53 protein-coding genes and 1 tRNA gene (2 of these 54 only partly in view) are annotated in these 57,160 nt (G+C 56.6%); 28 read left to right on the top strand and 26 right to left on the bottom strand.

Annotated elements, in window-relative coordinates; translation table 11 throughout:
• The 3 genes in view from purD to ABSG49_RS04750 are tightly spaced (at most 36 nt apart) and all read right to left on the bottom strand, a layout consistent with a single transcriptional unit that may run on beyond the window.
• A protein-coding gene (purD, locus tag ABSG49_RS04760; protein ID WP_424024959.1) for a phosphoribosylamine--glycine ligase crosses the window boundary here: on the bottom strand, positions 1-857 show its 5' portion. It extends 430 nt beyond the left edge of the window; 857 of the gene's 1,287 nt are visible here — the first part of the coding sequence; the start codon lies at positions 855-857; the stop codon falls past the left edge of the window.
• A gap of 36 nt (positions 858-893) precedes the next feature.
• Positions 894-1,409, bottom strand: a complete 516-nt coding sequence (gene pyrE / locus ABSG49_RS04755) for an orotate phosphoribosyltransferase (protein ID WP_424024958.1) — start codon at positions 1,407-1,409, stop codon at positions 894-896.
• Positions 1,403-1,903 (bottom strand): CDP-2,3-bis-(O-geranylgeranyl)-sn-glycerol synthase, encoded by a 501-nt coding sequence (locus ABSG49_RS04750; protein ID WP_424024957.1) that lies wholly within the window; start codon positions 1,901-1,903, stop codon positions 1,403-1,405. Before ABSG49_RS04750 ends, pyrE begins: the two co-directional genes overlap by 7 nt.
• Before the next feature lie 143 nt (positions 1,904-2,046).
• Between ABSG49_RS04750 and tes the strand changes: the two genes are divergently transcribed.
• Positions 2,047-3,513: a tetraether lipid synthase Tes gene (tes, locus tag ABSG49_RS04745; RefSeq protein WP_424024956.1), complete on the top strand. Its 1,467-nt coding sequence runs from the start codon at positions 2,047-2,049 to the stop codon at positions 3,511-3,513.
• 352 nt (positions 3,514-3,865) lie between these two features.
• Here tes and ABSG49_RS04740 read toward each other — a convergent pair whose 3' ends face one another.
• Positions 3,866-4,342: a hypothetical protein gene (locus tag ABSG49_RS04740; protein WP_424024955.1), complete on the bottom strand. Its 477-nt coding sequence runs from the start codon at positions 4,340-4,342 to the stop codon at positions 3,866-3,868.
• Positions 4,343-4,669: 327 nt separating this feature from the next.
• Between ABSG49_RS04740 and ABSG49_RS04735 the strand changes: the two genes are divergently transcribed.
• A complete protein-coding gene (locus ABSG49_RS04735) occupies positions 4,670-5,248 on the top strand; it encodes a class I SAM-dependent methyltransferase (RefSeq protein ID WP_424024954.1) in 579 nt (192 codons plus the stop codon).
• Positions 5,249-5,430: 182 nt separating this feature from the next.
• Positions 5,431-6,912, top strand: a complete 1,482-nt coding sequence (locus ABSG49_RS04730) for a hypothetical protein (RefSeq protein ID WP_424024953.1) — start codon at positions 5,431-5,433, stop codon at positions 6,910-6,912.
• 520 nt (positions 6,913-7,432) lie between these two features.
• On the opposite strand, the gene ABSG49_RS04725 is transcribed toward ABSG49_RS04730, so the two are convergent.
• The 5 genes from ABSG49_RS04725 to pyrC form a co-directional block, all read right to left on the bottom strand.
• The gene (locus tag ABSG49_RS04725) at positions 7,433-8,368 is read right to left on the bottom strand and encodes an ornithine cyclodeaminase family protein (protein WP_424024952.1); all 936 of its coding nucleotides are present in this window, start codon (positions 8,366-8,368) and stop codon (positions 7,433-7,435) included.
• 86 nt (positions 8,369-8,454) lie between these two features.
• Positions 8,455-8,736 carry a UPF0058 family protein gene (locus ABSG49_RS04720; protein WP_424024951.1) on the bottom strand — a complete coding sequence of 94 codons (282 nt, stop codon included), beginning with the start codon at positions 8,734-8,736 and terminating at the stop codon, positions 8,455-8,457.
• Between the two features lie 59 nt (positions 8,737-8,795).
• Complete coding sequence (gene dnaG, locus ABSG49_RS04715; RefSeq protein WP_424024950.1) at positions 8,796-10,025, bottom strand: DNA primase DnaG; 1,230 nt, start codon at positions 10,023-10,025, stop codon at positions 8,796-8,798.
• 175 nt (positions 10,026-10,200) lie between these two features.
• On the bottom strand, positions 10,201-10,518 hold the full coding sequence (locus ABSG49_RS04710) for a DUF167 domain-containing protein (protein ID WP_424024949.1): 318 nt from the start codon (positions 10,516-10,518) through the stop codon (positions 10,201-10,203).
• A 267-nt stretch (positions 10,519-10,785) separates the two neighbouring features.
• Positions 10,786-12,048: a dihydroorotase gene (gene pyrC, locus ABSG49_RS04705; protein ID WP_424024948.1), complete on the bottom strand. Its 1,263-nt coding sequence runs from the start codon at positions 12,046-12,048 to the stop codon at positions 10,786-10,788.
• Between the two features lie 177 nt (positions 12,049-12,225).
• Between pyrC and ABSG49_RS04700 the strand changes: the two genes are divergently transcribed.
• Both ABSG49_RS04700 and ABSG49_RS04695 read left to right on the top strand, forming a co-directional pair.
• Complete coding sequence (locus ABSG49_RS04700) at positions 12,226-12,966, top strand: hypothetical protein (RefSeq protein WP_424024947.1); 741 nt, start codon at positions 12,226-12,228, stop codon at positions 12,964-12,966.
• Positions 12,944-13,285: a YwbE family protein gene (locus ABSG49_RS04695; RefSeq protein ID WP_490356189.1), complete on the top strand. Its 342-nt coding sequence runs from the start codon at positions 12,944-12,946 to the stop codon at positions 13,283-13,285. The genes ABSG49_RS04700 and ABSG49_RS04695 overlap by 23 nt, the downstream gene beginning before the upstream one ends.
• A gap of 109 nt (positions 13,286-13,394) precedes the next feature.
• Here ABSG49_RS04695 and ABSG49_RS04690 read toward each other — a convergent pair whose 3' ends face one another.
• Together ABSG49_RS04690 and ABSG49_RS04685 are read right to left on the bottom strand one after the other, a co-directional pair.
• A complete protein-coding gene (locus ABSG49_RS04690) occupies positions 13,395-13,670 on the bottom strand; it encodes a hypothetical protein (RefSeq protein ID WP_424024945.1) in 276 nt (91 codons plus the stop codon).
• A 68-nt stretch (positions 13,671-13,738) separates the two neighbouring features.
• Positions 13,739-13,821: transfer RNA gene (locus ABSG49_RS04685), tRNA-Leu, on the bottom strand.
• Between the two features lie 567 nt (positions 13,822-14,388).
• Between ABSG49_RS04685 and ABSG49_RS04680 the strand changes: the two genes are divergently transcribed.
• The 9 genes from ABSG49_RS04680 (at position 14,389) to ABSG49_RS04640 (ending at position 25,950) form a co-directional block, all read left to right on the top strand.
• The gene (locus ABSG49_RS04680) at positions 14,389-15,393 is read left to right on the top strand and encodes an asparagine synthase C-terminal domain-containing protein (RefSeq protein WP_424024944.1); all 1,005 of its coding nucleotides are present in this window, start codon (positions 14,389-14,391) and stop codon (positions 15,391-15,393) included.
• On the top strand, positions 15,383-15,652 hold the full coding sequence (gene gatC / locus ABSG49_RS04675; protein ID WP_424024943.1) for an Asp-tRNA(Asn)/Glu-tRNA(Gln) amidotransferase subunit GatC: 270 nt from the start codon (positions 15,383-15,385) through the stop codon (positions 15,650-15,652). The genes ABSG49_RS04680 and gatC overlap by 11 nt, the downstream gene beginning before the upstream one ends.
• 2 nt (positions 15,653-15,654) lie before the next feature.
• Positions 15,655-16,956, top strand: coding sequence for an Asp-tRNA(Asn)/Glu-tRNA(Gln) amidotransferase subunit GatA (gene gatA / locus ABSG49_RS04670; RefSeq protein ID WP_424025147.1), 1,302 nt, complete (start codon positions 15,655-15,657; stop codon positions 16,954-16,956).
• Position 16,957: 1 nt separating this feature from the next.
• Complete coding sequence (gatB, locus tag ABSG49_RS04665) at positions 16,958-18,508, top strand: Asp-tRNA(Asn)/Glu-tRNA(Gln) amidotransferase subunit GatB (protein WP_424024942.1); 1,551 nt, start codon at positions 16,958-16,960, stop codon at positions 18,506-18,508.
• Positions 18,509-18,513: 5 nt separating this feature from the next.
• Positions 18,514-21,342 carry a DNA topoisomerase I gene (locus ABSG49_RS04660; RefSeq protein ID WP_424024941.1) on the top strand — a complete coding sequence of 943 codons (2,829 nt, stop codon included), beginning with the start codon at positions 18,514-18,516 and terminating at the stop codon, positions 21,340-21,342.
• Between the two features lie 233 nt (positions 21,343-21,575).
• Positions 21,576-22,262 (top strand): phosphoglycerol geranylgeranyltransferase, encoded by a 687-nt coding sequence (locus ABSG49_RS04655; protein ID WP_424024940.1) that lies wholly within the window; start codon positions 21,576-21,578, stop codon positions 22,260-22,262.
• 8 nt (positions 22,263-22,270) lie between these two features.
• Positions 22,271-23,014, top strand: a complete 744-nt coding sequence (locus tag ABSG49_RS04650; RefSeq protein ID WP_424024939.1) for an RNA methyltransferase — start codon at positions 22,271-22,273, stop codon at positions 23,012-23,014.
• A gap of 18 nt (positions 23,015-23,032) precedes the next feature.
• Entirely contained in the window at positions 23,033-23,587 is a 555-nt protein-coding gene (gene dcd / locus ABSG49_RS04645) for a dCTP deaminase (RefSeq protein WP_424024938.1), read from the top strand.
• A 527-nt stretch (positions 23,588-24,114) separates the two neighbouring features.
• Positions 24,115-25,950: a threonine--tRNA ligase gene (locus ABSG49_RS04640; protein WP_424024937.1), complete on the top strand. Its 1,836-nt coding sequence runs from the start codon at positions 24,115-24,117 to the stop codon at positions 25,948-25,950.
• 89 nt (positions 25,951-26,039) lie between these two features.
• On the opposite strand, the gene ABSG49_RS04635 is transcribed toward ABSG49_RS04640, so the two are convergent.
• Together ABSG49_RS04635 and purB are read right to left on the bottom strand one after the other, a co-directional pair.
• Positions 26,040-26,249, bottom strand: a complete 210-nt coding sequence (locus ABSG49_RS04635; protein ID WP_424024936.1) for a hypothetical protein — start codon at positions 26,247-26,249, stop codon at positions 26,040-26,042.
• Positions 26,246-27,592: an adenylosuccinate lyase gene (gene purB, locus ABSG49_RS04630; RefSeq protein ID WP_424024935.1), complete on the bottom strand. Its 1,347-nt coding sequence runs from the start codon at positions 27,590-27,592 to the stop codon at positions 26,246-26,248. The genes ABSG49_RS04635 and purB overlap by 4 nt, the downstream gene beginning before the upstream one ends.
• Before the next feature lie 103 nt (positions 27,593-27,695).
• Here purB and ABSG49_RS04625 point away from each other — a divergent pair, with 103 nt between their 5' ends.
• The 4 genes from ABSG49_RS04625 to mobA all read left to right on the top strand — a co-directional run bounded on the left by ABSG49_RS04625 (position 27,696) and on the right by mobA (position 31,957).
• Positions 27,696-28,028, top strand: coding sequence for a YIP1 family protein (locus tag ABSG49_RS04625; protein ID WP_424024934.1), 333 nt, complete (start codon positions 27,696-27,698; stop codon positions 28,026-28,028).
• Positions 28,029-28,604: 576 nt separating this feature from the next.
• Entirely contained in the window at positions 28,605-30,614 is a 2,010-nt protein-coding gene (locus tag ABSG49_RS04620) for an ATP-dependent DNA helicase (protein ID WP_424024933.1), read from the top strand.
• Positions 30,602-31,060, top strand: coding sequence for a methylated-DNA--[protein]-cysteine S-methyltransferase (locus tag ABSG49_RS04615; RefSeq protein ID WP_424024932.1), 459 nt, complete (start codon positions 30,602-30,604; stop codon positions 31,058-31,060). Before ABSG49_RS04620 ends, ABSG49_RS04615 begins: the two co-directional genes overlap by 13 nt.
• Positions 31,061-31,333: 273 nt before the next feature.
• Positions 31,334-31,957 (top strand): molybdenum cofactor guanylyltransferase, encoded by a 624-nt coding sequence (gene mobA / locus ABSG49_RS04610; RefSeq protein WP_424024931.1) that lies wholly within the window; start codon positions 31,334-31,336, stop codon positions 31,955-31,957.
• 212 nt (positions 31,958-32,169) lie between these two features.
• Here the strand turns inward: mobA and ABSG49_RS04605 are convergent, their stop codons facing one another.
• Together ABSG49_RS04605 and ABSG49_RS04600 are read right to left on the bottom strand one after the other, a co-directional pair.
• Positions 32,170-32,934: a dihydroorotate dehydrogenase electron transfer subunit gene (locus ABSG49_RS04605; RefSeq protein ID WP_424024930.1), complete on the bottom strand. Its 765-nt coding sequence runs from the start codon at positions 32,932-32,934 to the stop codon at positions 32,170-32,172.
• Entirely contained in the window at positions 32,927-33,814 is an 888-nt protein-coding gene (locus ABSG49_RS04600; protein WP_424024929.1) for a dihydroorotate dehydrogenase, read from the bottom strand. Before ABSG49_RS04600 ends, ABSG49_RS04605 begins: the two co-directional genes overlap by 8 nt.
• 51 nt (positions 33,815-33,865) lie before the next feature.
• Between ABSG49_RS04600 and ABSG49_RS04595 the strand changes: the two genes are divergently transcribed.
• The 3 genes from ABSG49_RS04595 (at position 33,866) to ABSG49_RS04585 (ending at position 38,854) form a co-directional block, all read left to right on the top strand.
• Entirely contained in the window at positions 33,866-34,732 is an 867-nt protein-coding gene (locus ABSG49_RS04595; protein ID WP_424024928.1) for a malate dehydrogenase, read from the top strand.
• Between the two features lies 1 nt (position 34,733).
• Positions 34,734-37,202, top strand: coding sequence for a DNA-directed DNA polymerase (locus ABSG49_RS04590; RefSeq protein ID WP_424024927.1), 2,469 nt, complete (start codon positions 34,734-34,736; stop codon positions 37,200-37,202).
• Between the two features lie 302 nt (positions 37,203-37,504).
• The gene (locus ABSG49_RS04585) at positions 37,505-38,854 is read left to right on the top strand and encodes a PAS domain S-box protein (protein WP_424024926.1); all 1,350 of its coding nucleotides are present in this window, start codon (positions 37,505-37,507) and stop codon (positions 38,852-38,854) included.
• A gap of 75 nt (positions 38,855-38,929) precedes the next feature.
• Here the strand turns inward: ABSG49_RS04585 and uvrB are convergent, their stop codons facing one another.
• From uvrB to rbcL, 6 genes are all read right to left on the bottom strand, one after another.
• Positions 38,930-40,879 carry an excinuclease ABC subunit UvrB gene (uvrB, locus tag ABSG49_RS04580; RefSeq protein ID WP_424024925.1) on the bottom strand — a complete coding sequence of 650 codons (1,950 nt, stop codon included), beginning with the start codon at positions 40,877-40,879 and terminating at the stop codon, positions 38,930-38,932.
• Positions 40,880-41,054: 175 nt separating this feature from the next.
• Entirely contained in the window at positions 41,055-41,549 is a 495-nt protein-coding gene (locus ABSG49_RS04575) for a flavodoxin family protein (protein ID WP_424024924.1), read from the bottom strand.
• 56 nt (positions 41,550-41,605) lie between these two features.
• A complete protein-coding gene (locus ABSG49_RS04570; protein WP_424024923.1) occupies positions 41,606-42,691 on the bottom strand; it encodes a radical SAM/SPASM domain-containing protein in 1,086 nt (361 codons plus the stop codon).
• Positions 42,691-42,852 carry a hypothetical protein gene (locus ABSG49_RS04565; RefSeq protein ID WP_424024922.1) on the bottom strand — a complete coding sequence of 54 codons (162 nt, stop codon included), beginning with the start codon at positions 42,850-42,852 and terminating at the stop codon, positions 42,691-42,693. Before ABSG49_RS04565 ends, ABSG49_RS04570 begins: the two co-directional genes overlap by 1 nt.
• 132 nt (positions 42,853-42,984) lie before the next feature.
• A complete protein-coding gene (locus tag ABSG49_RS04560) occupies positions 42,985-43,179 on the bottom strand; it encodes a hypothetical protein (RefSeq protein WP_424024921.1) in 195 nt (64 codons plus the stop codon).
• 70 nt (positions 43,180-43,249) lie between these two features.
• The gene (rbcL, locus tag ABSG49_RS04555; RefSeq protein ID WP_424024920.1) at positions 43,250-44,542 is read right to left on the bottom strand and encodes a type III ribulose-bisphosphate carboxylase; all 1,293 of its coding nucleotides are present in this window, start codon (positions 44,540-44,542) and stop codon (positions 43,250-43,252) included.
• Between the two features lie 272 nt (positions 44,543-44,814).
• Between rbcL and ABSG49_RS04550 the strand changes: the two genes are divergently transcribed.
• The 3 genes from ABSG49_RS04550 (at position 44,815) to ABSG49_RS04540 (ending at position 49,154) form a co-directional block, all read left to right on the top strand.
• Positions 44,815-47,508: a PAS domain S-box protein gene (locus tag ABSG49_RS04550; RefSeq protein WP_424024919.1), complete on the top strand. Its 2,694-nt coding sequence runs from the start codon at positions 44,815-44,817 to the stop codon at positions 47,506-47,508.
• 17 nt (positions 47,509-47,525) lie between these two features.
• On the top strand, positions 47,526-48,335 hold the full coding sequence (locus ABSG49_RS04545) for an esterase/lipase family protein (RefSeq protein WP_424024918.1): 810 nt from the start codon (positions 47,526-47,528) through the stop codon (positions 48,333-48,335).
• A gap of 333 nt (positions 48,336-48,668) precedes the next feature.
• Positions 48,669-49,154 (top strand): TspO/MBR family protein, encoded by a 486-nt coding sequence (locus ABSG49_RS04540; RefSeq protein ID WP_424024917.1) that lies wholly within the window; start codon positions 48,669-48,671, stop codon positions 49,152-49,154.
• 51 nt (positions 49,155-49,205) lie between these two features.
• On the opposite strand, the gene ABSG49_RS04535 is transcribed toward ABSG49_RS04540, so the two are convergent.
• Positions 49,206-50,147, bottom strand: a complete 942-nt coding sequence (locus tag ABSG49_RS04535; protein WP_424024916.1) for a polyphosphate kinase 2 family protein — start codon at positions 50,145-50,147, stop codon at positions 49,206-49,208.
• A gap of 193 nt (positions 50,148-50,340) precedes the next feature.
• Complete coding sequence (locus ABSG49_RS04530; protein ID WP_424024915.1) at positions 50,341-50,736, bottom strand: YkgJ family cysteine cluster protein; 396 nt, start codon at positions 50,734-50,736, stop codon at positions 50,341-50,343.
• 216 nt (positions 50,737-50,952) lie between these two features.
• On the opposite strand from ABSG49_RS04530, the gene ABSG49_RS04525 reads away from it, so the two are divergent.
• Both ABSG49_RS04525 and ABSG49_RS04520 read left to right on the top strand, forming a co-directional pair.
• Positions 50,953-51,111, top strand: coding sequence for a hypothetical protein (locus ABSG49_RS04525; protein WP_424024914.1), 159 nt, complete (start codon positions 50,953-50,955; stop codon positions 51,109-51,111).
• Positions 51,112-51,332: 221 nt separating this feature from the next.
• Positions 51,333-52,409, top strand: a complete 1,077-nt coding sequence (locus ABSG49_RS04520; protein WP_424024913.1) for an AI-2E family transporter — start codon at positions 51,333-51,335, stop codon at positions 52,407-52,409.
• Between the two features lie 11 nt (positions 52,410-52,420).
• Here the strand turns inward: ABSG49_RS04520 and ABSG49_RS04515 are convergent, their stop codons facing one another.
• The gene (locus tag ABSG49_RS04515; RefSeq protein ID WP_424024912.1) at positions 52,421-53,008 is read right to left on the bottom strand and encodes a hypothetical protein; all 588 of its coding nucleotides are present in this window, start codon (positions 53,006-53,008) and stop codon (positions 52,421-52,423) included.
• A 101-nt stretch (positions 53,009-53,109) separates the two neighbouring features.
• Between ABSG49_RS04515 and ABSG49_RS04510 the strand changes: the two genes are divergently transcribed.
• Positions 53,110-53,508 (top strand): hypothetical protein, encoded by a 399-nt coding sequence (locus ABSG49_RS04510; RefSeq protein ID WP_424024911.1) that lies wholly within the window; start codon positions 53,110-53,112, stop codon positions 53,506-53,508.
• A gap of 281 nt (positions 53,509-53,789) precedes the next feature.
• Here ABSG49_RS04510 and uvrC read toward each other — a convergent pair whose 3' ends face one another.
• A complete protein-coding gene (uvrC, locus tag ABSG49_RS04505; protein WP_424024910.1) occupies positions 53,790-55,385 on the bottom strand; it encodes an excinuclease ABC subunit UvrC in 1,596 nt (531 codons plus the stop codon).
• Positions 55,386-55,618: 233 nt separating this feature from the next.
• Here uvrC and ABSG49_RS04500 point away from each other — a divergent pair, with 233 nt between their 5' ends.
• Complete coding sequence (locus tag ABSG49_RS04500) at positions 55,619-55,870, top strand: tetratricopeptide repeat protein (protein ID WP_424024909.1); 252 nt, start codon at positions 55,619-55,621, stop codon at positions 55,868-55,870.
• 30 nt (positions 55,871-55,900) lie between these two features.
• Here the strand turns inward: ABSG49_RS04500 and uvrA are convergent, their stop codons facing one another.
• Positions 55,901-57,160, bottom strand: the final stretch of a protein-coding gene (uvrA, locus tag ABSG49_RS04495; RefSeq protein ID WP_424024908.1) for an excinuclease ABC subunit UvrA. Its footprint extends 1,563 nt past the window's final position; only the last 1,260 of its 2,823 coding nucleotides appear in the window; its start codon lies beyond the right edge, outside the window — the gene reads right to left on this strand; the stop codon is at positions 55,901-55,903.

Raw genomic sequence — 57,160 nt, 5'->3', positions numbered from 1 at the left:
GCATTGAACTCGATCACCTTGGGGCCCTGTGCCGTATTCATGAACTGGCCGTAGAGTATTCCCTTGTAGGGCTGACCGGTCCTTTCCATGGCAGCCACCACGGCCTTCATGATCTCAATTGCTTTCCGGTAATCGGATGAGGTCACGAACGGGAGCATGTGATCCGGCATTGAATACGAACCCATCCCCCCGGTGTTCAGCCCGATGTCTCCCTCGAATGCCCGCTTGTGGTCCTGCACGAGCGGCATGGGGATGAGATGAGTGCCGTCAACGAAAGCCTGGAGGGTGAACTCCTCTCCGATGAGGCGCTCCTCGAGCACGGCCTCCCCGTGTAAGGATTTGACATACTCGATCGCCCCGTTCCGGTCCACCTGCTCGCCCATGATCCGGACACCCTTCCCCCCGGTGAGCCCGATCGGCTTGACGACAAGGTCGCCTTCATAATTTTTTATGAAATCCAGGGCTTCGGGAGCGGAATGGAAGACCCGGTACTTCGGGCATCCCTCAATGGCGTGACGCTCCATCATGTCCCGGCAGAATGCCTTGTCCGTCTCGATCCGGGCTGCCGATTTCACCGGCCCGACACAGGGTATGCCAACTGCCTCAAGAGCATCCACGATCCCTGCTTCGAGCGGGGACTCCGGACCGATGAATGCAGAATCCACACCGTTCTCCCGGGCAAATGAAACGATCCGGGGGATCTCAGTCTCTTTTAAGAGCAGCACGTTTTCAGCGATACCATCTATACCGGGATTGCGTTTTGCCATGACGGAGATGATCGTCGTCGTTTTGTTGCGGGCAAGGGCTGCGGCTATCGCATGCTCTCTCCCACCCCCGCCCACAACAAGAATCTTCATAGTACCATCCTAGTGTACGCTGTGAATAAAAATTCCTTACTCTTTTAAGAGTTCGTGTAACCTGACGAGCGGGATGAGCCGGACGCCGTGAGTCGCCAGCATCGCTTCCGCCCCCTGCTCCCGGTCGACAACGGTGACGACCCGGTCCACCCGGGCACCGGCAGCACGGAGGGCATTGATCCCGTAGAGGGCCGAACCACCGGACGTGGTCACGTCCTCGACCAGCAGGACCTCCCGGCCCTTCACATCCCCGATGATTACATCCTTCTTGCCGTGGCCCTTTTCCGAGGCGCGTATGACCGCGTAGGGCTTTTTCTTCGCGAGGGATGTGGCGACGCACAGCGGGACCCCTCCCACGGCAATACCGGCAACCACATCGAATGCGTGGGATGATGCAATGGCGTCTGCAACCGCCGACAGGAGTGCCGGGCGGGTTACCGCTGTTTTCACATCGATATAGTACGGGCTTTTCGCACCGGATGCAAGGGTGAAATCCCCGAATTCGATGGCCCCGTACCGGATGAGCATCTCTGCAAGGGTATTCTTTACCATGGTACCTCCTTGACTTTCAACAGATAACCGATGATATTCACGGCACGGTGGAGCAGGGGCGTGAGAATCAAGATACAGATGAACGCCGGGAGCGTGACCTCGGAGAAGAGCCACGCCGGATCGAAGACCAGCAGGAGCACGAATGCACCCGCAACAAGATCGTACTGGTCTGCCACCGGCCACTTCGCTCCCCGTTCCCTGCCGAACCTGCGCTTGAAGAAACTCTTCAGGAGATCCCCAAGGAGTGCACCGACCGCAAGGAGCATGACCGATAAGACGGTCTGCCGGGGGAGGCTGCCCAGACCGTATGCACCGGCAGCCCAGATCTGGACCAGGCCGATCGCAATACCGGCAAGGATGCCGGCAATGAGTCCCCGGTATGTCTTCCCATCGCCAAAAACCCGGCGTCCGTCGGGGCAGCTCCTCCCGAGATCCACCGGGATCCCTCCGCCAAACAGCGCTGCGACGGGGTTGGGAAGGTATGCCGGGAGCATGATCCAGAGGGCCGAAAGCAATGGTATTAGGAAGAACTCAACACTAATAATGTAGCACTCCAATACCTGTAATAAAGATCAGACAGAAACATTAAGGTTACTAAAACGGGAATCAATCGACAACATCCATCGGGTGGACGTTAATGCTGATAAAAAAGACACGGAGTCTTTGCCCCACATGTAATTCCGTCGTGGAAGCGGAGATCGTTGAAGAAGAGGGAAAGATCTGGCTGAAGCGGACGTGCCCGGCACACGGGAGTTCCCGGCACCTCTACTGGTCAGATGCCCGTATGTATCACCGGTTCCAGGAATACGATGCAGTAGGAAACGGTATTGCGAACCCGCAGAATACAGCACCTCCGGAGAGTTGTCCGACGGCATGTGGTCTCTGCAACAATCACCACTCCATGACGCTGCTTGCCAATATCGATCTCACCAACCGCTGCAACCTTGACTGCGACTTCTGTTTTGCCAATGCCCGGGCGTGCGGGTTCGTATACGAACCCAGTTTTGACGAGGTTGTCCGGATGCTCCAGCTGCTGCGGGACGAGAAGCCTGTTCCCTGCCCTGCAGTCCAGTTCTCCGGCGGAGAGCCGACAATGCGCGAAGACCTTGCGGATATCATCCGGAAAGCCAAGGCGATGGGTTTCCCGCAGGTCCAGATCGCGTCGAACGGCGTCAAGCTGGCGAAGGACCCGGAGCTCGCCCGACAACTCAAGGATGCGGGACTCAGCACCGTTTACCTCCATTTCGACGGGGTCAGTCCGGAAACAAACCCGTACCTGAAGATCCACATTCAGGCGCTAGAAAACCTCAAAAATGTCGGTCTCGGCACGGTTCTCGTACCGACCGTGATCCGCGGGAGGAACGACAAGGAACTGGGAGACATTATCCGGTTTGCCGTCGCTAATATCGCCGTTGTCCGGGGTATCAACTTCCAGCCGGTTGCATTCACCGGTGCGGCAAGCGACGAAGACCTCCAGAAGTCCCGTATTACTATTCCCGATGTCCTTGCGGAAATAGAGGAGCAGATGGGAGGCGTCCTTAAGAAAGACGATTTCTATCCGGTACCGTGCGTCCTTCCGTTCTCGGACCTGGTCGAGGCATACACCGGCCGCCCGCAGGTCAGGTTCACTGCCCACCAGCATTGCGGGGCAGCGACCTACATCTTTGCCCGTGAGGACGGGATTGTCCCGGTCAACAGGATGGTAGATGTCGACAGTTTCTTCGAGTCGATCGAACAGATGGCCGAGACCCTGAAGAAGGGCGGTACCATCAACAAGTACAAGGCACTGCTCGAAGGCGTGAAGAACATGCACAACTCCGTCAGCAAAGGCGAGCAGGCTGCGACAACGGAGTTCTGGAAACTGATCAGCAAGGGCTTGATCGGCCAGAACTTCGATGCCCTCCGGGAGTTCCACTGGAACGCCCTTTTCATCGGCACCATGCACTTCATGGATAAGTACAATTACGATCTCGAGCGCGTCCAGCGGTGCTGCATCCACTATGCGACTCCCGACGGGAAACTGATCCCCTTCTGCACCTACAACAGCGGGCCGGTGTACCGCGAGCAGGTCTGGAAGAAATTTGCGAAGAAACCGGAAGAGTGACGGTTCCCGAATTTTATCATTTTTTTAGAAATTGTTATTGTGATAGCCTACGCGCAAAACGCCTCGAAGATTTCACCTTCTCGAATCAGTCCTCGCTGATGCGATGACTGATACTCAGCGGGTTTTGCGCTGCTCATTACCTGCATCCAGAAATGAACCGTCGTTGAACCGCCGCGGGGAAGCAGTTATCGCCACAGCGATGACTGAATGGAGAAGAATGCATCAGGATTCTTCGACTGCGCCCCGGCGGGGACAGCCGAAGGCTGTGAAGAAGAGTTTCCAGAGGAAAATCTTCGACTGCGGCGGCGTTCATCCCCTCGCTCAGAGAAAGAGATGCCTCCGTATTACCCATTCATGCCGATCTCAGTCTTCCCGACATCCTGTCGGGACCGGTTTCACCGATAACATGGACCCAGAGAAATTTTAACCCAAGTTCCTGGATTTTCAACGAAATGACCGTTGGCTCAACCTTTTTCCCGCGTGCCCGTATGCTATAATGATAATATTCAGAGGTGATGGCGTATCTTCTCTCTTCCAGAAAACGCTTGATCATGTCACGTTTCCGTCCTGAAATATGAAAGATATTTTCACCAGTCTGTTGACTTTCGCCATCCCATTCTTTCATCCGGATATCATAGTCTTCCTTCACCGAATCATACTGGGAATCGGTAATGATCTGTCCGACATTAAAATGGCAGGCAGTATCCCCTTTTATTTCGTATTCATGTCTTTTTTTGGAGTCACGCATTTTCATTCCCTTTTTCTGAGATACGAATCTGATGCACCCCTTTTTGAACCTTCTTGCACATCTAATTCTGTTTTTTCCCATTAATAGTTCTAAGGGTTCGATATTATCGTTAGATGTTTTTTAAAATATTTGATCATAGCAATGCCCTACGCGTGAACGACTCGAAGGTTTCACCTTCTCGAATCAGTCCTCGCTGATGCGACGACTGATTCCTGTCGGGTTTTACGCTAGCTCACTTACCTATACACAGATGTAAAACTTCATTGAACCGCCGCGGGGGCGCCCCGCCGGGGGCGGCGGAGTGCATCGCAAGTTCAGAAAGAATATTACACAGCTGGATGGTAGACCGTGGTGTGCTGCAGTCTCATGAAGAAATACTGATAAGTATATCAGAAACTATGGGGAGGTATGGATTTCTTTGACTCGGCATACAAAGGCACGCCTCCCTGGGACATCGGCCGGCCCCAGAAGGAGTTTGTCGGGCTGGTCCGGAGGGGCGAGATAACAGGATCTGTCCTGGACATCGGATGCGGGACGGGGGAGCATGCCCTCTTCTTTGCCAGTGAAGGTTTCGAAGTGTGGGGGATCGACTCCGCCCCCCTGGCGATCCGGAAGGCACAGGAAAAGGCTGCCGGAAGAGGGCTCCAGGTGCATTTCCTTGTCCTTGACGCACTGGACCTCGCGAGGCTCAACAGGAAGTTCGATACCGTCACCGATTCAGGACTCTTCCATACCCTCTCCGATGAAGACCGCCCGGTCTTCGTCGAGAACCTTGCAGCCGTCTTGTCCCCGGGCGGGAGATACTTCATGCTCTGCTTTTCCGAACTGGAGCCCGGCGGATACGGTCCGAGGAGGGTAACACAGGAAGAGATACGGGAGAGCTTCCGGGACGGGTGGACTATCAATTACATCAGGCCGTCGGTCTTCGAGAGCCGCACCCGGGCGGAGGGACCCCGGGCCTGGCTCTCGTCGATATCAAAGAAATGATGAAGACCGGACCGGACAACCGGCAACCATTGTTATTTTTAAAGGTGGATGTCAATCTTTTTATATATCATTCAATAATAATTTAGATTTCTAACGGCATCTGATGTTACAGAATGGCAGGTGGTGAAGAAGGATATCCCAGCGCCAGGAACATCAGGGGGCCGTCAAAAAAGGGGTCTGTTATGGAAACCATTGAAATTCCCAATCCAGTCATGCGAGAGGACTGCGGCAAACCGCTGTCGGGTGACGAGCTTTTACTTCTCAAAGGTGGAAGAGTCACCGAACTGGAACTGCGATTGAAGCGTTGTCCGGCTTTCATGAAAACACTGGTATGGCAGCAGGGCGATGGCACCCTGGTACCATTCCCGTCCTGGTCAATCCTCATGAAGCGGCGATTAGAGGAAATATACTTAGAGCTCTGCAATGGCGTGGCACATCTGAACTTGCATTACCCGTCAACTCAAAATATCGACCCATCGTCCAACTGCGCCTACTTTACCGCGGAGCAGGCATTTGACGTCTTTGCCGCGCACGCCGCCCATGCCCTTTATGTTGAGTTCCACCGGCTCGTTCCCTGGTCTCTGACGACACGCCCCCCGGCTGAACTGGCGGTCTTGTTCTCATCAACCAGTTATCATTCGATCATAGGGAAATCTGCAAATACCAGTTACCCGTCGGGAATCCAACCCGGCCGGGACTTTATGGAAGCTCCTGAGAACAACGCGCTGGCCGAATTTAATGGCGATCCGCGAACCGGATTTAATTTTTTGATCGGGAAGACTTCGACCAGCCACACGAGCCTTCTGGGGAAAAACGAACTCGAGACACTCGCCAATCTGACAACATGGATGCGCGATAATGTCGCACACGGCGGGAGCGACCGTACCGATTACCATCGGTGGCTGGAGGACCGCCTGCACCCGATGCCGGGGATGCATGTTGCCATCGCCAATGTTGGCTGCCACTCGGCCTCCAAATTGATGGTTGATCTGGCCCGGAGCGTAAACATTCCTCTCCTCCATGCACGCTCGCAGGAAAGTGATGCAACCAGCGGCCATTTCTTCAACCGGACGCATGGCGGGCTGATTTACGGATGGGGAGGCAATCAACCCCGCATCCTGTGGCATACCGATGAGATCTATGCCATGACCGGAGAGCCAAGTTTTCCGATCGACAGCAATGGAAACCCCATGTCATCCGATCAGGCAGTGCGGGCGTACTTCGATCAGCGATGGCGGACACCGTCGCAACTGGCCCAGGCGGGGTTTGTTTACAACCTGCAGACAGTCTATCCCGATCAGGGTTTTGGCATGTCCTCACGAGGTGTGTACGAGGATCGAAAAGACTACGGAAAGATGTCCGGCTATTGGAACAAGAATGGTTCTTCGGATCTTTCCTCACTCATGAGACTCGAACAGCATTATGAGATCTGTGGTGCCTTCCTGCTGGATCTGTTCTGCAGTCAGATTCTGCCCGCACAGCTGGGTATTGACATTAACCAATGGAAAGGCGGGTTCAGTCAAAGCCAGCTCCCTCCAATGCACACGATCAACGAATACAACACCCGGGCCGGCATCGGGGTGAATGCACTGGGGGGCTGCACCGTGTTCAATCAGGCAATCGTGAACTGGAATAATAATCGGGGCAGTAATCTGATGCAATAACCGGTCTTTGGCCTGAAGTGTCCGAACGATGAACTCCTCCGATTCAGATTGGGGAGCGGGGTGATCCCCCCCTTATCCGGAACCGGAGGGGGGTATACCCCACCCCCCCTCCCTGCAATCGCCCGGAACCCGCTTCACCGTCGTGAACTCTGCGGAAAGCCTACCCCCGGAAAGAGCAGCCAGGGGGTACCCCCCCCTCAGCTTCCGGATGGGTGGGGGGGTCTCCCCATCTAAAAAACCAAACGAAGGGGGGGGTATGCCGGATACCCCCCTTCTCATTATTGGGAAACGTGCACTATTGCACGCCATTCCGGACGGTTCTGAAAACAGATGTCAGACGGAGCAGCCCTTCCCGGCACCTACTCAAAAATGATCGCGGGGGGTCTGATCCGGCCTGAGGGGGGGAGGGGTATGCCGGATACCTCCCCCCCATGCGGGTGGGGGGGTGTCCGCGTTTTGAAAACAAAAGGGTGGGGGGGTCTCCCGCAGACCCCCCCCCTTTGATCGGGATCCCACGCGTTCACGGGAACGGCAGCTCGATCTTCCTGCCGTGCTGCATCGCGATCTTCGCAATCGCGAGGTCCTGAATCGCAAGGCCGGTCGAGTCGAAGACCGTGATCGCTTCTGCATCCCTCCGCCGTTTCTTCCCGATCACCACCTCGCCAATCGTCCCGGCAAGGTCCGCCTCGCGATAGATCCCCTGGCTGATCGGCACGTTGATCTCGCCCGAGTGGACTGCCTGCGCCGGGTCGTCCACGAAGACCTGTGCCCGCCGGAGGATCGCGGGATCGAGTTCCTCCTTTCCCGGGGCGTCGGCACCGATCGCGTTGATGTGGGTCCCTTCATGGATCCACTCATCCTTTATGATCGGTGTCCTCGACGGGGTCGTGGTGACAAGAATATCGCAGTCGCACACCTTTTCTACCGGTGCTGCTACGCAGGGAAACTCCATGAACCGGTCGGCAAATTTCCGGACATGCGAGGGATTACGGCTCCAGATCTTGATCTGCCGGATCTTCAGCTCCCTGGAGATGGCCGCGACCTGTGCTTCTGCCTGTCGTCCGGTGCCGATGACACCCAGCACGATCTCTTTTTTCGGCGACAGGTACTTGCATGCCACCGCCCCGGCAGCCCCGGTCCGCATGTCCGTGAGGCGTGTTGCGTTGATGACCGCGACAGGCTGGCCGGTCCCGATATCCAGGATCACCGTGAGGGCCATCACGGTCGGGAGGCCCTGTGCCGGGTTACCGGGATGGACGTTTACGATTTTCACACCAGCGATCCCCAGTGACGGGAGATAGGCCGGCATGGTCCGGAAATCCCCGTCAGGCAGCGTGATATACACCTTGGGGGGCATCTGGACCTGTCCCCTCCCGTGATCAGCGAATGCCGATTCCACAGCCCGGTTGACAAGGCTGATATCCAGCCCCATGTCAGTGTCAGTGAAATACTCCATGAACGGGAATGATCGCTGATCGGATTTTAAGGTTGGTGTTACGGGCAATAGGCTGCCAAACACAGGAAAACAGGCGGATGAAAAAATTACTGGTAATCCATTTCTTTTAATGTCTTGTCGGCAAGTTCTTTCATCCGTGCAGATATTCTGCTGGATGAACTGTAATCCACTTCTTTCATCGCATTGGCAATCTCGGTTCCCAACACAAAGATCGCGTACTTGTGCTCCATCTTGCTCTTGTGCTGCTGGGAGGGGGTGATCTTCAGTGCGCTGTATTGGGAGAATTTGAGTTCCGGATTGATCTCTTCAAAATAGTCTTTGACGTCAGAAAGCATCTGGTGAAGGTTGATCAGTTCCTCTTTGTGCATGTTTCACTTCAGACAATTACATGGTCACATGCAGCATAAATAAATTTGTGTGAGGGATATTACGATCCCATTTTCAGGAGGCGGATCGAGAGCGGCCGCTTGATGATCCCCTTGAAATCCCTGGCCGCAACATAGGAGAGGCCCTTCCCGACGATCCGGTCGAGGAGTTTCTGGTCCACGGGACGATCGACGACGAGACCGGTGGCGGAGGAATCGAGGGTCTCGATCGCCTTTTCCACTTCGTCAGATCGCACCTCCCTGACAACGGTCAGGTCGTCATTCAGGAACCGTGCCATATTCTGCCCTTTCACATCCTCAATATGTTCTTTGAGGCTCAATGGGCCGCTTGTGTCCCGCGGGCGTTTTGCCGTAGATGACACTTTTCCTTTGCGTTCGGATGCATCTTCGGAGTCGGACGAGGCCCGGCTGATCCTGAGATCCGCCGGAAGTTCTGTCGAGGTCTCGAAGTACTGGTCACGGACATACTCGACCGGCACCTTGTTGCGGAGGGTCTTGATGACCTCTTTCCGGGTCATGTCCTCCACACTCTTTCCCTTGGGCGAGAAGGCAACGAAATCAATATCCGCGACCTGCAGGAGTTCCCGCAGGATCAGCTCGCCGCCCCGGTCGCCATCGAAAAATGCGGTGGTCGTCTTCTTCTCGCAGAGATCCACCACGCTCTTGGGTATATTAGTCCCTTCCACTGCCACGGCGTTCTTGATGCCGTACCGCAACAGGTTCAGGACATCGGCCCGGCCCTCGACAATGATGATCGCATCAGAGTCCAGCACATTCGGCCCGGCGGGTACACGCTCCTCTCCGATGGTCCCGATCTTCTCGATCCTCAGGGTCTGGCGGACATCGTCCAGCAGCTCGTCGGAATCGATCGTCCCATCCTCGAACCGGTCGATCAGGATCTCTTTTGCCCGCTCAACGATCTTCTTCCGTTTGCTGACCCTGATATCCTCGATCGATTCCACGGTTACGTGGGCCACGCAGGGGCCGACACGGTCGATCGTCTCGAGCGAGGCGGCAAGGATCGCCGTCTCCGCCCGGTCGAGCGAGGTGGAGATCAGGATCTCGCCCTTCGTCTCGCCTTTCTTGCTCGTGATCTGGACGTCTATGCGTCCGACACGTCCCGTTCTCTGGAGATCCCGCAGGTCGAGGTCTTCGCCGAGTAACCCTTCAGTCTGCCCGAATATGGCGCCGACTACGTCAGGTTTCTCGACCACCCCCTCTGCGGCGAGGCTGATGTGAATAAGGTACTTGGTAGTATCCGGTGAATACAAGTAAACGCACCCCCATGTATCATGCGATGGATGTAATGCCTGATCATAGGTATGATAAATATATAACGCGCCGAATTACTTAAAGTTAAGGTTATCTGCCGCGTTTCGGACACTATCGTCAAAGGTTTTTTCAAACGTAATTCCTGCTGAATAAAAACGGCCACGTTACGCGGAATTATTCACAGGATTCTTCCAGCCGCTGGAGGACATCTGCTTTGCCCATGCCGGTGACAAGAATACGTTTATGAGAGGATGTCGCACCGGAGAGGATACTGAACGACCCGGCCGGCTGGCCAAGCGTCCCGGCGATCAGGTCAATCACTGCCCGGTTCGCCCTGCCTTCAAGCGCCGGAGCCGATACCCGGCACCCGATCTGCTTCCGCCACTCGTTGTATCCTGCAGGGAATGCGTCCTTCTTTCCCCCAGCCGTCACTTCGATCGCAATAATAGTCCCGTGCCGGTCTTCAGAAAGAGCGTCCGCGATACCCGGCATCGGTCACCTTGCCTCAAAGGAAATATAGCCCGGCAATAACGCACATGGATCACCAGTGGCTGCTGCCGTCCTTCACCTGTGTTTAAACCCTTGCCGGGCTGTTTGCCTGTCGCGCACCCGGGTTGTCCCATGGATCATATCCAGACGCTTGTCAATCGATCACCCGGGGACCTATGGATGCGCAGTTGTCGGCACCAACAGAATCGGCGTCAGGGATAATTATTGTTTGGGAAAGCGCAAACGACGGGGACCACATGGTAAGGACGTTTATGGGTAATAACCGTTTCCGGCAAACCAGACGGGGGAACCGGCGCTGAACTCCCCCTCTTCATAGACCACCGTACCTCCGAGGATGACCAACCGCGGAAATACCGCAGGAAGCCCGGCAAAGGGCGAGAAGCCGCATCTGCTGTGCAGCGTATCCGGATCGATGCGCACGGACTCTTTCGGGTACAGGGCAAAATCCCCCCGGTCTCCCGGCACAAACCCGGCCGGGGGGATCCCCAGCAGTTCAGCCGGCTCCTGCGAGGTCTTCCGGATCACGTCCGGCAGGCTGGCCTTTTTTGCGAGGACGGCTCCAAGAAGGAGCGGCACCATCGTCTCTACGCCGGGAATACCGGAAGGCGCCACGCGGAACGGGACCTGTTTTTCGGCAGGGGTATGGGGGGCGTGATCTGATGCGATTACATCGATCGTTTTCCATGCAGCCCAAAGTCCCTTCCGCTCCTTTTCACTCCTCAGGGGGGGGTTCACCTTGCCGTAGGTATCATCAGGCCTGAACTGTTCATGGGAGAGGAAGAGGTGATGGGGGGTGACCTCCACGCTTCCCGCTGCTGCCGCGGCGGTGACGGATGCCATTGTGCTCATGTGGCAGAAGTGAAGCCGGCACCCTGCCGTGTTGCACTCGCGGATCGCTTCAACCGCCCGCAGTTCCCCGGCCACTGACCGTAGGGTGTCGTGGAAGACCAGATCACGGTCGTCACCCTCCGCGATCTCCTCGGCATGGATCGTCGCCAGCGCACCGCAGGTATGGATCTCACGCAGTGCGGTCCCAAGCTCTTGGCTGCTGATCGCTTCGCCATAACTTGACCGGGCAAAAAATGTCTCGCCAAACGCCATTGCGCCGGAACTCCACATCGCCTTAACCGGCGTGTCGAAAGTCACGCTGCTATTTATGGCGAAGCTGCACAGCGAATGCGATTTTGCTTCGAAGACACGCGCCCGGAGCGCATCGGGGTTGTTGATCGGGGGAAGGGTGTTGGGCTGATCAACCACGACTGTCACCCCACCGGCGAGGGCACTCCTGCTTCCGCTTCCCCAGTCCTCCTTGGCCGACTGGGCACCTCCCCGCATGTGCACGTGCATGTCCACCGCTGCCGGGAGAACAAAGAGACCACGGCAATCGATGATCCGGTCTGTGGGTCCACCGGCCCCGGCATGCGAGACCACCCCGTCCCGTACCGCGATATCGGCCACGCGCCCCCCCGACAGGGAGACGTTGCGGAGAACAAGGGGGATGCAGGACTGCATACTACAAGCTTTTTTTCCGGACCTTAAAGGCATAGTGATAGGGAAAAGTTCACATCACCGCTATCGACAGGTTTTCAATCTGGATCAGTCAATACTTCATGATTATCGTTCCGGCAGGATAACAGAAGAGTCCACGGGATCCTCAGGTCCCGTGCAGTTGCCGGAGGTTGTGAAAAAATGGATAGGATCATAAAAATCACCCTTGGTATCTTCATCATTGTCTTCGTGACATTTATCTCGCTTGTCGGGTATACCGGCTATGTTGAAAACGCGTACCGGACGTCCTTTACCAGTACGTATTCCTATACATGCACCATCACCACCGATTCACCGCTCAGTAATGTGACGTTATTTATTCCGGTACCGGCGGACATGACGGGAAATTCTCCGGTCATCGCACAGATCAGCGCACGTGAGATCACGGGTGTCCCGGTTTCCTGGAAAACAGAACTCTATGACACCGGAAAAGCGACGCTGGTGAAGATCACCACGCCCTCCATTGTTCCGCCCGCAGGAACCAGTCCGAAAAACCCGTTTTCCGTCACAATGTATACGAATATCACCTCAAAGCAGGTAATTGATACGGAAAACCCGGTGGAGAACAGCCCGATGTTCCGGCCGGTGCAAAGGGTGGAGACAACGGAGTGCAAAGACAGTGATATAGCTGGAACCAGCGCCCGGTGTTACACCTACCTGACTGCGCTGTATGCAGATTACCGTGCCGATCCGAACGCCACCGTGACGGTCATGTCTGTCCTCACCGGGAGGAACGACTGGAAAATTTCTGAACCAAAGGAAAACGAATACCGGACGGGCATATACGTCCTGATGTTCGGTGACCAGAAAGGATGGGCAACGGTGGGTGGCAATCTTGAGAAGGGCATCGGGGCATACGATGCCCCTGCGGTCTCCTCCTGATTCCCGCTGCATTCTCACCGGAACAGGCACGACGATACGAGTAACCGGACAACTCCCTCCATTACCTTATTCCCGACGAATGGACACCCGCAAAAGCTCACAGCAAAGGACGGCAATACACGCAGGCATTACCGTTGACATTATCTTAAAACAGGATCAGCGCACCGGGAAAAGGACGCGCGGTACCGTTAAAGAGATCCTCACGCATTCCGCGTACCACCCGCATGGCATCAAGGTGAGACTGGAAGACGGACGGGTGGGTAGGGTTGCTGAAATCATTGGGCCGGGGGCAGCCAGAAGGGAAGAAAACGATCATTAACTGCCACCGGAAACGGGAATAAAAACGCTGACGGCAGTGGAATGGTGGGTCCTGCCAGATCAGGTCAGTTCTTTTTTATTCCCAAAATTGCTGTATGCAAGGGATGAAATTATTTGCGGTCATTAGATTCCACTGGGGGGTCATCCCGTAACACTTCCCGTAATGTTTTACGGAATTCTGTATCATGACGAGCGAGATCAAAAAGTATATTGCGCGTTGTTTCCGGAAACCGTTCACTGTTCATATCATAGAACTGGCAATAATAGGCACACGCATCAATAATAATATCAGCACGTTTCAGATACTTCTGTTTTGCAATAGTATCCAGTTTTTCTACCAGCCTTGTTGGCATTTTCAACGAGATGGCAGTTTCGTCACGGATCATATATTCGGATTATTTTTTAAGATATTTAATGAAGTTGCTGCATAAAATGTCACAGAAAGAAAACAGAATGGGAGGAATGGGATTCGAACCCATGAACCACTAAGGACCGGATCTTAAGTCCGGCGGAGTTGGCCAGCTTTCCTATCCTCCCGCCTATACTCTTATACTGATTTTAACGACGAGGTCTTAAGTCCTGCGCCGTTTGCCGGCCCATCTGCCCTCGCGCTCTCCAATAATTGACCTTTGTATGCAAAAAAAGATTCCATCGTTTCCCGCACAGGGACCATGGGCGGGACTGTTGCCAGGAACGGGAAGTGCATACAGATGACTGTTCACCGGGCGTTTTTAAAGGAAGGGATCGATCCTCGCGCCCAGGGAACCACACACTCATGGTGAGGAGGAATTCAGTAATCCCGATGATGAATGCGCCCATGATGAGCATCTTCTCCGCGATGCTGATGAAGATGGAGCTTGTACCCCTGGGTCAAAAACGATACCAATGAGCACTGCGATCAGCGCCACGAGCATTGCATGGCATCGATACCTGCCTGCACGAGAAGACCCCTTACGTGTAAGGGCGGGTGATTCCCCCTTAAGATTTTGGGTTTTAAGCCGCAGCAATCGGGAGCGGGAACAGTATTCCTCCCATGGGGCCTGAAAGATATGTTTTAAAGGATTGCAGAGGTACTGAATGTGAACGATCACGTGTGAACAGCCCATGAGCACACCAACACTGTCCGGCTGGATCGAACTGGATGGGCAACGACTCAGTCCCGGCGATATCGAGGAGATCACAACAACACGTCCGGAAGAAGTCCTGCGTTTTGGCGGGGAATTCCGGCTGTCGTGGAACGGGTGCAGTGCCCGGGACCATTTCGGCATTATGGAAGGCACCGGGCCAAAAGGCACCCTCGTATGCAACGGGGAAATAAAAGGACAGATCGTCCCCCGGGCGCCGACAATGTCCCTTGAAGATGCGATCGTTACAGCCGTGAAACTGCGCAGCGACGAAGGGATTGTGGCACTTTCCGGAGGTGTAGATTCGACACTCGTCGCGTGCCTTGCCGGCAGGGACTGCGTGGCGGTCGGCCTTGAAAACTCCCACGACCTGAAACAGGCACGGCGGGCCGCGGAGATGCTCGGGCTCTCCTGCACGTATGCGACAATTACGGAAGAGGAGATCGCAGCTGCCCTGCCTGAGGTAATTGCAAAAATCCCCAGAAAGGACCCGGTCAATACCGGTATCGCGCTTACCCAGTACTTCATTGCCCGGTGGGCCGGGGAGCACGGGTACCGCCGCATCATCACCGGCCAGGGTGCGGACGAGCTCTTTGGGGGGTACTCCCGGTACCTTGAGTCGGTTACACTCGAAGCGGACCTCGAGCGGGACTTTGCCGGCCTCGAAGAGCAGGCATGCCGTGACCAGGCAGTCGCCGCGCTCCACGGTACATACCTCTCGATGCCATACCTGGACTGCCGCGTGGTGCGCGCTGCACGCGCAATCCCGGCAGCCGAAAAGGTCCGGGACGGCCGGCGTAAAATACCCTTAAGGACGGTCGCAGAACGCTACATTTCGCAGGATCTCGCATGGTACGAGAAGAAAGCAATGCAATACGGGAGCGGGGTGTGGAACGTGATCCGAAAGCTTGCCCGTGAAAATGGTTATAAAACGTCCGTGCAAGATTACATAGACCACATCAGCAGGGTGGACCATGGTCTCTGAAAAAGATGTACAACATATCGCGGAACTGGCCGATATCGGTATCAGCTCCGGTGAACTGGGCACCTTTACGCACCAGTTCAACGAAATCCTCGAATATTTCGATACGCTCGATACCGTGAAAGGCGATGCGGCCGCGACAAGGGATCTCTACAACGTGATGAGGGAGGACGAGACCGTGCCCTCCCTTCCGCAGGAAGAGGTACTCAGGAATGCAGCGGCACAGGAAGACGGTTTTATCAAGGCACCGCGGGTGATGTAGTGTTGTCGGAAACGTCGATCGTGTTCGAACCGGACGACAAGTTCAATGCATTTCTTACGGTCTGCAACAGGGCGACCCATACCGGCGGGAAACTTGCCGGTGTCGCTGTTGCCGTAAAGGACAATATCTCGACCCGGGGGATCGAGACCACCTGTGCATCACGGATCCTCAAGGGCTACGTGCCTCCCTACGATGCCCATGCGGTGGATCTCCTCCGGAATGCGGGCGCTGCCATTGTGGGAAAGACCAACATGGATGAGTTCGGCATGGGAACCACCACCGAGAACTCAGCGTTCGGCCCCACCCTCAACCCCCACGACACCGGGCGCGTCCCGGGCGGCTCCAGCGGCGGCAGCGCTGCCGCAATCGCCGGCGGCATGGTGCGGATGGCACTCGGTACCGACACCGGGGGCTCCATCCGCTGCCCTGCCGCGTTCTGCGGGATCGTCGGCCTCAAACCCAGTTATGGCCGGGTCTCCCGCTACGGACTGATCGCGTACGCGAACTCGCTTGAGCAGATCGGCCCGATGGGAAAGACCGTCAGCGATGTCTCCACCCTGATGCAGGTGATCGCCGGTTATGATTGCCACGATTCTACCTCCCACAACAAACCCTATACCCATATCCCCCGTGCTGATATCAACGGGCTGAAGATCGGAATCCCGCAGGAATATTTCGGGGCCGGGGTCGACCCGGCCGTCTCCGCGGTGGTACAGTCCGCCATCGGCCGGCTGGAAGAGCTCGGGGCCACCACTGTCCCGTGCAGTATACCCTCGATGAAATATGCCCTCGCCGCATACTACGTGACCTGCACCTGCGAAGCGAGCTCCAACCTTGCCCGGTTCGACGGAGTCCGGTACGGTCCCGCCGCGGACACGAAGAAGCCGTGGCACGAAGCCTACCAGGAAGTCCGCAGGGCCGGGTTCGGTGCTGAGGTACGCCGGAGGATCATGCTCGGTACGTTCGCCCTCTCGAGCGGGTATTACGGGAAATATTATGCCAAGGCCCAGATCGCCCGCGAGAACGTGCGGAAAGACTTTCGTCGGATCTTCGCAGACGTCGACGTGATCGCCGGTCCGACCATGCCCACGATCGCGTTCCGGCTCGGCGAGAAGAGCGACCCGCTCTCGATGTACCTTGCTGATATCCTTACGGTACCGGCCAACCTCGCCGATATTCCGGCGATCTCCGTTCCCTGCGGCAAGGCGGGCGGCATGCCGGTCGGCCTCCAGATCATGGGCAGGCATTTCGAGGACGAACGCGTCATCGATGTTGCCTATGCCTACGAACAGGCGGTGGTCTGAAATGGAAACCGATGTCATCGTCGGCCTCGAAGTCCACTGCCAGCTGGACACGAAGAGCAAGCTCTTCTGCGGCTGCTCCACCGACTACCGGAACGATGGTCCCAACACGCACGTCTGCCCCATCTGTCTCGGGCTGCCGGGCGCGATGCCCGTCCTGAACAAGCGGGCGATCGAGTTCGCGATGCGGGTGGCAAAGGCCCTCAACTGTACCGTGCTCCACGAGTCCGAGTTCTCTCGGAAGAACTATTTCTATCCCGACCTCGACAAGGCCTACCAGATCACCCAGTACGACAAGCCGCTCGCAGAAGGCGGCTATCTGGAGATCGAGGGAGACGAGGGAGGAGAGAAGCGGATCCGGCTTACCCGCATCCATGTAGAGGAAGACCCCGGACGACTCATCCACATGGGCAATGCCGAGCGCGGGAAATACTCGCTCGTTGACTACAACCGCGCCGGTATCCCCCTCATCGAGATTGTCAGCGAGCCGGATATGCGCTCACCCAAGGAAGCCCGGAAGTTCTTAAACAAGCTCCGCGCCACGCTCGAGTACCTCACCGTCTTTGATTCCGACAAGGAGGGGTCGCTGCGGGTCGACGCGAACATCTCGATCCGGGGCAGCGAACGCGTGGAAGTCAAGAACATCACGTCCTACAAGGGCGTCGAGAAGGCGCTGACGTTCGAGATCACGCGGCAGAAAAACGTGCTCCGCCGCGGGCAGAAAGTGGAACGGGAGACCCGGCACTTCCTCGAGGCGCGGGGCGTCACCCAGTCCGCACGGAGCAAGGAGCAGGAACACGACTACCGGTACTTCCCGGAACCCGACCTGCGCCCACTCCTGGTCCAGTCATGGGTTGATGGAATTGTTCTCCCCGAATTGCCGGATGCACGCCGGGAACGGTTCATGGCGCAGTACGGCTGTTCGCTCAACCATGCCCGGACCCTGACCGGCGAACTGAAGCTTGCAAACTTCTTCGAGAAGGTTGTTGTTTCCGATCCGAAGGGCCTGTCCACGCTCGCCGCGACCTGGATCGCGGATACCCTGATCGGTGAGCTGAATTACCGGGACATGAGCATTGACCCGGTAGATCCCGAGAGTTTCACAGGACTGGTCCGGTTGCTGAAAGCAGGTACGATCACCGACAAAAGCGGCGTGGAAGTCCTTCGTGTGATGCTCGAACAGCGGCTCAAGAGTGAGCCGAATAATACGATCCATGTTAGTTGGACAATTACTAACGTTGAAGACCAAGTTACACTTGCTGCCGTGAAAAATGCAGCTGGCGAGGCGGGCACCAAGCACTTTATTGTCGAGACTCCAGAAGCAATCGTAAAGCGCCTCAACCTCGTGAAGACCACGGGGAATACCGGCGCAATTGCAGCCGCAATCGAAGATGCGATCAACGAGAACCCCAAGGCCCTTGCGGACTACCGGGCAGGAAAAGCCGGGGCGCTCAACTTCCTTGTCGGCCAGGTCATGAAAAAGACGAGAGGCAAAGCGGATCCCGTCGAACTGAACCGGCAGCTTGCCGAAGCGCTCAAGAAGCGGGAGGCGTAACACCCGTGCACCTGATCGTAGCAGAGAAGAACATCTCGGCCCGCCGCATCGCCGAGATCCTCTCTGAAGGAAAGAAGATCACCGAGCACAAGGATGCCGGTGTCTCCACGTACAACTTCGGGGACACCACCACGGTCGGGCTCCGCGGCCATGTGGTGGAGATCGACTTCGAGGCGGGGTACCAGAACTGGCGCAGCGAGGAGGCGACTCCCCGGAGCCTGATCGATGCAAAGACGATCAAGATTCCGACAGAGAAGAAGATCGTCTCCCTGCTCCAGAAACTCGCCCGGAAGGCAGACCGGGTCACGATCGCCACGGATTTTGATACGGAAGGGGAACTCATCGGCAAGGAAGCCTATGAGCTCGTCCGGGCCGTCAACCCGAAGGTCACGATCGACCGGGCACGATTCTCCGCCATAACAGCACAGGAACTCCGCCATGCCTTCTCCCACACTACAGATCTCGACTTTGCGCTCGCTGCTGCCGGCGAGGCACGGCAGTCGATCGACCTCATGTGGGGGGCCTCCCTCACCCGGTTTATCTCGCTGGCAGCCCGTCGGGGAGGCCAGAACATTCTCTCGGTCGGCAGGGTGCAGACACCCACCCTCTCCATGATCGTGGACAGGGAGAAGGAGATCGAAGCCTTTGTCCCGGAAAAATACTGGCAGCTTGCCCTGGACTTTGAAAAAAATACGGAAGTGATCGAGGCCCGGCACACCAACGGCCGGTTCCATGAGAAAGCCGCGGCCGAAAAGGCCCGGGACCGGACGAAAGCGCCGCTGGTCGTCAAAAACGTAAAGTTCGGCACCAAACAGGACCGGGCCCCGTCACCGTTCGATACCACCACATACATCGTTACGGCCGCCCGTCTCGGGCTCTCGGCGGCAAACGCAATGCGCATTGCCGAAGACCTGTACATGAACGGTTTCATCTCGTACCCGAGGACCGATAATACCGTGTACCCCCCGTCGCTGGACCTTGACGGGATCTTAAAGACCCTTCAAAACTCCCCGTTTAAGAAGGATGTCGAATGGGTGATGGCGAACCGCCGGGCAGTCCCGACCCGGGGCAAGAAATCCTCTACCGACCACCCCCCGATCCACCCGACCGGGGGAGCGACCCGTGAGCAGCTGGGAGACGATGCCTTCAGGGTGTACGAGCTCGTACTCCGGCGTTTCCTTGCCACCCTTGCGCCCGATGCTATGTGGAAGACCCTCAAGATCCTCTTCGATGCGAACGGGGAAGAGTATACCACGACCGGGGGACAACTCACCGATCCCGGCTGGCATACCGTCTACCCGTTCAGCGAGGCCCGCGAGACCATTCTCCCGGAATTTACCACCGGAGAAAAACTCCCGATCAAGAACGTCACTCTCGACGAGAAGGAGACCCAGCCGCCCGCCCGCTATACCCAGAGCAGACTGATCCAGAGGATGGAAGAACTCGGCCTTGGCACCAAGAGCACGCGTCACGAAGTGATTGCAAAACTCGTATCCCGGAAATACGTGGAAGGGGCACCCCTGCACCCGACGCTTGTCGGCAGGGTCGTAACCGAATCACTTGAACAGCATGCCGACACGATCACAAAGCCCGTCATGACCCGGACCCTTGAATCGCACATGCAGCTGATCAAGCAGAGCCAGCGGACGCGGGAGGACGTGATCAGGGAGTCGCGGGAGATGCTCCACCATGCCTTCGACCAGCTCGAGGCAAACCAGCAGGTGATTGGAGATGACATCCGGAACCGGACCGCCGAGGAGATGAACCTTGGCAAATGCCCTGTCTGCGGAGGGACGCTTGCGATCAAGCACCTTCGCGGCAACACGCAGTTCATCGGCTGTTCGCGCTATCCCGAGTGTACCTTCAACATCGGCCTGCCCATGGCACAGTGGGGTTTTGCCGTCAGAACCGATGAAATATGCGAGAAACACCAGCTCAATTTTGTCCGTCTCGTGCGGAAGGGGGCCCGTCCCTGGGACATCGGGTGCCCGCTCTGCCACCAGATCAACTCGAACCACGAATCCTTGCGAGAGATCCCTTCGGTTGACGAGGAGCTCGCGGGCAGGATCCAGGCAATCCACATCTATACCGTTGCCGAACTTACACACAGCACCCCCGAAGTCCTTACCAAGAAACTCGGGATTTCCAGCGATCGTGCCGCAACGCTCATCCAGGAAGCGGGTTTCGTACTCGAAAAACTGCGCCGCCGTTCGGAATGCCGCAAATTCATGCGTGACCACCTCATCCCCCGCAAGGGGCGCAGCTATGCAAAGATCCTAAGCGCCCTCAAGGAAGTCGGGATATCCGAACTTTCACTCTTGGCAAAAGCAGATAGTACAACACTGAAGAAAGCAGGCGTCAGCGATGCCGAGGCGGAGCAGCTGCTCACCGATGCAAAAATTGTGTACAACAGCCATCTGCTCAAGGAGATCGGTATACCTGCCGTGAGCCTGAAAAAATACCTGTCTGCGGGGATCATCGAGCCCGAATCCTTCTGTGCCCATTCCCCGGTTGCCCTGAGTGATATGACAGGGATGTCGCTTGGCACGATCCAGCGTCACGTGGAACTGGTCTGCAAATACCTCAATAAACCGGCACCGAAAAAATTCTCAAAACTCCAGATCGAGCGGGGGAAGAAGGAACTTCTCGCGATCAGCGGTCTTGGCGCATCGGCAGTTGAAAAGATGATCCAGGCCGGGATTATCGATGCCGGATCACTCCTTAAAGCAGATCCAAAAAAGACTGCCAGCGAGACCGGTATCGCGGAACAGAAGATCCGGGACTACCAGAAAATCATCCGGAGAAAGAAAGAGACCGCGATCATCCAGCTGTGAAATACCGGGCGAGCCACTTTTTTTTCAACGCGAATTTTATGGTGACCATAAGGTCGTTATTCCCCGCGTGACGATGAAACCAACAGGTTGCAGAGCTACCACCCTGTTTAATGCGGCATATGTCCTGATGGAGGACCGGTGCAGCGATGCACGTTGCAACGTTACTGAACATGATAGATGCGGCAGGGGGGATACCGGTATATGGGGGAAGCGCCAATGGTAATGCGATAATAATGAAATGGAAAGACTGGGTGCATGTGACCAAACTGGATCCCGACAAACAGCTCAAAGCCGGGGAGATCGAGGCGATCGCAGCGAGCGGCACGGATGCCCTGATGCTCTCGGGCACACTCAACGTCACGCAGGAAAACCTTGCCGCACTCCAGAAGCAGCTCATGGCCTACGACATCCCACTGGTCATGGAGCCGGCAGGACCTGAAGCAGTCCTCATGCAGGGTATCGATTATGTCTTTGTCCCCAGCGTGATGAACACGACCGACATCCAGTGGATTGTCGGAAAACACCGGGCATGGGTGCTACAGCAGGGGGGCAAAATCCCCTGGGACGTGATCGTCCCGGAGGCCTACATCGTGCTCAACCCGGATTCGTCGGTAGGGAAAGTGACACGATCCATCTGCGACTTAAAAGCAGACGAAGTTGCTGCCTATACGACGGTTGCTGACCACTACTTCCATTTCCCGATCGTGTATATCGAATATAGCGGGACATTCGGCGACCCGAAAGTCGTGAAGGCCGCTTCGGATGTGATCGATAAATCCGTGCTGTATTACGGCGGCGGGATCAATTCCGCGGAAAAGGCCGCACAGATGAGCAGATATGCCGATACGATCGTGGTCGGCAACGCAGTCTACGACCAGGGTGCGTCCGTTCTGAAAGCGACCGTTGACGCAGCCCAGTAGCCATTTTTATGCCCGAGATCGACATCGTTCTGGTTGCACCCATCTACGAAGGAAACGTCGGGTTTACCGCACGGGTCATGAAAAATTTCGGTTTCTCACACCTTGTCCTCATCGACCCGTGCCCGCTTGGAGAGGAGGCAAAGGCCCGCGCTTCCCACGCGCAGGACGTGTTGAAAGCTGCGGAGACGTGTACCATCGAGGACGTTTTCGCCCGGAGCAATATCGTCATCGCCACGACCGGTATCGTAAGCAAGTCTGTCTGCCACTCGATGCGGATGCCGTTTTATTCGCCCAGAGAACTCCGCGAGCGGGTGAAAGAGGTGGACGGGCGGATCTCGATCCTGTTCGGGCGCGAGAACTGGGGCCTCAACAACGAGGAGGTGAAACGCAGTGACATGATCTGCACCATTCCGACTGCGGAAGAGTACCCGATCCTCAACCTTTCGCACGCGGTGGGCGTTATCTGCTACGAGCTCGCCAACCTCCCGCTCCCCTCCTACGCGCTCGCATCCCCCACGGACATGGGATACATCTATGGGCATATTGACCGGTATCTCGACACGATCCACCACCCGGCCTTCAAGCGGGAGAACACGATGATTCTGATCCGGAGAATCCTCGGCCGTGCCAACCTGACGTCCCGTGAGGCAAGCACCCTCCACGGCCTGCTGCGCAGGAGCGAATGGCACATCGATCCCTCATCGCTCGACCGCAACGACCTCCTCTCTGATGACAGCACTAAAGAGGAATAAACGCCAACCCTGTTGCCAATGATTCTTGTAGACTGGCAGCTCCGCGACCGCATCGCACGGGGCCATATCAAAATCGATCCCTACGACCCGAAACTCGTGCAGCCAAATTCGGTGGATATCCGGCTCGGTAACCACTTTGTCTGGTACAAGCCCGGAACGGAGGTCATCGATCCCTACAGCCGGGAGAGTGTTGCAACCGACGTGGAAGAGACCCGGACAGATTCATTCGTCCTGCATCCCGGGCAGTTCGTCCTTGCCGAGACGCTGGAATGCATCGGCCTGCCCGATAACATTGTCGCCACGATTGAGGGCAAGTCCAGCATCGCACGGCTCGGTGTGACCCTCCACCAGACCGGTGGCTGGATCGATGCCGGGTTCCGTGGTACGATCACGCTCGAGATGGCAAACGTCAACTCCCGGCCGGTAAAAGTATATGCGGGTATGCCGATCGGCCAGCTGGTCTTCTACACCACCGAGCGGGCAGAGGACCCTTATGACAAAAAGGCCGATGCCAAATATCTCGACCAGCGACAGGCAACGCTCTCGCGGTACCACGGCAACAGGAAAAATTAAGCCTGTTAATTTTTTATCGAAATTGTTTTCATGAAAAAATATGATGACTTATTTTGAGAATTCTTTATACGAATAATGAGGGTCCCCCGCCTCAGGGCCTCTCCGAGGCACGGCGGGGCTAGGAGATTTTTTAAATAGTTTTTCCGGTAATTGATCCGCCGCGGGGGCGCCCCGTCGGGGGCGGCGGCGTTCATCGTTCCTTGGGATATTAATTATTTTTCAGTTATCTCATTGAGTTTTATTTTTGAGGTAATCTTCTATTTTTTTAAGACTATCTTCTACAGTATTTAATTCTTTCAATTTTTGAGTTATCTCTTCACTAATTACGTTGAGTTTACCACGTAATTTAGCGTTAGAATAACGATTTGAACCAAAGGTAAAGAAAGCGAATCCTAATGATACTGACGGGAATCCAATCTGATAATAGGGATGATGAATTTTGATAATTACTCCCTGATCTCATTAAACACTATATACGATTAACTCCCATTTTATACGGATAACCGGATTCATGTGGAGATGAACCAATGCGACTTCTTTTGATCCATTCAGACTACATAGAATACGAAGCTAAAAAGAAGACAAAGATGGCAGAGGAGGGTGCTGTCCTCTCGGATAAGGAGACTGAGGCACTCACCGTTTTCTGCGCCGTTGAATCGATCGACGAGGAAGACCTCGAGGGCGTGATCCTCCAGGGAATTGAGGAGATAAAAAAGACCGCCGGACAGGTCAACGTGAACAAGATTGTTATCTACCCCTACGCACACCTGTCAAGCGACCTTGCGTCGCCGGACACTGCGATCACGGTGCTCAATGCACTGAAGGCCGGCCTCGAGACGGAAGGGTTTGCCGTCAAGCGGGCACCCTTCGGGTGGTACAAGTCCTTCAAGATCTCGTGCAAGGGCCACCCGCTCTCCGAACTGTCCAAGACGATCGTGCCCGGCGAGGAAGGGATGGTTAAGAAGGAGAAGAAGGAGGTCACCCACGACTGGTTCGTCTTGACTCCTGACGGGAAGCAGCATGACTACAAGGAGTACCTCGACGACTCCCCGTTCGGCTGCCTTGTCAAGAAAGAACTGGGGGTTGCGGTCCCGGTCGGCGGCGAGCCTGCCCATGTTGACCTGATGCGCGGAAAAGAACTCGTGGACTACGAGCCCGCAAGCGATGTAGGCTGTCTCCGCTGGATGCCAAAGGGCAAGCTTGTCCGCGACCTGCTCGCCGACTACGTGCTCCACCTTGTCCTTGAATACGGCGGTACGCCGGTCGAAACCCCGGTCATGTACGACCTTGGCGACAAGGCGATCTATGAGCATGCCGAAAAGTTCGGCGAGCGCCAGTACCGGTTCAGGTCCAACAACCGGAACATGATGCTGCGCTTTGCCGCCTGTTTCGGCATGTTCTCGATCATGCGGGACATGCACATCTCGCCCAACCACCTCCCGATGAAGATGTACGAACTCTCCACCTATTCCTTCCGGCACGAGCAGAAAGGCGAAGTGATCGGGCTCAAGCGTCTCCGGTGCTTCACGATGCCCGACATGCACTCGCTCTGCCTTGACATGCCGCAGGCCCTGAAGTGCTTCGAGGAACAGCTCGCGATGGGCTGGCAGACCGGCCGTGACTTCGAGTACCAGCTCGTCGCCGCCTTCCGGTGCACGAAGGACTTCTACGCCCAGCACGAGGCCTGGGTGAAGAAGATCGTAAAGGAATCCAACTGCCCGATGCTCATCGAGATCCTCTCCGACCGCGTCCACTACTGGGTCGCGAAGATCGATCTCGCCGCTATCGACGGCCAGATGCGCCCCATAGAAAATCCGACCGTCCAGATCGATGTCGAGAGCTCGACCCGGTTCAACATCAAGTATTACAAGGAGGATGGCACTCCGGTCCACCCGCCGATCCTTCACTGTTCTCCCACGGGCAGTGTTGAGCGCGTGCTGTGCGCAATTTTAGAGAATATCTCCACCCAGCAGGTCCCTGCACTCCCTACGTGGCTCTCGCCAACGCAGGTCCGGGTCATCCCGGTCGCAGAGCGCCATGGTGTATTCGCTGCCGAGGTCTGCAATGCGATCAACGCCGCACAGATCCGGTGTGATGTCGATGACCGCGAAGAGAGCGTGGGCAAGAAGGTCCGCGAGGCCGGCATGGACTGGGTACCTTATGTGATCGTGGCCGGAGACGAGGAAGTTGCATCGAAGAAGCTGACCGTTACGATCCGGAAGAAGTCGCAGCCGAACAAGCCGCACAAAGAGCAGCTCACGACCGAGGCCCTGATTGCTGCGGTGAAGAAGGATACCGAGGGCAAACCGTTCCGCCCACTCTATACTCCCCGGAAGCTTTCGCTGAAGGCCCGGTATATCTGAAACTTTTTTTAGCAGAGATTTTTCGAATCCTTCGTTTCCAAAGATATGGTGTTGGGGCGGTTATCAGAAAATGCAAGGTTGACAGCCGGTCATAAAAAATCATTCCGGCTTCCGGTCTTCTGATGTCCGGTATTTTCCTGCCGGCATTGCGGATCACGGGAGAGGGATATGACACTGACCGTGGAATATTCCAGCGGGATCTTTCCTGAATCGAGGACCGAGAGTTCCCGCATCTGGTGATTGATCCGGCGTTCGCGATCCAATCTCTTTGCGCACCGGCCGGAGATCGCCCGGGTCACGTTCCGGTACAGAGCGGCGATAGTTTTTCGATCAGCCGCTCGACCTGCTTAACGGACGTCCCGATGTACGCGTCCGGTGAGAGGAGAGCCGCGATGTCCGTCTTCGAACAGTACCGAACAACCTCGGGGTCTTTTGCGAGTATCTCGGCAAGCGGCCGACCTTCGGCAAGGGCCTGCATGCTTGCCATCCGGATGCGCTCGTGGGAGTCCTGCCGGTTCATCCCCTTTCTCGTCAGTTCGATCATGACCGCCTCGGCCATGTTGATCCCGTGGAGGAACTCAAGGTTTCTCCGGATCGCGGCCCGGTTGATGACGAGCCCTTCAAGCACACCGGCCATGAGCCGTAGGCAGTGGTCGGTGAGGATCGATGCCTCGGGAAAGATTACACGCTCGCAGGAAGAGTTTGTCAGGTCCCTCTCGTCCCAGAGCGTGTTGTTCTGGAGCGCCGGTTCGACCGAAGAGCGGATGATGCGGGCAAGGCCACAGACCTGCTCGCTCTTGATCGGGTTCCGCTTGTGGGGCATGGTAGAGGAGCCCACCTGTTTTGCCCCGAACGCTTCCTCGACTTCGCCGATTTCGGTCCGCTGGAGCGAGCGGACTTCGACGCCGATCTTGTCGAGCGTGGTCGCAACATTTGCGCAGAACATGAAGTACTCTGCGTACCGGTCGCGGGCAATCACCTGGTTGGATACGTCAACCGAACCAATCCCGAGGTTTGCCATCATCGTGGCCTGCACCTCCATCGCCATCGGCCCGAGAGCAGCCTGCGTCCCCACGGCACCGGTCATCTGGCCGACGACCACACGGGGCCGCATCTGCCCAAGGCGCTCGATGTGACGGGCGACCTCGCTTGCCCAGATCGCGAACCGTAGGCCGTACGTGGTCGGGACACCCTGCTGCCCATGCGTCCTGCCGATGCAGACGAGCGTCTTGGTTTCCTCAGACCGCTGCAGGAGGACCGAGAGCAGTTTCCGAAGTTTTGAATCGAGCAGGTCGAGCGACTGGCCGAGCTGAAGGCCGGTCGCAGTGTCGAGGATATCGTTGCTTGTCGCACCGTAGTGCACCCACCGGCCAGACTCCCCGGAGACTTCCGAGATTGCTTTCACGATTGCCATCATATCGTGACTGATCTCGAGCTCGATCGCCTTCGCCCGCTCGAGCGATGCCGTGTGGGCCTTTTCGCTGATCTCCACGGCTGCGGCTGCCGGGATCATGCCGTGGTGGGCCTCGGCCTTTGCGAGCGCAACTTCGGCGCTGACAATGGCCGAGAACCGGTTCTGCTCGCTCCAGATGGCACGCATCTCCTTCGTGCCGTAGCGCTCCTCGATGGGGTGGACTGCCATGGGTAGAAATGGGATGTTTTGGGATATAGTGGTTGAGGATCGGTGAAGGAAAAAATTCAAAAAGTGTTATTATATAATTCCCGTGTTCTATATTCCGGGTATCATGTTCTCCGGAATCAATGATCTGATCCTGCATCCTGATGCCTTTTTCGAACGGGTCTCACAAGAAAAGATCAACCTGATTCCGCCGCTCGCAATTGTCGGAGCGGGAATACTCTTCACACTGCTTCCGCTTGTGTTCACATTCATTTATTATTCACTCACTGCCTCGCACACTCTGCACAATATCCTCTGGTGGGGAATGATAGGGTATTATCTTCGGTGTTTCTCCGTCATTCCGCTTGTTATCTGGGGCATCCTGTCCATTGGAACCTACGGCATCTCCCGGATATTTGACGGGAAAGGATCCCTATCCGCAACCGTTCAGAACACATGATATGGCATGATGCTATAGGTTATCTCGGTTATCGGCATGATAATTTACAGCGGAATTCTGCTCTTTATTGTGTATATATTGCCCTCCACGGCCATTTTCATGGAAGAGTATGTACCATGAGGATACGGGGCTCTTCCTTACATCGACCTTATCATCTTATTCTGGGGATGGTATCTCTGGATCCTTGCGGTCAGGTACACGCAGGGGTTCACGTTTCGGAAGGCTGCGGTAGTGACGATTGTACCAGTCATGATCGTCATCTGGCTGACTACACTTGTACATTCATGGATCAATACGATATGGATTGCCGTTCTTGGTATATAAATCAAAAATTCCTTACAAATTCAATAATTCTTTGAAAGAGGATTGCTATTTGTGAATATTTTACGATATCCCCGCCGCCCCCCGCGGGGCGCCCCCCGCGGCGGATCATTACGTTTTCATTCTTTTGAAAAGGTAATACGGCGTCATCGCTCAGCGCAGGGGGTTAAGGGGGACAGGCACTGTCCCCTTTTCATTCACCTTCACACCACACCCCCATCCATAAAACCGATCAACGCCAACACTGATCCACCAATGGACAGCATCGACGCCTTTTTCCCGTACAGCGAGTACCGGCCCGGCCAGCGCCATATGCTCGAGGTCGTGGCGGAGGTGGCACGCACGGGCGGGATCGCGATGATCGATGCACCGACCGGCTCCGGGAAATCGAGCGTGGTCGCCTCGCTCCTTGCCGAGCGGAAGGGCAGGAAGATCGTAATCGCGGTCCGGACCGTGAGCCAGCTCACCACGTTCATCCGCGAGCTCGAGCTCGTGAAGAGAAAACAGCCGCAGCTCAAGACCGTGTATCTCGTCGGCAAGGGGAGCATGTGCCCGCTCGGAGGTGAGGGGGACGTGTACCGCCGGTGCGAGGGCGTCAAGGCGTTCTCAAACTCGCTGATGCGGGACCGGGCCGAGAAGGGGGCGATGGTCCCAGCGAAAGACCCGTTCATCATCCAGCAGCTCCGGCGGATGGACAAGGAGCATCCGCTCCTCTGCCCGTACTATATCAACAGTAAGATGTTCATACAGGCCGAAGGGACCGGGGTCCGGATGGTGCCCTCAACCGAACTCCGGAACAAGGCCGACCGGGTGATCGCAAACCCTGTCCCCCCGCGGGAACTCTCGGAGTACTGCGCAGGGATCTGCCCCTATGAGCTTATGATGTACGCAGCGAAGACCACCGATGTCGTGATCCTCAACTACCACCACCTCTTCGACCGGGAGATCCGCGAGCAGCTCTACGCAAACCTGAGCGTCGAGCCGCAGGACGTCCTGCTCCTCATAGACGAGGCACACAACTGCGGGGACGTGATAACCGGCATCGAGAGCGTCACGCTGGAGGAGCGCGACCTTGAACAGGCCTCCCGGGAACTCTCCGGCATGGCAAAACGCCATAAGGGGGCGGAGGCGGTCCGGCATGTGCTGCCCCGGCTCACCGAGTTCATCCGGGGCCTTACGAATTCTGTCGAGGCGGAGGACTGGTTTGACCCGGCAATCTTCGACCGGATGGTGACAAAAGAGTCATTGTACAAAGACATGGACGAGATCGTCGATGACCTCATGGGTCTTGCCGAGACGATCCGGGAGAAGAACCAGAAATCGGGCGAGTTCCGCGAGACCGCAATCGAGCGGCTGACGGAGTTCCTCCTCCGGCTTTCCAACTCCGCCACCGATCCTGCGTTCCTGACCGTATACCGCAAAGACGAGTCGGGGATCACGCTGGAAGTGCGCAGTATCGACCCGGCAGCCTCGCTCTCGGAAGTCTGCGGCTCCCATGCCTGCTCCATCCTGATCTCGGGCACGCTCTCGCCGGTCGAGAGTTTCAGGAAGTATTACTTCGGGAATGCCCCGGTGACAACCCTTTCCCTGCCCAACGCCTTCCCGAAAGAGAACCGCCTCATCGCCTGCGCGAGCGACATTACCACCGCGTACTCCATGCGGCAGAACAAGGATAACACGAACAGGATTACCGGGTACATCCGCGTATTCTGTGCCCTGAATGGAAACCGGGCGATCTATTTCCCGAGCTACCAGATCCTTGATAACTACGCGGAACTCACGACGCGGGATATACGGGGAAAGAAGATCTTCATCGAGCCCCGGGACACGGCCAATGCGAACGCAGCCCTTTCGGAGTTCCTCGCCCTCCCCTCCCGGCGCGAATCGGGCGTCATGTTTGCGGTCTGCGGCGGGAAGTGGAGTGAGGGGCTCGACTACCGGGGCGAGATGCTCGCCGGGGCAATGGTGATCGGCCTGCCGCTCGCGCCGTTCAACCGGGTGCGCAGGATGATGATCGAGTACTACCGGCACAAGTTCGGGACCGAAGGCGAGTTCCTCTGCTACACCCTGCCGGCCGTCAACCGTTCCCTTCAGGCACTCGGGCGTGTGCTGCGGACGCCCGAGGACCGGGGGGTGCTCGTGCTGGGAGAGAAGCGGTTCCTGGAAAAACGGGTGAGGGATGCCCTGCCGGTCTGGATACAGGCCGAGATGATCGCATGTGACTGTGAACAGTTCAGGGAGGTCCTGGCGCAATGGAAATCGTGAGCGGGTCATGCCGGCTCGGGCTCTGGTATGTCCATGTCACCTGGAACGGGAACACGATCCATCGTGTCCGTTTTGCAACAACGGGGACCGACGGGGACGTCCCGCCATTGATCAGGCAATTCTGCGCCGGGAGGGTTGTCGATCTCCGGCCACTTGCGAGTATCGCGATCCACGATGACACTCCCTACAGCCGGATCTACCGGGCAGTCCGGGAGATTCCCTACGGTAAGACCGCAACCTATGGGGAGATTGCACACCGTATCGGGACAGCACCCCGCGTGGTCGGACAAGCGATGGCCCGCAACCCGACACCGCTCGTCATCCCATGCCACCGTGTCGTGGCGGCAGATGGAATCGGGGGCTTCTCCCCGTCGGTCGATATCAAGGAGGTGCTTCTCACGATGGAGAGAAAAGGCCTGAGGAAGGGCAGGATCTCACCTGCGTAAACTACTACTTGCAGGAAATCAAACAGTTCCGGCAGAACACGGAAACACCATTACCGCCAGATGTGATGATAAGAGAAAGATACGGCCTTTCTGCCGGTTTCCCGAAAACGGAGATCGTGGCAGACTGCAGGAACGATACGGACATGAAGATTCTCATTTCCGGGGAGGCACACTCGTGAAAAAAAGCCGGGAGCACGGTATTGCGACACCCTGCAACGCGATGATGGGCGATCGGATCAAATGCCGTGAGTCGCTCGCAGCACAGGAGCGTCTATGAGGTCCGCGGTCGTGCTTGTCGGAGGCGAGGCCCGACGTGCCAACGGGCAGGAAAAATATTTTTTTCTGTATAAGGGCAGGACGTTCATTGACCGCCTTGTCGATACCCTCCAGGAAGTGGTGGACGAGATCATCCTCGTAGCCCGTGACCCGGAACAGTGCCGCCGCTTCCACCGTATCGAGGGCGTGCGGTGCATCACCGACATCCGCCAGGGGATCGGCCCCATCGGAGGGCTTCATGCCGGGACCCTTGCAGCGAAGGGCGACCTGATCTTTGTCTCCGCGTGCGACATGCCCTGCATCGAGGCCGGGGTCGTATCGTACCTCTTCACCACCATCGGCGACCATGATGCCGCGATTCCCTGCTGGAACAAAGAGATGATCGAGCCCCTCCATGCCGTATACCGGCGCGAAGTTCTGCTGGAATACCTCAGGGACCATGAATCATTTTCCCTGCGGCCGATGATCCGGGCGATCAACACCCGCTATGTCCCGGTCAGGGAACTCGAACCCCTTGATCCGGAACTCCGGACATTCACGAATATCAATAAGCTCGAGGATCTCGAGCGGATCAACCAGCAGGATCATAACGGGAAAGATTCGACCGGCAGGGACACGTAAACCTGGCCCAAGGCATTCCGTTTCGGGATGCAGGATGAGGGGGAGCTGATCCGGCTCCGCTGCTCATGCGATAAGTATAGTCGAAAACCCTGCTTTCAATACAATGTGGGTTTTCTCAAATAGTGGTAACACAGCCAATCTCTCAACAGACCAATCTCCGCCTCTTTTGAGGCTACGATTGATCATAATTGTTGTGTTCAACACTATATTTTTCAGATATTTGTTTTCCTGCCGCTTGCATCCCGCATGTAATGGCCAAACTCGCTTTTCTGCAGGACATCGCCCTGAAAAACCGGGCCATCGCGGCAGACGCGGAGACCGGACGGGTCAATGCAGCACGACCCGCAGACACCTACCCCACACTTCATGTACCGGTGGAGCGAGAACTCGGTCTTGTGCTCAAGGCCATTCTCCGCGACCTTCGCAAGCACGGCCCTCATCATAACCTCCGGCCCGCAGACCGCGATCCGGTCGTATGTCGAGAGGTTGAGGTCGTCCATCAGTGCGGTAACAAAACCGTTGTGCCCCTGCGAGCCGTCGTCCGTTGCAATCAGGACATCGGTGCACTCGTCGAGCTGGTCGACAAAGAGCAGTTCGGTTTCGGACCGTGCACCGAGCAGCATCGTCATGACGCAGTCGGCCTTTGCAAGCGGGAGGAGGGGCGCTGCACCGACCCCGCCGGCAATTGCCAGCACTTTCTCTCCTTTGGTGAAGCCGTTGCCAAAGGGCCCGCGGATCCCGAGTTTTCCCCCAGTGTCCATGCCAAACAGGGCCGCGGTCGCGTCCCCCACGTTCTGGACCGTGATACTATTGGGGGAAGAGAGGGCCATCGGGATCTCATCCACGCCCGGCACCCAGACCATAACGAACTGTCCCGGGTCAAAGACGAACGGCGGATCAAAAAAGAAGCTCCGTATGTTCTGCGTCTCTTTTTTGATCCGCGTAATCGTGACAGTGACCGGTGTTCCTTCAGCCATGGGCGCACCCCACGATCTCGTCTGCGGCGATCCCGTCTTTTGCATAGAGATGTTCTTTGATCGTCTCGAAAACCTTCACGTCATCGTAGACCGCGCTGCCGATCTCCACGGCCCGGGCGCCCGCCATCATCATCTCGATCACGTTGTCGGCAGTCGAGATGCCGCCACATCCGATAACGGGTATCTTCACGGCCTCGTAGAGTTCGTACACGCACCGGACCGCGATGGGAAAGACCGCGCTTCCCGAGAGGCCGCCGTACCGGTTGCCCAGTACCGGGCGGCGGAGTCCGGTGGAGATCCGCATGGCTTTCACCGTATTGATCGCAACGATCGCGCTGGCACCCCCCTTCTCGGCTGCCTTTCCGATTGTTGTGATGTCCGTCACGTTCGGTGTCAGTTTCACCCAGGTCGGCACGCCGGTTTTGCTCACCGCCCGCGTGCAGGCTTCCACGAGCACCGGGTCAATACCGATCGCGGCCCCGTACCCTTCGGCATGGGGACAGGAGAGGTTGAGTTCAATGGCCGCGACTTTGCCGGAGAACCAGCCGGCCACCTCGGCAAACTCCTCCGGGTTCCCGCCGAAGATACTGGCAATCACCGGTTTCTTTGCGAGGGCAGTTACCTCATCGACAAATTCCTTTGACGGGTTGGGGAGCCCCATCGCGTTCAGCAGCCCGTCTTCGAGAACAACGAGGCAGGGGCCGTGGTGCCCTTCTTTCGGGTGGGGGCCGATGGACTTGGTTACGACACCCCCCGCCCCGAGGTGCAGCATCCGCGAGAGCGATGCCCCGGTGGTACCGAGAACCCCTGCAGCGAGCAGCAGGTGGTTGTGCAGCGCAACGCCACCAATGCTCACCGGGTCCGGCCTGATCGAAACCATTCATCAGGAAATGGTCGTTATTTATTATTAGCATACCCATATTGGTACCAGATGGCGCGCCTTGCAGTGATGGGGGTCGGGAGGGTCGGCGGCGAGGTCGCGTACCTTGCAGCATCGCTCGGCATTGCCGAAGAACTGGTCCTCTACGACAGCGCCCCCAAGCTCCTCAGGGCGCAGGTGCTCGATCTCCGGCACACCGGCCTGGATATCTCGATCAGCACCGATAAAAGCGGGATCCGTGAAGCCGATCTTTGCGTCTTCTCCGCGGGAATGCCGCGGAACCCCTCGATCAGGACCCGCGCTGACCTGCTCGCGGCCAACCTGCCCGCCACCCGTGACGGCGCAGAACTGCTTAAAAATTTTTCCGGCGTCCTGATCACGGTGACAAACCCGATGGATGTCAATAACTATTACCTCTGCAAAAAAACCGGCATCCCGCGTGAGCACTGCATCGGGTTTGGTGGCCAGCTCGACAGCGCCCGCTTCGGCCTCACCCTCCGGGAGCGCAACATCGGCGGGCTCCCGTCCGTTCTCGGAGAGCACGGGGAGCACCAGGTACCGGTCTTTTCAAGGCTTGAAACACCGGTTGTGGAGACGGTACGGGAAGAGATCCTCCACGAGCTCCGCGGGGCAAGCATGGAAGTGATCAAGGGAAAGGGGGGTACCGTCTTCGGGCCGGCACTCCACCTTGCCCGGCTGGTCCGGATGGTCCTTTCGGATACGGGGGAACCGGCGGTCTGCTCCGCAGTACTGGACGGGGAGTACGGCCTTGACGGATGCTCGCTTGGCGTACCCATGCGAATCGGAAGAGCGGGGATCCGGGAGATCATGGAATGGGAGCTCGATGTATGGGAGGCCAAAAAGATGGCTGAAGCGGGACAGTTTGTTGCCGGTCTCTGCAGCAGGGCGGTGTCCTGACATGGCCTCGCAGTCCGCCCGCAGCGAAACCTGCATGAATGCACCCTGCACGCTCGACACGTTCTCCGGTTTCCGTATTGCGATCAACCAGGTGGAATACAGCAACTCACCCGACGGCCCGGTCATCCATGTCTTCGGGCGGGACGCGCAGGCAAAGGCAGTCCGGCTGGACGTGACCGGCTTCCGGCCGTACTTCTATGTCCCGGCCGACCAGGCCGAAAGCACACCGCTTCCCCCTCAGGTAACCCTCGAAACCGGGACCACCTACTGCTCGATCCGCGGCGAATCCCTCCGCCGGCTCTACACCCAGCGGCCGGGTGATGTGCGGGATGTCCGGGAGCGCTACCGCCATTTCGAGGCAGACATCCCGTTTGCCACCCGGTTCATGATTGATACCGGGCTCACCGGCGGGATCTCCGCCCCGCAGGAGACCGTGGACTATCACGAGATCGCACCGGCGGAGGTCGACGCACCGGCCCGCACCTGCATCATCGATATCGAATGCGAGGACGAGCGGGGTTTCCCCGACCCCCAGCGCGACGCGATCATCTGCATCACCGCTTTCGATTCGTTTGACGAGGACTATACCACGTTTCTCCTGGTCGGGGGCGGACTGCCGAATGAGATCGCACAGAAAGAGCAGGAGGGGGGCCTGAAGAACGGGTGCTTCCGCAAAGGCACCCACACGATCTGCACGTACGCAGACGAAATCGCCATGCTCCGGGCATTGGCCTCCTACCTCCTTGCTAGGGACCCGGACGTGCTCTCCGGCTGGAACTTCGTCGAATTCGACATGCCGTATATCACCGGCAGGATGGAGCGGCTCGGCCTCCGCCCGGACTCCCTTGCCCGCATCCCCGGCCAGACCGAGCGCAATGCGCTGCGGGGACGGGCGCTCTTCGATCTTCTTACTGCCTACAAGAAGATGCATTCGGGCCTGAAGGAGTCCTACAGGCTCGATGCGGTCGCGATGGAGGAACTGGGCGAACAGAAGGTCCGGTACACGGGGACGATCTCCGATCTCTGGAAGAAGGAGCCGGCCCTGCTGGTCGAATACAACTTCAAGGACGTGGAGCTCTGCGTCGGGATCAACCGGAAGGACAACATCATCGGGTTCTACCGCGAGATCGCCCGCTACGTCGGCTGTCCTCTCGACAAGACCCTGAACTCCTCGAGCGTAATCGATATCTATGTCCTGAAGAAGGCCTACGGGACATACGTGCTGCCCTCCAAAGGGTTTGCGAATGCCGAGGAGTTCGAGGGCGCAACGGTCTTCGAGCCAAGCAAAGGTGTGCGGGAGAACGTGGTGGTGCTCGACCTCAAGTCGCTCTACCCGATGGCGATGATGACGATCAACGCCTCCATGGAGACCAAGGACCCGGAGGGAGAACTCAGGGCGCCGAACGGGATCCGGTTCCGGAAGCAGCCGGACGGGCTGACGCGGAGCATTATTGCCGAGCTTCTCAAAGAGCGGGACGAGAAGAAAGCGTTGCGCAACACGTTTGCATTCGGTTCGCCGCAGTACCTGATGTACGACATGCAGCAGAACGTGCTCAAGGTGATCATGAACACCTACTACGGGGTCTCGGGCTACACCCGGTTCCGGCTCTTCGACCGGGAGATCGGGTCGGCCGTGACCTCCGTGGGGCGGGCGATCATCGAGCATACCCGCCGGGAGATCGAGCAGCAGGGCTACACGGTCATTTACGGCGACACGGACTCCTGCATGGTGCAGCTGCCGCCCCTTGACCGTGAGAAGACGATCGAACTCGCCCGGACGATCGAGAAGAAACTCAACGAGAGTTATTCGGTGTTTGCAAAGAAAGAACTGAACGCTGACGTCCATTACTTCTCCATCAAGTTCGAGAAGATCTATGCCCGGTTCTTCCAGGCCGGCAAGAAGAAACGCTACGCGGGATCACTTGTCTGGAAAGAGGGCAAGGACGTGCGCGAGACCGATATCGTGGGCTTCGAGATCAAGCGGAGCGACACACCGCAGATCACCAAGCTCGTGCAGAAGACGGTGATGGAGCAGATCCTTGACGGGAAGGGATATCCGGAGATCAAGGCATTCCTTTCCGAAGTGATCAAAAAATACCGGGCCGGGAAGTACTCGCTCGATGAGATCGGTATTCCCGGTGGTATTGGCAAGTCGCTTGATGATTACGACAATGACGACGCACAGGTTCGGGGAGCAAAATATGCCAACCAGTACCTGCATACAGAGTTTGGCAAGGGCAGCAAGCCGAAGCGGATCTACATCAAGACCGTGACTTCGAAATACCCCAAGACCGATGTGCTCTGCTTTGAGTACGCGGACCAGGTGCCAAAGGAGTTCGTTGTCGACTGGGAACTGATGCTCGACAAGACGATCAAACAGCCCATCTCGCGGATCATCGAGGCACTCGGCTGGGACTGGAATGACGTCGACCCTTCGAGGACCACGCTCGCCCAGTGGGGCCTCGGGTAACCCGCTCCCTGCCAGGCCCGTATTGCGGCAACCGTCTTTGTAATACGCGACCGGGCGATCCTGACCGGAATCCTTTTGAAAAATTAAGGGGATTGTATATAATTCCGGTATTTCCGGCCTGGTGAAATATCCACAATACTGCCCCGGATCAGGCAGCAACAATCATTCTTACTGCATCATCAATTGGTACAAATGAAAAACGTTTAATAAGGATTCGCGCAATTGAGATTCATACAGTGCGCCTGCAGAGCCGGTTTCCTCTTTGGTACTCCGGTGTATGCAGGCCAGGGAAAAAGGATGAAATGACCGAAGGAATCATGTTTACCGAACGCGAGGAGAGCATCTCCAACCTCTGGCTTTTCATCGTGATCAACACGACCGTGCTTGCCCTCCTGATCAACATCCTCTCCCTCCATTATGGCAGCAACGATGTTGCCCCCAACCTCTTCTATATCCCCGTCGTCATTGCTGCCTACTGGTACCCGAACCGCGGCCCCATCTTTGCCGTAGTCATCTCCCTTGCCTACATGGCCATGGTGTATATTTTCATGGGCGCCATTGTCCCGACCCTGATCGCATCGTCCGTCATCTGTTACGTGCTGATCGGCGTATCGGTGGTAGTATCAAGCCTTGCGACCCACATGCGCAGGAACGAGGTGAAATACCGGGGGCTCTTCAACCATTCCCAAGCGGGTGTCGGGCTGATCAACCCCGCCACCCAGAAGATCCAGGAAGCGAACCACCGCTTTTCAACCATGCTTGGATATTCCGATAACGAGATCCTCGACGTGCCGTTTAGCGATCTCTTCCTGGATCCCGAAAAGAGAGAACTATTCTTCAGCCAGCTGAAACGCAGTGGCAGCATCGGGAATTTCGAGACCCGGTTCCGGACGCGGAGCGAGGGGAGCCGGTGGATGCTGGTCTCCGCGGGGATGCTTCCGGACAACCAGTTCGTCACTGATATCACCGACATCACCGAGCGCAAGCACGCGGAACTCGCCCTCCTGATCAGGGATCACGCGATCAGTTCGTCCATCAACGCGATCGCGATCCTCGACCTCGATTTTAATATCACCTACGTGAACGAGTCACTCCTGCGCCTCATGGACTACCATGACGTACACGAACTCATCGGGAAAAACGCCAGCATCTTTACCGGCTCATCCCAGAAGCTCGATGTGATCAGGGACACCGTAAGAAAAGACGGAAGCTGGTTTGGCGAGATGCCCCTCTTAAAATACAACAGGACGCCATTCTACGTCACCCTCTGGATAAACATGGTCCGGGACGATAGCGGCGCACCGATCTGCATCTTGACCTCCTTCATCGATATCACCGACCGCAAGCATATGGAAGCGGCGCAGAGGAAGGCGCTCGAGCAGATCGAGAAGAATATCGAGCAGTTTGCGATCCTTGGCGACCATATCCGCAACCCCCTTGCAGTCATCGTCGGGCTTTCAAGCCTTTCGGAAGGGGAGATTGCTGACAGGATCATCCTGCAGGCGAAAGAGATCGACCGGATTGTCACCCAGCTGGACATGGGGTGGATCGAGTCCGAGAATGTCAGGGAATTTATCAAGAAATATTACATGGTGGGAACCGCTGAAGCTGACGGCAGCGACATTTCAGCAGATGCACCCGGGCACTACTGATCGGACCAAATCCCCCCATTATTCCCCTCCCAAGAACCTGCAGGACATTGCCTGCTGTCGAAAGTGGCGGGGCACTTATACCCGTTCCGCAGTCTTCTGCGACAGCCGCTCGTTCAGCTTTTTGATCTGGTCCCGGAGTGCGATCGCCTTCTCGAAATCGAGGTTCTCGGCAGCGTCGCTCATTTGCTTCTCGAGCTCGATCACCACATTCGGGATCTCGTTCTTCGGCACGTGTTTCGTATCCCTGATATCGACCTCTTTTTCCTTCACGGGTTTGATGATCGTGCGCGGGGTGATATGGTGCTTCTTGTTGAACGCCATCTGGAGGTCGCGGCGCCGTTGTGTCTCGGCGATCGCCCGCTGCATGGAGTCGGTCATCGTATCGGCGTAGAGCACGACGTTCGCGTTCACGTTCCGGGCCGCCCGTCCGATGATCTGGATCAGGCTCCGGGCATCGCGGAGGAAGCCTTCCTTGTCCGCGTCGAGGATGCCAATGAACCCGACTTCGGGGATATCGAGCCCTTCACGGAGGAGGTTGATGCCCACGAGAACGTCAAACGTGCCGAGCCGGAGCTCGCGGATGATCTCGCTGCGCTCGAGCGTCTGGATCTCGGAGTGGAGGTACCGGGTCCGGATCCCCTGGTCGGATAAAAACTCGGAGAGTTCCTCGGCAAGTTTCTTCGTCAGGGTCGTGATGAGGACACGGTCGCCCCGGGCGATCGTCTTCTGCACCTCACGGATCACGTCGTCGGTCTGGCCCTCGATGGGTCGGACCTCGACATTGGGGTCGACAAGGCCGGTGGGCCGGATGATCTGCTCGACCAGGCGGCCGGACTTCTTCCGCTCGTAATCGCCCGGCGTGGCAGAGACAAAGATCACGTTTCCCATGTACTGCTCGAATTCGGGGAACCTTAAGGGCCGGTTGTCGTACGCGCTCGGGAGCCGGAAGCCGTAATCGATTAAGGATTTCTTGCGCGACCGGTCACCGTTGTACATGCCGTGGAGCTGGGGGATCATCTGGTGGCTCTCATCGATGAACATCAGGAAGTCGTCCGGGAAATAGTCAAGCAGGCAGTAGGGTTTCTCGCCCGCCTTCCTGCCATCGAAATGGCGCGAGTAGTTCTCGATGCCCTTGCAGGAACCGGTCTCCTCGATCATCTCGACGTCGTACCGGGTCCGCTGTTCGAGCCGGTGGGCCTCGATCAGGCCGAGCGTGGGGAGCACTTCATCGAGCTCTTTGAGAATGGATGCGATCGCCGCCTTACGCGAACTTTCCGGCGTGACGAAATGGCGGGCCGGATAGACATAGAAATAGTTGAGCTGCTCTTTTTTTGTACCGGTGTTCTTATCTACCTCGCTGATACGTTCGACCTCGTTCCCGAACAACTCGATCCGGATGATGTTGTTGAAATACCCGGGGATGAGGTCGATCGTGTCGCCCTTGACGCGGAACCGGCCCGGCATCAGCTCGAGATCGTTTCGCTCGAACAGGATATCGAGCAGCCGGCCCATGATCTCGTTCCGTGAAATTTTCTGGCCGACCGAGAGCTCGAATCCCATGTTCCGGAAGTTCTCCGGGTTGCCAAGACCGTAGATGCAGGAGACCGACGCGACCACGATCACGTCGCGCCGGAATGAGAGCGAGGCAGTAGTGGAGAGCCGGAGCATTTCGATCTTGGGGTTGATCGCGGAATCCTTCTCGATATACTGGTCCTTTGCCGGGATGTAGGACTCCGGCTGGTAGTAATCGTAGTACGAGACGAAGTACTCGACCCGGTTCTTCGGGAAGAAATCGGAGAATTCCTGGAAGAGCTGGGCGGCGAGCGTCTTGTTGTGGGCAAGGACGAGCGTGGGCTTGTTCTCTGCCGCGATCACGTTGGCCATCGTGAAGGTCTTACCGGAGCCGGTGACACCAAGAAGCGTCTGGTACTGTTCGTTCTTCGCGAGACCTTCGGTCAGCTGCCGGATTGCTTCCGGCTGCGAACCGGCCGGGGCGAAGGTTGAGACAAGCTGGAATCCGGTCACGGTGCTTAGGATCTTGGAGGGGAATATTAAAAGGGATCGGGATGCGGCAGGAAAGGAAAACGGGATGCCAGAATTCTTTTACCGGTTTACCGAATGATGCATCGGTGGTTTTTGCTGTCAATTTATTCCTTATGATTTGGCGGGTCCTGTCATTCTGTTCACCCATGGTGACAGGTTAGCCGCGAGCCTTCTCCATCATCTCACGGGCGAACGCTTCCGCATTCTTCAGGTCGCCGGCATCCGGCCTGCCCTTGTTGAGCCCCCCGAAATATTTTAAGAAGCTGTTCGTGTTGAAGCCTGCACAACAAAATTCACCGATAACCGTGTAACCTCTGGACTCGAGTTTTTCCCGAAGTGACAAGTGACATTTTAGTGAATAGTTCTCAAGGTTTTCCCTGCCCGCAACAGATTCCGGCATGCCGGAGGTTGAGAAGATGAAAGCTTTTTTATGGGTGACGTGTGGCAGTTTATCGGCAAGTTCAAGGACAGATTCGTGGTTTTTTCCACCATAAACACCTGAACCAAAACCGATCAGGCTGTACTCCTGCAACTCTTCCGGCCGAATTTGCTGTGGCGTTTTTACCGGTGCACCAAGCACTTTTGCGAAGACGTTCGCGATCTTCTCCGTATTTTTGTGATGATAGGAGAACACGACCACAAGTGATTTCACTGGCAGCGGATCCTGAAGCTCATTTCCTTTTTTTTCCATTTTTTCACCGTGAAAAATTATTCCCGGCCCACCAGTTCCTGCACCCACGCCCGGTTTGCCCGAAGAGCACAGCCCCCGGTACTTTCCGTGAGCAGCCCGTGTTCGTTGCGGATCCGGCTGAGCAGCTGGGAGCGGAGCGCCCCTTTGAGTGGCACCGCTGCAAGGTTCGCATCCGAGACGGGTGCCGCAGGGCAGGGTTCGAGGTCCCCGGACGGGCTGATATGCACGAAACCCCGGCCTGCGGCAAGGCACCCGCCGTACGCGTCCTCATCACCGGGGAACCCGATGAAGAGAGCCGGGAACTTCAGGTTGAAGTCCGAAAGGACCAGCTGGAGGATCTTCTTCTGCTCATGGGTGAGGACGAGGTGCTCCGTGCCGGGTTCCATGGGAACGAACTCGACAAAAGTGAATACCCGGGCGCCGGTTTGTATCATCTGCCGGATAAACGCGTCATCTGTAACACCGTTGAAATTCTCCCTTGTTGTCGTGACCGAGCACCCAAAGAAGATCTTACGGTTTTTCAGCCGGGCACAGGTGTCGAGCAGCCGGTCGTACACTCCGCTGCCCCGGCGCGAATCGGTACCCTCTCGGAAGCCCTCGAAGCTGATGACCGGCACAATGTTCCGGCACGCCGCTATAGCTCCAGCCACCTCCTCATCGATCAGGAGCCCGTTCGTGAAGACCGGGAAGAGTATTTCCGGGTGGGCGTGTGCAATCCGGAAGATCTCGTCCCGCCGCATCAGGGGTTCTCCGCCGGCAACAACGATGAACGAAACCCCGAGTTCAGCGGCCTGGCCGGCAAGCAGCACCAGCGTCTCCGGACTCATCTCCGCTGCAGACTTCTCTTTCCGGCCGTGCATGTAGCAGCCGGCGCACGCAAGATTGCAGCGCGAGGTGATGCTGGCGATGATGACCGGCGGGACGATCCATCCATCCCTCTCGTGCCGCTTCCGCATTTCTGCGGCTTTCCGCTGGTGGTGCAGGATGACAGCCCCCGCGATGACAAGGACCGGGTCTGCGGCAATGATCCGGACTGCCTGCGCAAGGGTCTCCGCAATGACACGGTCAAAGAGATTCCGGTAGTCCGTGCCATTCGTGTCCATCACGGTATCCCGACCGGATCCGCTCCGGGAAGGATCTCCTCCTGTATGTTCTGCAGCGATGCAATTGGTACCAGCTCGCAGTCCGCCAGTACTGTGGCGATCTTTTTTGCAGCAGCAAGCATGTTCCCGGTGCCGGTAAAGTAATAGATAATCGTCTTCATAGTTCATTTCCTGGTGATCGTGCCGGAACAACCCCGGCTAGGTCCGGAAAACTTCACGTACGTATGAGATACAGGTATACAGGATGGACCTGTGCCGCGCAATAACCAGCGTTTTGATCAGGCAGTTACCGGTTATTTTTTCGAAATAATCGTGTGCGCGTCCTTATCGACTTTGTAGGATTTTGGGCGGTCGAGCAGGTCAAGCGCATTGATCTTCATGTCGATAAGTTCTGAATAATTGAACGACTCGTTCTTCTTCTCACCCGACTCGACCCAGAAAACAACAATCCCGTTCTCCATCTTTTTGCTGCTGACAATATCCTGCATACAGTCCGATCGGGAATAGGAGGTAATGAATTTTTCTGCATTCCTCAAAATCTGAAAAAAAAGGCCCCGGTTATACCGGTTTGTAGTGCCCCCATTTTTCAAGAGCTTCCTTCAGTTCCTTTGCCGTCTTCGCCTTCTCTTCAAGCGTGACGCCTTCCTGCCATGCCTCGATTGCCTGCATGGTCGCCTTCGCACCGGCCCGGGTGCCTTTCGGGTGCCCATGGATGCCACCGGAGACGAGCAGGACCATCTCCGTACCATAGATATCGAGGACATCAGGCACAAGCCCCGGGTGCAGGCCGCCGGACGAGACCGGGAAGGCACTCTTGATCTTCCCCCATTCCTGTTCGAGCAGCATGCCCTCGACAGGATTTGTCTTCTTCTCCCGCAGGAGATCGGCAAGGGCGACCGATTCGCGCCGGGAGCCGGTCAGCTTCCCGACTGCAGTGCCGGTATGGATCTGGGAAACCCCGATAAGACGCATGATCTTGGCGAGGAACTGCATGGTCACGCCATGTTTCTTGTTCCGGTCAAAGGTCGCATGCATCGCCCGGTGCGCATGGATCGCAAGGCCGAGATCGGAGCAGTAGTCCCGCATGGTCATGACGCTTGCGGTCCCCGCGACGACCACATCGATCATCGCGTAGTTCCAGCCGTTTGCCGCAAGCAGGTCGGCCCGTTTCTTCATCGTCTCGACATCCGCGGTGATGTTCAGGAACGCAGACTTCTTCCCGCCGGTATCCCTCTCCGCCTTGTCCCGCAGTTTTGTCATGTACTTCACCCGGTCATCGAACCGGTTGAAGGAGGTGGAGGTCAGGTTCTCGTCGTCCTTGACGAAATCGAACCCCCCCATCCACGTCTCGTACCCTATCTCCGCATGCTCCTTTGCCGTAAAGCCAATCTTGGGTTTGGGCACGGCGCCGGTGAGAGGACGTTTTGTGACCTTCATCATCTTCCGTATCCCGTCATTGCCGAAGTGCGGCCCCTTGAAGTGTCTGATGTAGGCCATCGGCAGGGCGACATCGATCAGCCGCAGGTTCTTCACTGCTTTCATGCCGAAGATGTTGCCGGCGATACCGCTCATCAGCTGAACGACGTTCCCCTCTTCCCAGAGCTCGATCGGATACGCGATCTTCACGACGTTGCCCTCGATGTCAAACGCCGTTGCCTGGAGCGCCTTCATCCGCGGCGGCATGGTGAAAAGCGTCGTCCAGGTCCCGGTCGAGCTCTCCGAGGCAATCCGTCCTGCCGCTTCCTTCCCGCTGATGCCTGCGGCCGGTTCAAAATAGAAGAGGCAGACTAGGTCGTCCTTTGCTGGCTCGTAGTTCAGGTTGACAAATTCCTTGTACCAATCGATTGACATAGTGAATCCTGTACCAGTAAAGGTTATCCCGGGTAAAAAAGATGTAGAATGCGATGCGGGGCGACCGGATGGATGCCCTCACGTGAAACCACGTCCCCTGTCGGGAAAAAACGGCAGCATGAAAAACGATCGCGCTCTTCCCCGACCATATAATATACTTATATGAGGACGTGCGCCCACGTACTACATACCCTCAGGAATCCGGATCCTGCGACAAAAATTATGGGGGAATTGTCCGGGATTTCCGGGTCTTTTTCATAGCGTGGCGTGACATGGCAGCAAAAAAGACAGGAAAAAAAGTGGAGCGGAGAGCATCCTCACCGGAGAGAGAGACCAACGCTGTACAGGCTGTGCTGCGTAAGACGGAAAAAAATTACCCTGCGTTTTTTGATCATGCGCCGGTCGCGACCGTCATTATCGATGAGAATTCGACCGTTTCACTCGTCAATCGCACGTTTGAAGAACTGAGCGGCTACACGCGAAAAGAAGTGGAAGGGAAGAAGAAGTGGATGGAGTTTGTCAGCAGTGACGATGCGGAAAAACTCGAAAAATACCACAGCGAGTTTCTCAGAGCCGGGGGCTGGGCGCCATCCCCTTATTCCGTTACATTCGTCAGCCGCGATGGCAGCACGCGGGACATGTCGGTGGTTACCGGCCAGGTTCCCGGGACCCGGCGGATCATCGTCTCTCTCGTAGATATTACCGCACGTAAAAAACTCGAACAGATGCTTAGGGTGAACGAAGAGCGGTATCACACGCTCGTCAAGAATATCGGCACGGGTGTATTCCGGACCACCTGTGAGCACCCGGGCAAATTCGTCTGGGCGAACGCGGCCTTCCTTTCCCTGTTCGGCTTTGGAACCCTTGCAGACCTGCTGAAGTACCGCGCCGTCGATCTCTACGTTGATTTCCATGACCGGGATCAGATTCTTGCCGATCTCCATCGCACCGGGCACGCGGAAAACCCGCTGATCAGGATGAAAAAAACCGATGGCACGCTGCTCTATGCCACTATCACTGCCCAGGCAAGGCGCAATACCTCCGGGGCCATTGAATGGATTGACGGAACGGTTGAAGATCTCACGGACGTCGTGACTGCACAGGAACGGTTCAGGGAAATTATGATGGCAGCATCCCCCTTTGCGATCATGACGACCGACGTCGACGGGGTGATCACCGCATTTGGCGCCGGATCAGAAAAGATGCTGGGATATACCGCAGCGGATGTTACCGGAAAGGCAACCCCCCTCATCTTCCTGACCGAGTCCGGGATCGCAACCCGTTCCCGCATGATGGCGGATGAGACCGGCAGGCCGGTGATCGGCTTTGATATCTTATCCCAGCATGCACGGATCCATGGTTCCGATGAGAGGGAATGGACCTGTATCCGCAGGGACGGCCCCCCCATCTCCGTTGCCCTTGCCGTCACTGCCATGAAGGATACTGCCGGAACCCTCACAGGGTACCTGTGCACAGCGCAGGAGATTACCAACAGGAAACGGGTGGAGGAGGCATTCAGGCTCTCCAGTCTCCAGATGTCGGGAGTGATCTACAACCTGCCGGATGCGACATTTGCCATTGACCGGGAAGGAAAGGTCATAGCATGGAACCGGGCGATCGAGGACCTCACCGGGGTAAAATCTTTAGAGATCCTGGGTAAGGGCAACTACGAATATGCCCTTGCCTTCTACCAGACCCGGCGGCCCATGCTCATCGATCTCGTCTCTTCCGATGACCGGAAGATCGAAGACTGGGATTATACCGGTATCCAAAGGACGAGAAATTCCCTGTCTGCCGAAATCACCGGTATGACTCCCCGGGGCCGCAGCATGATCATGCGGGGGGTTGCAGCGCCCATCTATGACGAGTTCGGGAACATTGCCGGCGCAATCGAGACGCTCATGGATATCACGGAGCTGAAGAAGACGGAGTCTGCCCTGCAGGATACCGCCTCGCGGTACCGTGCCATCCTGGACAACACGGGAGCGGCGACCGCGATTATTGAGGAGGACTCAACGATCACCTACATCAACCCGGAGTTCGAGAAGATCCTCGGTTATATCAAGGAGGAGATTGAGGGGAAGCAGAAGTGGACAGAATTCGTCTCTCCTGAAGATCTTGAGCGGATGCAGGCATTCCACCGCCTGCGCCGGATCGATCCCCGGAACGCGCCGGCAAAATACGAGTTACGGTTCATACGGTGGGACGGGGAGGTGAGAAACGGCCTGGTTGCAATAACCCTGATCCCCGAAACACGGCAATCCGTTATCTCGCTCCTTGACATCACTGACAAGATACAGGCAGAGAATGCCTGCCAGCGGGCCAACCGGAAACTGAACTTTTTCAATTCTACTACCCGCCACGAGATCCTCAACCAGCTGACAGTCCTGAAAGGAAACCTGGAGCTCGCGCTTGAGCGGACTGCCGATGCCGATACCAGAGTGGTACTGGAAAAGGAACTTGCTGCTGCGGAAGCGATAGAGTCCCAGGTCCTGTTCACCCGGGATTACCAGGACATCGGACTTCTGCCGCCACAATGGCAGGACCTGATGAGCGTTATCCGGAAGGCATGTACCGGTATCCAGGCCGGGCCGGTCGATGTTGAGATCGATATCGTCGGTGTCGAGGTCTTTACCGATAAGCTGCTGGAGAGAGTATTCTACCACATGGTGGACAATGCCATACGATACGGAGAGAAGATCAGCCGGATCCACATTTCGTGCAACGAGTCATTCGAAGAACTGCTCATCGTCTGCGAGGACAACGGTATCGGGATACCTCCCGACGCGAAGGAGAAGATCTTCAACCACCAGTATTACAAGGACAAGGGGCTTGACATGTACCTGGCGCGCGAGATTCTCTCCCTGACCGGGATCAGTATCCGTGAGACCGGTGCCTATGGCAAAGGTGCACGGTTTGAACTGCACGTACCCAAGGGAGCATACCGGTTTACCGTTACCCACTGACCATGAAGGAAAACGAGATGAACGACAGGATCCCCGTAGTCCTTGTGCATGGGTGGAACAGCCATCCCGGCATCTGGAACAAGCTCTGTCCCCTGCTAACAGAAGCCTCGATACCGGTCTGGAAATTCGATCACACGGCCCTGAGGGATGCACTCCTGCCGGATATTGCGGTTGCCCTGGGAGAGTTTATTACTGCGACACGCGAGGCGACCGGGTATGCCGGGAACGTCGATATTGTGTGCCACTCGGTTGGTACCTGTGCTGCACGGTACCTTCTCGAAGTGCTGGACGGGGAAGCCCGTCACGAGAGGGTTCGGCAGCTGATCGGTATCGGCCCGCCCAACAACGGCTCTGCTCTTGCCGAACTCTTTTATGACCCGTTGCGGAGAGAGGAGATCATCAGCCGGCTGACCGGGGTGTTTGTCCCGGAGGGATTTGATCCTGCGGCCGACCGGATCGTGCAGGATGTGCGACCGGGGAGCGCAGTCATGCAGCGCCTTCGCACCGCCGGGACACGGCCGGACATTACCTACCGGGTGATCGTAACCGCAAACCCCGGGGGGGTGCCGGCATTTTTCCCCTGGTTCGAGGGCAGGACATGGGAACGCACTGATGACGGAAACTATCATGCAACGTTTAACGGCGACGGGATCGTCCCGAACCGGGAATCCGCACTTCCGGGAGTCTCGCTCGATCTCATTTCAACCGGTGAGGGAGGCGACGACACTCCCCCGCCGGCCCAGTACTGCCACATCAACCTGCCCCGGAACCCGGTCGTCATGGAGCGCGTTCTTCACTACCTTACCCTGCCGCTCCAGGAACCTTAGACCAACGGCGTGTTTTCCCGCAGGCCGTGATTAAAACACTGCTGTGACGTACGTGATGTAAAAAAACCGTATCTCCGGGAACAATGCCGGGACCCGGGCACAATGTCGTATCAGTGTCCCGGAAGAATGGCGGGGAGGGGCAGGGTGCACGCTTCGAGATTATCGTGCCGAAAGGACATACCGGTTCGCCGACCTGAAATAACAGGGCCGTATTCCCGACCGGTTTCCTGCTCCCGGGCTGTTTCCCGACAATCTCCTTTCGATCCTTGTTGGTGTAACGCGACAGCGTGCAAATATTCATTATTTCACAGCATGTCCGGTACATGATCGTCTATGAAACTCCCCTCTGCACGCCTCACAGGACTGCTCATCCTCTGTATCGCCATCCCTCTTGCGATCGGCTTGATCGGATCCGTCTTCACCCTGCCGGAGATCGCTGGCTGGTATGCCGGGCTCAACAAGCCCTCGTTCACTCCCCCGGGATGGATCTTTGGGCCGGTCTGGACACTCCTCTATATCCTGATGGGGGTCTCACTCTGGGTTGTCATAAAGGACGGTATTGGTGACCGGTCAGTACAGCAGGCCGTGATCCTCTTTGCGGTCCAGCTTGTCGCCAACCTTGGCTGGTCGGTCCTCTTCTTTGGCCTGCATAGGATCGCCGCGGCATTCCTCGAGATTATTTTCCTGTTCGCCCTCATCGCGGTAACGACCCTTTCCTTCTGGCGGATCAAGACGACTGCCGGCTGGCTTCTCGTCCCCTACCTTTGCTGGACGGGGTTCGCCTCACTCCTGACGGGGAGCGTCTGGCTCCTCAACTGATACCTTCCCCGCCCGGTAACGCCACAAAAAACGCAGGAAGATTAAATAAGGTCAGGATTTTTTCCCGCGTTTCTTCACAGCCTTATTTTTCCGACCGGGAGCCTCCGCATTCTCCCTCTCCATCTCCGCCTTCGCCACGAGCAGCGCCTCTTTCTGCTCTTTTGTGACCTCCGGGAATGCGAGGTGGAGGCGGTCAAGGGTCTCGTTGATGGCAGAGACAACCGCGAGCCGGGTGAACCACTTGTGATCGGCCGGGATGATGTACCACGGGGCATAGGGAGTGCTCGTATTGTTGAACATCTCCTCGTATGCATCCATGTAACCGTCCCAGCAGGTCCGTTCATGGATGTCCGCTGCCGAGAACTTCCAGTTCTTGTCCGGCTCGTCCACCCTCACCAGGAAACGCTTCTTCTGCTCCTCTTTGGAGACATTCAGGAACAATTTCAGGACGACGATACCATTGTCGGTGAGGTATTTTTCAAAATTGTTGATCTCCTCAAACCTGCGGCTCCATATGTGCCGGTCATTGAGCGAGGGAGGCAGCTGCTGCCGCTCCAGGTATTCCGGGTGCACCCGGACGACTAGGACCTCTTCGTAATAGGAGCGGTTGAAGATCCCGATATTTCCGCGGTTGGGGAGGGCGACGCAGCACCTCCGGAGATAATCGTGGTCGAGCTCTTCAGCGCTGGGGACCTTGAAACTGGTCACCTGCACGCCCTGCGGGTTCACCCCCGACATGACATGCTTGATGGTGCTGTCCTTCCCGGCTGCGTCCATGGCCTGGAGGATGATCAGCAGCGCATAGGTATTCTGGGCATACAGCTTGTCCTGTTGTTCTGCAAGCAGCCGTATACCTGCCGCGGTTGTTGCCTCTGTATCTTCCTTTGATATGAAATGACCGATACAGCCAGGGTCATAGTCGTTCCGGAGATCGATCTTTTTTCCCGGTTGCACTCTGAGCGATTCAAGAATTTTTTTCATCTTTACTGCCACGCAATGCACCTCTTGAGTGATCATTATCCGCGGTACCGAATCAACCCTCCGCCTGCCCGGCCCCGGGCATGGTAAAGAATCACGGACTTTGTTATCCTCAACGACGGGGAGTACGGGGAATGTGTCTGCCGTGCCATATCTGTCAAAAAGAGGGGGAGATGAAAAACGGTACTATGAGCATAGCAGGGCGGTATCACGGTATACTGTCCCTGCACGCCGGGCAGTTCAGGGCATAATCGCGGATCCCTTCGTTCCACGGCGTGAACCCGATACAGATGGCGGGCTTGGTGTCATGGATCCGGCAGTACACCTTGCCATCATCCGCCCGGAAAAAGAACGGGCAGTGGGTGAGCCTCCCGCCCTGCGGGTCGACCCAGTAATAGATGCGGGCAACCCGGGGCAGATCGGCAAGGGAGAGGCCCCGGCCGGTTGCGCGTTTCCCGTCCCGGAACGTGATGGAGACGTGCTGCAGGATATCGGTGCGGTTATGGGCAATCCATGGGACAAGATCCTCCGGTATCCCCGCCTGGTCCCAGCCCCACTTCTCGCAGCATTTCCCGCACTGCCGGCAGTCCTGGTCGTTGGGCATGATGACTCCCGGATATATGAGCCAGGCAGGTTTTTAGGTATTGGTCTTCTGTATACGGTATCCCTTGCGCTGTTGTTTGCCGCAGGTTCGGCCGGTTTACACCAGGATAACAGTTTTACCGGTTATCATACACCATACTTTCCCGCATGATCGCACCCGATGGCCATCCTGTCAGGTCCGGGCAGATGGCCGCAAACAGAAAACATATATAACAAAATGTCAAATAAACTATACATATACCGGTGCGTAACGGCACGGGTATTGCAGTACAGCATGAAGAACACCAAGAACACGAGCAGCAAGAACACCTTTGAATGTCCGTTGCGGGTTGCACAACCGCAAAAAGACACCATATACCTCTACCCTCCGAAGTAAATGGCAGGGAAAACCTCAACTCCGTTTTTACCGGCCCGACCGAAAGACCCGGCTCGGGCCGGTGTATATTCTTCCGGTACCAGGACCTGTCACTTCTTTCTGTCCTGATCCCTCACTGCGGTCCCGCAAACGTGAGACCATGAGGGTGCACTCCCCCTGCCCGGGCACCGGTATCGGTCAGGATAAGGTTTGTATGATTATCCGTCCGATACAAGAGTGCTATGGCTCTTCCAGAAACATCCCGGATCGAGCGCGCCCTGTTCATCATCGCTCTCGTTTTTATTATCATCATTGCGGTGAAGATGACCACATACCTCGTCAGCCTCATCCTGATGGCCATCATCCTCAGCATGCTCACCCTCCCTGCGGTGAACTGGCTGAAAACCAAAGGGCTCTCTAATTTCTCTGCGGTACTGGTCATCACCATTGTCGCGTGTCTCGTCATACTGGCAGGCGTTGGCCTGACAGCATTATCGTTTAACTCCCTGGTGTCGGACCTCCCCCAATACCAGCAGGATCTCAATGTCCGTCTCGCCAATATTTCCGCCTTCCTCGTTTCCTTTGGCTTCCCCAGTAACGCATTCAGTCCCTCATCCTTTAACATCGGGGATATGGTGGGCTTCGCGATTACCGGGGCAACGAGCTTCTTTGAAGGGTTTATGTTCCTCTTCTTTGTGGCCGTTACTACCTTCTTCATGCTGCTGGATTCGCCCCGGCTTTTCAAGCAGATCGAGAGTTCCATCGGCAAGGACGCGGAAGCACTGCGAAATTTCACCCGCATGTCCGGTTACGTTATCGATTTCATTGTTGTAAGGACAGAGACAAATTTCATCCACGGTTTCCTGTTCGGGAGTTTCCTCGGGATCCTGGGAGTCCACGGGGCGATCCTGTGGGGTGTACTGACCTTCCTCCTCGGGTACATCCCGTACTTCGGTCTGCTCATCGCTGCGGTTCCGGCACTCTTCTTTGCCTGGCTCCAGTTCGGGGTACCGGGGGCGATCGCCGTCATCGCCGCCGTCTGCATCCTCAACCTTGTCGTGGAAAACCCGGTCTACTCATACCTGGCTGCCCGGAAGTTCGAGATGCCGGCCCTTATCGTTATCATCTCGGTGATCTTCTGGGGCTGGCTGCTGGGTCTCGTCGGCATGTTCTTTGCGATCCCGTTCACGCTGATGCTGCTCCTCATCTTTGAGTCCTGCGATGAACTCCGCTGGATCAACACAATGATGGGGGTCGGCCGCCTGTTCGGGGATGGGAGGGAGCATAAAAAAAGTGCCGATGATACTTCTGAACAATAAACTGAATTTTTTTATTGGATATCCTTAACGGTCACCGCGTAATCGCCGTCCCAGGCCAGGGTCACGGTTGATGTTCCCAGCACAGATCCTGTGACCGGGTCCCGTGCAGTCACGGTTATAATGACCGGCTCGGTTGTAGATGAGGGTTTGTCGATAAACGACCAGTAGAGCTTCTTGCCGGAGTTGGAAGTAGCTGGCCCCAGCTGGTTCACGTGGTAATCGGGCGCGTTCCAGGAAAGGAACTGCCCATAACTGGCGTTCCATGCAAAACTCGCAGCGGATGGGTCAAAGCCGGTCGCGTTCGGCGCAAGGCCGATGCCCGGTGTCGAAGACATCATAGGGGAGTAGCGCTGCGGCGAGGCTTCGATGCGCAGGGATGTGACCGGCTGCGGTGATACCGATAACGGGACGAAACTGCATACGTCATTCGTGCACCCGGTTGTTGTCACACCTGCAGGGGTTGTTTCCGGGATGCCGGGAGACACCGCAAGGGACGGCATTGGCGAGGGCGTAACGGGTGCCTGCGGCCCGTTCGCGCAGCCGGCAGCAACAACTGTGGCGATACAGATCGCAAGGAGAATACCATAGTTCAGATCCATACCACAACCATCGCTGACTGCGATAATAAACCCGGCGAAAACTGCGAACGGATTGGCAGTCAAAGGAATTTTATTAAGAAATCGTGGACAATGCTGTAGGCATGACATCATCCGATCGTTCACCCTGGCACGTTCCCGCGGTTCTTGCACTCTTCGCAATAACGGCAGTCCTCGTGCTCTCCTGCGGGTGCACGCAGCAGACAGCAAAAACCACTGATACTACGTCCGGTGTTTCCATAACCAAACCAGATGATACCCATATCTCGGTCGCTTTTGTCGGCGCACCCGGTATGGACGGCCTTCTCGAACTGGAAATCACCGTGACGGACAGCAATGGCAAGAACAGGACACAGTCGATCGGTTCCCGTCTTCATACAACCCCGATCCAAGTCCATTCGACCCAGACCTTTACCGGGTCCTATGGTGGAAGGAACTATGTATTTATTACGGCTTATTTCACTGATGGGAGCCAAAGGACGATTATTGATCAGGACATTTGAACTCATCATAAAAAGTTTTTGGAATTTCAACCCCCCTTTTTAAAAAGAGTTTTTTAAAAACCGAACGCCACAGGTACTCACCTATTTCAGGAGGAATATTTCAGGATAAATCCGGTTCATCCCCACACCGTTCAATGATCATCACGTTATGGTGGATGATGTCGGGGTTCAGGTTCTTAATCTTGAGCATGACCAGGGGGACACTATGATCGTTGTTAATCTCTCTGCCATTCTTATTCCCGGTAGTACGCAGGAAAACGTGCTTACGTCCACGCGCACTCTCACGTGCCTTTCTTCTTTCGGGACTTTTTGGGTTTTGAATGATCGGTGACGAGAGTTTTTTTCCGCAGCAGGCGGTTGTAGGCAATGGCAAAACGGTGTGCTTCGTTGCGGATCTCCTGGATATAGTGCAGGGCCATTCCTTTTTCATCCAGCCGCCGCGATAGCATCTCCCCTGGCACAAAGACTTCCTCCTTCCGCTTGGCAATGGCGATGACCGGGATCGTGAGATCAAGGTTGAGGAGGGTGTTTCCGGCAGCCGAGAGCTGGCCCTTCCCCCCGTCGATGATGATCAGGCCGGGCATCTCCGCCTCCTCCCGCAGAAGGCGGTCATAGCGCCGCTTCACCACTTCGGCGATGGATGCGAAGTCATCGATACCTTCAACGGTCTTGATCTTATACCTGCGATAATTCCTCTTGTCCGGTATGCCGTTACGGAACTGCACCATCGATCCGACCATTGCAGTCCCGGACAGGTGCGAGATATCGAAACATTCGATGACTTCGGGAGGGTCTGCAAGTCCGAGGCTGGCCTGCAGGTCTTTTACTTTCAGCTCGTTTTTCAGGAATGCATGCTGGAGGTTCATTTCCACTAGGTCAAGCAGTTTTTTCTTCTCGCCGATCTTCGGCAGGGTCACCTGTACTGTCTTTCCCTTACGTTCTGTGAGGTAACCTGCCATCGCTTCGCCAACTTCGTGTGACAGGATGAGTTCTGAGGGAGGGACGCGATCCGCATAGTACTGGACGAGGAATTCCTCAAAAAAATCTTCGCGGTTGTCGAACGAGTATTCCTGTTTGCCCGCGAGCAGCCCTTTTTCAACGGAGAAGACCATGAGGTAGACCTTATCGTCAGAGACCGTATAGCCGATCACATCCTGGTCTGTTTCCTTCGGTCGTTCGACATGCTGGCGCTCTGCAAGATGGGAGACCGCGGCGATCTGGTTACGCAGCGCAAGCGCCTTTTCGTATTCCTCCCGTGATGAATATCCTGCCATCTCCTCCCGCAGGCTGATGAGCAGTTCGCTGCTTTTACCTTTCAGCAGTGCCGCTGCCCGCTCCACCTGGAGGTGGTACTCCTCTTCACCGATCGCGCCGATGCAGGGCGCGCTGCAGGTATGCATGTGGTGCCGCAGACACGCCCGTTTCGGCAGCCTCCGGCAGGACCGCAGGTGGAAAATCTTCCGGACAATATGGATCAGGGCATCGCGTTCCGCGGCAGAGACAAACGGCCCGAAATAGGTGGCTTCCCCAATGCCTGTGCGCCGCGCAATGCCGATCCGGGGGAATGGTTCGCGGGTTAGTTCGATGTAGGCATACCGCTTGGCATCCTTGAGGTCGATATTGTATTTCGGCTGGTGCTTTTTGATTAAGTTATTCTCGAGCAGGAGCGCCTCGGTCTCGGTGTTGGTCACCATGACACTGACACGGGCGATCGCCGCAACAAGACTCCGGGTCTTCGGGTCGTGATCTTTCTTCTGGAAGTAACTGCTCACCCGTTTTTTGAGGTTTTTTGCCTTCCCGACATAGATGATTGTCCCTCCGTTGTCAAGAAAAAGATAACAACCGGGAGTGCCGGGGAGGGTCGCAGTATCGAACATTTCCGTAACTAGCGTCTCTTTGTCCAGATTATTAAGGAATGGGGATGAGGAACGGGAATGAGAAAATCCATGAAGGAAAAAAGCACGTCGTCACACCGCAGACCGGGTAAGATCATTTTTTCTGTGCAGGAACTGCATGCCGTATAAATCATTTCGCAAATTATTATATATTAATAAAATAATATGAGCCACTTACTCACATTCCTGTCAGAAAACATGAGTGGGGGCGTCTCATGCGATGGCTCTATGCAAAGGGGATTCCAATCGAGGCCCAGTTCCTGTACCAGAAAGCGCTCGATATGTCCCACAAAGGCAGGGATGAGGTTGCCCTGAGGTATTTCAGGCAGGCGGTTATCATCGCGCCGGGTTATGCAACGGCATTTTTCGAGATGGGAAATTGCCTGGCACGCCTCGGGCGTTACGAGGAGGCACGGGAGAAATACGAGAAGGCAACCCACATCGGTTCAGGTGTTCCGCCACCATGATACTAAGGTCTCCCGGCATGCAGGAAAAAATCAGGATGGTGTTGTGGATTTCCGGCCAAGCATCTCCTTAAGGAACTGCCCGGTATAGCTCTCCTTCGTCGCTGCAACCTTCTCGGGTGTGCCGGTGGCAATGATCTCGCCGCCGCCGTCCCCGCCTTCCGGACCGATATCGATGAGGTGGTCCGCGGACTTGATCACGTCGAGGTTGTGCTCGATGACAATCACTGTGTTGCCCTTCTCCACGAGGTCGTCGAGCACCTTGATCAGCTTCTTGGTGTCGTCGAAGTGGAGCCCGGTCGTCGGCTCGTCCAGGAGATAGAGGGTCCTGCCGGTCGCACGCTTCGCGAGCTCCCGGGTGAGCTTGATCCGCTGCGCCTCGCCGCCCGAGAGGGTTGTCGAGCTCTGGCCGAGCTTGATGTAATCGAGCCCGACTCTTGAGAGGGTCTCGAGTTTCGTCCGGATGGACGGGATGTTCTCGAAGTGTTTCATCGCCTCTTCCACGCTCATGTCGAGGACGTCGGCAATGGATTTCCCCTTGTACTTCACTTCGAGGGTCTCGCGGTTGTACCGCTTGCCCTTGCACTCCTCGCACTCGATGTAGACATCGGGGAGGAAGTTCATCTCGATCTTGATGAGGCCGTCACCCTCGCAGGCCTCGCACCGGCCGCCCCGGATGTTGAAGGAGAACCGGCCCGGCCTGTAGCCCCGCATCTTTGCCTCCTTGGTCCCGGCAAAGACCGTGCGGATCTCGTCGAAGACTTTCGTGTAGGTCGCGGGGTTGGACCTCGGGGTCTTCCCGATCGGGGACTGGTCGATCACGATCACCTTGTCGATCTCGGCGTCGAAGACGATCCGATCGTGCTTCCCGGCCTGGTCGCGGGACTTGTTGATGATCTGCATCATGCCCTTGTAGAGGGTCTCGTACACGAGCGTGGACTTGCCGCTTCCCGAGACACCGGTGACGACCGTGAGGAGGCCGATCGGGAATTTTGCATTGATGTTCTTCAGGTTGTTCTCCCTGCAGCCCTTGATCGTGATGAACCGTTTTGCCGGCCTCCGTTTTGCCGGCACATCGATCTTTTTCGTGCCCGCGAGGTACTGGCCGGTCAGGGACTTCTTGTTCTTCTCAATCTGCCCGGGATTTCCTTCCGCAACCACTGCACCGCCGTGAAGCCCGGCGCCGGGGCCCATGTCGATCACGTGCTCCGCGGACCGGATCATGTCCTCGTCATGTTCGACCACAAGCACCGTGTTCCCGAGGTCGCGGAGCGTCCGGAGCGTCTCGATGAG

Origin of the sequence: Methanoregula sp., from assembly GCF_049510175.1 — an archaeon.
Classification (GTDB): Archaea; Halobacteriota; Methanomicrobia; order Methanomicrobiales; family Methanospirillaceae; genus Methanoregula.
This window is presented reverse-complemented; position numbering and strand designations above follow the sequence as displayed.

Coding starts and splice junctions, on each gene's coding strand:
- pyrE (WP_424024958.1), bottom strand. CDS start 1,409: ATGGTAAAGAATACCCTTGCAGAGATGCTCATCCGGTACGGGGCCATC.
- ABSG49_RS04750 (WP_424024957.1), bottom strand. CDS start 1,903: ATGCTCCCGGCATACCTTCCCAACCCCGTCGCAGCGCTGTTTGGCGGA.
- tes (WP_424024956.1), top strand. CDS start 2,047: ATGCTGATAAAAAAGACACGGAGTCTTTGCCCCACATGTAATTCCGTC.
- ABSG49_RS04740 (WP_424024955.1), bottom strand. CDS start 4,342: ATGGGAAAAAACAGAATTAGATGTGCAAGAAGGTTCAAAAAGGGGTGC.
- ABSG49_RS04735 (WP_424024954.1), top strand. CDS start 4,670: ATGGATTTCTTTGACTCGGCATACAAAGGCACGCCTCCCTGGGACATC.
- ABSG49_RS04730 (WP_424024953.1), top strand. CDS start 5,431: ATGGAAACCATTGAAATTCCCAATCCAGTCATGCGAGAGGACTGCGGC.
- ABSG49_RS04725 (WP_424024952.1), bottom strand. CDS start 8,368: ATGGAGTATTTCACTGACACTGACATGGGGCTGGATATCAGCCTTGTC.
- ABSG49_RS04720 (WP_424024951.1), bottom strand. CDS start 8,736: ATGCACAAAGAGGAACTGATCAACCTTCACCAGATGCTTTCTGACGTC.
- ABSG49_RS04710 (WP_424024949.1), bottom strand. CDS start 10,518: ATGCCGGGTATCGCGGACGCTCTTTCTGAAGACCGGCACGGGACTATT.
- pyrC (WP_424024948.1), bottom strand. CDS start 12,048: ATGCAGTCCTGCATCCCCCTTGTTCTCCGCAACGTCTCCCTGTCGGGG.
- ABSG49_RS04700 (WP_424024947.1), top strand. CDS start 12,226: ATGGATAGGATCATAAAAATCACCCTTGGTATCTTCATCATTGTCTTC.
- ABSG49_RS04695 (WP_490356189.1), top strand. CDS start 12,944: ATGCCCCTGCGGTCTCCTCCTGATTCCCGCTGCATTCTCACCGGAACA.
- ABSG49_RS04690 (WP_424024945.1), bottom strand. CDS start 13,670: ATGATCCGTGACGAAACTGCCATCTCGTTGAAAATGCCAACAAGGCTG.
- ABSG49_RS04680 (WP_424024944.1), top strand. CDS start 14,389: ATGAGCACACCAACACTGTCCGGCTGGATCGAACTGGATGGGCAACGA.
- gatC (WP_424024943.1), top strand. CDS start 15,383: ATGGTCTCTGAAAAAGATGTACAACATATCGCGGAACTGGCCGATATC.
- gatB (WP_424024942.1), top strand. CDS start 16,958: ATGGAAACCGATGTCATCGTCGGCCTCGAAGTCCACTGCCAGCTGGAC.
- ABSG49_RS04655 (WP_424024940.1), top strand. CDS start 21,576: ATGAAATGGAAAGACTGGGTGCATGTGACCAAACTGGATCCCGACAAA.
- ABSG49_RS04650 (WP_424024939.1), top strand. CDS start 22,271: ATGCCCGAGATCGACATCGTTCTGGTTGCACCCATCTACGAAGGAAAC.
- dcd (WP_424024938.1), top strand. CDS start 23,033: ATGATTCTTGTAGACTGGCAGCTCCGCGACCGCATCGCACGGGGCCAT.
- ABSG49_RS04640 (WP_424024937.1), top strand. CDS start 24,115: ATGCGACTTCTTTTGATCCATTCAGACTACATAGAATACGAAGCTAAA.
- purB (WP_424024935.1), bottom strand. CDS start 27,592: ATGGCAGTCCACCCCATCGAGGAGCGCTACGGCACGAAGGAGATGCGT.
- ABSG49_RS04625 (WP_424024934.1), top strand. CDS start 27,696: ATGTTCTCCGGAATCAATGATCTGATCCTGCATCCTGATGCCTTTTTC.
- ABSG49_RS04620 (WP_424024933.1), top strand. CDS start 28,605: ATGGACAGCATCGACGCCTTTTTCCCGTACAGCGAGTACCGGCCCGGC.
- ABSG49_RS04615 (WP_424024932.1), top strand. CDS start 30,602: ATGGAAATCGTGAGCGGGTCATGCCGGCTCGGGCTCTGGTATGTCCAT.
- mobA (WP_424024931.1), top strand. CDS start 31,334: ATGAGGTCCGCGGTCGTGCTTGTCGGAGGCGAGGCCCGACGTGCCAAC.
- ABSG49_RS04605 (WP_424024930.1), bottom strand. CDS start 32,934: ATGGCTGAAGGAACACCGGTCACTGTCACGATTACGCGGATCAAAAAA.
- ABSG49_RS04600 (WP_424024929.1), bottom strand. CDS start 33,814: ATGGTTTCGATCAGGCCGGACCCGGTGAGCATTGGTGGCGTTGCGCTG.
- ABSG49_RS04595 (WP_424024928.1), top strand. CDS start 33,866: ATGGCGCGCCTTGCAGTGATGGGGGTCGGGAGGGTCGGCGGCGAGGTC.
- ABSG49_RS04590 (WP_424024927.1), top strand. CDS start 34,734: ATGGCCTCGCAGTCCGCCCGCAGCGAAACCTGCATGAATGCACCCTGC.
- ABSG49_RS04585 (WP_424024926.1), top strand. CDS start 37,505: ATGACCGAAGGAATCATGTTTACCGAACGCGAGGAGAGCATCTCCAAC.
- ABSG49_RS04570 (WP_424024923.1), bottom strand. CDS start 42,691: ATGGACACGAATGGCACGGACTACCGGAATCTCTTTGACCGTGTCATT.
- ABSG49_RS04565 (WP_424024922.1), bottom strand. CDS start 42,852: ATGAAGACGATTATCTATTACTTTACCGGCACCGGGAACATGCTTGCT.
- ABSG49_RS04560 (WP_424024921.1), bottom strand. CDS start 43,179: ATGCAGGATATTGTCAGCAGCAAAAAGATGGAGAACGGGATTGTTGTT.
- rbcL (WP_424024920.1), bottom strand. CDS start 44,542: ATGTCAATCGATTGGTACAAGGAATTTGTCAACCTGAACTACGAGCCA.
- ABSG49_RS04550 (WP_424024919.1), top strand. CDS start 44,815: ATGGCAGCAAAAAAGACAGGAAAAAAAGTGGAGCGGAGAGCATCCTCA.
- ABSG49_RS04545 (WP_424024918.1), top strand. CDS start 47,526: ATGAACGACAGGATCCCCGTAGTCCTTGTGCATGGGTGGAACAGCCAT.
- ABSG49_RS04540 (WP_424024917.1), top strand. CDS start 48,669: ATGAAACTCCCCTCTGCACGCCTCACAGGACTGCTCATCCTCTGTATC.
- ABSG49_RS04530 (WP_424024915.1), bottom strand. CDS start 50,736: ATGCCCAACGACCAGGACTGCCGGCAGTGCGGGAAATGCTGCGAGAAG.
- ABSG49_RS04525 (WP_424024914.1), top strand. CDS start 50,953: ATGTCAAATAAACTATACATATACCGGTGCGTAACGGCACGGGTATTG.
- ABSG49_RS04520 (WP_424024913.1), top strand. CDS start 51,333: ATGGCTCTTCCAGAAACATCCCGGATCGAGCGCGCCCTGTTCATCATC.
- ABSG49_RS04515 (WP_424024912.1), bottom strand. CDS start 53,008: ATGGATCTGAACTATGGTATTCTCCTTGCGATCTGTATCGCCACAGTT.
- ABSG49_RS04510 (WP_424024911.1), top strand. CDS start 53,110: ATGACATCATCCGATCGTTCACCCTGGCACGTTCCCGCGGTTCTTGCA.
- uvrC (WP_424024910.1), bottom strand. CDS start 55,385: ATGTTCGATACTGCGACCCTCCCCGGCACTCCCGGTTGTTATCTTTTT.
- ABSG49_RS04500 (WP_424024909.1), top strand. CDS start 55,619: ATGCGATGGCTCTATGCAAAGGGGATTCCAATCGAGGCCCAGTTCCTG.